This is a genomic window from Zhongshania aliphaticivorans, assembly GCF_001586255.1.
Classification (GTDB): Bacteria; Pseudomonadota; Gammaproteobacteria; order Pseudomonadales; family Spongiibacteraceae; genus Spongiibacter; species Spongiibacter aliphaticivorans.
Genome location: NZ_CP014544.1, coordinates 2,971,346 through 3,029,016, shown reverse-complemented (window position 1 = coordinate 3,029,016; position 57,671 = coordinate 2,971,346). Strand labels below are relative to the sequence as shown.

The 57,671-nt window shown below is 50.2% G+C and carries 54 protein-coding genes (2 of these 54 running past the window's edge); 33 read left to right on the top strand and 21 right to left on the bottom strand.

All coding sequences use genetic code 11. The features are described 5' to 3' along the window. The 4 genes from AZF00_RS13410 to AZF00_RS13395 all read right to left on the bottom strand — a co-directional run. Window positions 1-137: the 5' end (the start) of a GumC family protein gene (locus AZF00_RS13410; protein ID WP_062383933.1), read on the bottom strand. Its footprint begins 1,270 nt before the window's first position; only the first 137 of its 1,407 coding nucleotides appear in the window; it begins with the start codon at window positions 135-137; its stop codon lies beyond the left edge, outside the window. A gap of 13 nt (window positions 138-150) precedes the next feature. Beyond that, window positions 151-1,416: a polysaccharide biosynthesis/export family protein gene (locus AZF00_RS13405; protein ID WP_062383929.1), complete on the bottom strand. Its 1,266-nt coding sequence runs from the start codon at window positions 1,414-1,416 to the stop codon at window positions 151-153. A 308-nt stretch (window positions 1,417-1,724) separates the two neighbouring features. Next, window positions 1,725-2,942, bottom strand: a complete 1,218-nt coding sequence (locus AZF00_RS13400; protein ID WP_062383927.1) for a WecB/TagA/CpsF family glycosyltransferase — start codon at window positions 2,940-2,942, stop codon at window positions 1,725-1,727. Between the two features lie 269 nt (window positions 2,943-3,211). Continuing rightward, window positions 3,212-5,890, bottom strand: coding sequence for a response regulator (locus AZF00_RS13395; protein ID WP_082793674.1), 2,679 nt, complete (start codon window positions 5,888-5,890; stop codon window positions 3,212-3,214). 360 nt (window positions 5,891-6,250) lie between these two features. On the opposite strand from AZF00_RS13395, the gene AZF00_RS13390 reads away from it, so the two are divergent. The 10 genes from AZF00_RS13390 (at window position 6,251) to AZF00_RS13345 (ending at window position 17,027) form a co-directional block, all read left to right on the top strand. Beyond that, on the top strand, window positions 6,251-6,976 hold the full coding sequence (locus AZF00_RS13390; protein WP_008248550.1) for a response regulator: 726 nt from the start codon (window positions 6,251-6,253) through the stop codon (window positions 6,974-6,976). Continuing rightward, window positions 6,973-8,430, top strand: coding sequence for a sigma-54-dependent transcriptional regulator (locus AZF00_RS13385; RefSeq protein WP_062383921.1), 1,458 nt, complete (start codon window positions 6,973-6,975; stop codon window positions 8,428-8,430). Before AZF00_RS13390 ends, AZF00_RS13385 begins: the two co-directional genes overlap by 4 nt. Window positions 8,431-8,508: 78 nt before the next feature. Next, complete coding sequence (locus tag AZF00_RS13380) at window positions 8,509-8,775, top strand: DUF4404 family protein (protein WP_008248554.1); 267 nt, start codon at window positions 8,509-8,511, stop codon at window positions 8,773-8,775. Window positions 8,776-9,165: 390 nt separating this feature from the next. After that, window positions 9,166-10,452 (top strand): OprO/OprP family phosphate-selective porin, encoded by a 1,287-nt coding sequence (locus tag AZF00_RS13375; protein ID WP_062383918.1) that lies wholly within the window; start codon window positions 9,166-9,168, stop codon window positions 10,450-10,452. Next, window positions 10,453-11,262 (top strand): phosphate/phosphite/phosphonate ABC transporter substrate-binding protein, encoded by an 810-nt coding sequence (locus tag AZF00_RS13370; RefSeq protein ID WP_062383916.1) that lies wholly within the window; start codon window positions 10,453-10,455, stop codon window positions 11,260-11,262. Further along, the gene (locus AZF00_RS13365; protein WP_062383913.1) at window positions 11,240-13,546 is read left to right on the top strand and encodes a response regulator; all 2,307 of its coding nucleotides are present in this window, start codon (window positions 11,240-11,242) and stop codon (window positions 13,544-13,546) included. The genes AZF00_RS13370 and AZF00_RS13365 overlap by 23 nt, the downstream gene beginning before the upstream one ends. A gap of 25 nt (window positions 13,547-13,571) precedes the next feature. Continuing rightward, entirely contained in the window at window positions 13,572-14,252 is a 681-nt protein-coding gene (locus AZF00_RS13360; protein WP_062383911.1) for a VIT1/CCC1 transporter family protein, read from the top strand. 155 nt (window positions 14,253-14,407) lie between these two features. Continuing rightward, complete coding sequence (locus tag AZF00_RS13355) at window positions 14,408-15,151, top strand: TerC family protein (RefSeq protein WP_008248560.1); 744 nt, start codon at window positions 14,408-14,410, stop codon at window positions 15,149-15,151. A 49-nt stretch (window positions 15,152-15,200) separates the two neighbouring features. Continuing rightward, window positions 15,201-16,448: a PGAP1-like alpha/beta domain-containing protein gene (locus AZF00_RS13350; protein WP_008248561.1), complete on the top strand. Its 1,248-nt coding sequence runs from the start codon at window positions 15,201-15,203 to the stop codon at window positions 16,446-16,448. 30 nt (window positions 16,449-16,478) lie between these two features. Continuing rightward, a complete protein-coding gene (locus tag AZF00_RS13345) occupies window positions 16,479-17,027 on the top strand; it encodes an O-acetyl-ADP-ribose deacetylase (RefSeq protein WP_008248562.1) in 549 nt (182 codons plus the stop codon). Here the strand turns inward: AZF00_RS13345 and AZF00_RS13340 are convergent. Then, window positions 16,999-17,454 (bottom strand): TlpA family protein disulfide reductase, encoded by a 456-nt coding sequence (locus tag AZF00_RS13340; RefSeq protein WP_008248563.1) that lies wholly within the window; start codon window positions 17,452-17,454, stop codon window positions 16,999-17,001. The genes AZF00_RS13345 and AZF00_RS13340 overlap by 29 nt on opposite strands. 85 nt (window positions 17,455-17,539) lie before the next feature. On the opposite strand from AZF00_RS13340, the gene arsC reads away from it, so the two are divergent. The 4 genes from arsC to sppA are packed head-to-tail and all read left to right on the top strand — an operon-like array spanning window position 17,540 to window position 20,740. Continuing rightward, entirely contained in the window at window positions 17,540-17,893 is a 354-nt protein-coding gene (gene arsC, locus AZF00_RS13335; protein ID WP_008248564.1) for an arsenate reductase (glutaredoxin), read from the top strand. 36 nt (window positions 17,894-17,929) lie between these two features. Then, on the top strand, window positions 17,930-18,526 hold the full coding sequence (gene wrbA / locus AZF00_RS13330; RefSeq protein ID WP_008248565.1) for an NAD(P)H:quinone oxidoreductase: 597 nt from the start codon (window positions 17,930-17,932) through the stop codon (window positions 18,524-18,526). A 7-nt stretch (window positions 18,527-18,533) separates the two neighbouring features. Beyond that, window positions 18,534-18,926, top strand: coding sequence for a DUF2069 domain-containing protein (locus AZF00_RS13325; RefSeq protein ID WP_008248567.1), 393 nt, complete (start codon window positions 18,534-18,536; stop codon window positions 18,924-18,926). Next, on the top strand, window positions 18,923-20,740 hold the full coding sequence (gene sppA / locus AZF00_RS13320) for a signal peptide peptidase SppA (protein ID WP_008248569.1): 1,818 nt from the start codon (window positions 18,923-18,925) through the stop codon (window positions 20,738-20,740). Before AZF00_RS13325 ends, sppA begins: the two co-directional genes overlap by 4 nt. Before the next feature lie 93 nt (window positions 20,741-20,833). Here sppA and glpE read toward each other — a convergent pair whose 3' ends face one another. Next, on the bottom strand, window positions 20,834-21,115 hold the full coding sequence (glpE, locus tag AZF00_RS13315) for a thiosulfate sulfurtransferase GlpE (RefSeq protein WP_008248571.1): 282 nt from the start codon (window positions 21,113-21,115) through the stop codon (window positions 20,834-20,836). A 131-nt stretch (window positions 21,116-21,246) separates the two neighbouring features. On the opposite strand from glpE, the gene AZF00_RS13310 reads away from it, so the two are divergent. Beyond that, window positions 21,247-21,597 (top strand): diacylglycerol kinase family protein, encoded by a 351-nt coding sequence (locus AZF00_RS13310; protein ID WP_197465658.1) that lies wholly within the window; start codon window positions 21,247-21,249, stop codon window positions 21,595-21,597. A 41-nt stretch (window positions 21,598-21,638) separates the two neighbouring features. On the opposite strand, the gene AZF00_RS13305 is transcribed toward AZF00_RS13310, so the two are convergent. From AZF00_RS13305 to cls, 6 genes are all read right to left on the bottom strand, one after another. Further along, window positions 21,639-24,782: an efflux RND transporter permease subunit gene (locus AZF00_RS13305; protein WP_008248575.1), complete on the bottom strand. Its 3,144-nt coding sequence runs from the start codon at window positions 24,780-24,782 to the stop codon at window positions 21,639-21,641. Next, window positions 24,779-26,008 (bottom strand): efflux RND transporter periplasmic adaptor subunit, encoded by a 1,230-nt coding sequence (locus AZF00_RS13300; protein WP_008248577.1) that lies wholly within the window; start codon window positions 26,006-26,008, stop codon window positions 24,779-24,781. The genes AZF00_RS13305 and AZF00_RS13300 overlap by 4 nt, the downstream gene beginning before the upstream one ends. A gap of 149 nt (window positions 26,009-26,157) precedes the next feature. Beyond that, window positions 26,158-28,479 (bottom strand): PqiB family protein, encoded by a 2,322-nt coding sequence (locus AZF00_RS13295; protein WP_008248582.1) that lies wholly within the window; start codon window positions 28,477-28,479, stop codon window positions 26,158-26,160. After that, a complete protein-coding gene (locus AZF00_RS13290) occupies window positions 28,472-29,092 on the bottom strand; it encodes a paraquat-inducible protein A (protein ID WP_008248583.1) in 621 nt (206 codons plus the stop codon). The genes AZF00_RS13295 and AZF00_RS13290 overlap by 8 nt, the downstream gene beginning before the upstream one ends. Continuing rightward, window positions 29,093-29,716 (bottom strand): paraquat-inducible protein A, encoded by a 624-nt coding sequence (locus AZF00_RS13285; protein WP_008248584.1) that lies wholly within the window; start codon window positions 29,714-29,716, stop codon window positions 29,093-29,095. It lies immediately after the preceding gene. Between the two features lie 7 nt (window positions 29,717-29,723). Beyond that, window positions 29,724-31,196: a cardiolipin synthase gene (gene cls / locus AZF00_RS13280; protein ID WP_008248585.1), complete on the bottom strand. Its 1,473-nt coding sequence runs from the start codon at window positions 31,194-31,196 to the stop codon at window positions 29,724-29,726. Window positions 31,197-31,444: 248 nt separating this feature from the next. Between cls and AZF00_RS13275 the strand changes: the two genes are divergently transcribed. The 8 genes from AZF00_RS13275 to chrA all read left to right on the top strand — a co-directional run bounded on the left by AZF00_RS13275 (window position 31,445) and on the right by chrA (window position 38,468). Continuing rightward, window positions 31,445-31,903 carry a MaoC family dehydratase gene (locus tag AZF00_RS13275; RefSeq protein ID WP_008248587.1) on the top strand — a complete coding sequence of 153 codons (459 nt, stop codon included), beginning with the start codon at window positions 31,445-31,447 and terminating at the stop codon, window positions 31,901-31,903. 126 nt (window positions 31,904-32,029) lie between these two features. Next, window positions 32,030-33,232: an amidohydrolase family protein gene (locus tag AZF00_RS13270; protein ID WP_008248588.1), complete on the top strand. Its 1,203-nt coding sequence runs from the start codon at window positions 32,030-32,032 to the stop codon at window positions 33,230-33,232. Between the two features lie 171 nt (window positions 33,233-33,403). After that, a complete protein-coding gene (locus tag AZF00_RS13265; RefSeq protein WP_008248589.1) occupies window positions 33,404-33,700 on the top strand; it encodes a hypothetical protein in 297 nt (98 codons plus the stop codon). 192 nt (window positions 33,701-33,892) lie between these two features. Beyond that, entirely contained in the window at window positions 33,893-34,510 is a 618-nt protein-coding gene (trhA, locus tag AZF00_RS13260) for a PAQR family membrane homeostasis protein TrhA (RefSeq protein WP_008248590.1), read from the top strand. 23 nt (window positions 34,511-34,533) lie between these two features. Continuing rightward, window positions 34,534-34,806, top strand: coding sequence for a hypothetical protein (locus AZF00_RS13255; protein ID WP_008248591.1), 273 nt, complete (start codon window positions 34,534-34,536; stop codon window positions 34,804-34,806). A 38-nt stretch (window positions 34,807-34,844) separates the two neighbouring features. Then, window positions 34,845-35,231, top strand: coding sequence for an acyl-CoA thioesterase (locus AZF00_RS13250; RefSeq protein WP_008248592.1), 387 nt, complete (start codon window positions 34,845-34,847; stop codon window positions 35,229-35,231). Between the two features lie 132 nt (window positions 35,232-35,363). Next, a complete protein-coding gene (locus AZF00_RS13245) occupies window positions 35,364-37,232 on the top strand; it encodes a DEAD/DEAH box helicase (protein WP_081482657.1) in 1,869 nt (622 codons plus the stop codon). Between the two features lie 66 nt (window positions 37,233-37,298). After that, entirely contained in the window at window positions 37,299-38,468 is a 1,170-nt protein-coding gene (gene chrA, locus AZF00_RS13240; protein WP_008248595.1) for a chromate efflux transporter, read from the top strand. Window positions 38,469-38,529: 61 nt separating this feature from the next. On the opposite strand, the gene AZF00_RS13235 is transcribed toward chrA, so the two are convergent. Together AZF00_RS13235 and AZF00_RS13230 are read right to left on the bottom strand one after the other, a co-directional pair. Then, a complete protein-coding gene (locus tag AZF00_RS13235) occupies window positions 38,530-40,518 on the bottom strand; it encodes an SDR family oxidoreductase (protein ID WP_008248597.1) in 1,989 nt (662 codons plus the stop codon). 51 nt (window positions 40,519-40,569) lie between these two features. Beyond that, window positions 40,570-41,973, bottom strand: a complete 1,404-nt coding sequence (locus AZF00_RS13230) for a wax ester/triacylglycerol synthase family O-acyltransferase (RefSeq protein WP_008248600.1) — start codon at window positions 41,971-41,973, stop codon at window positions 40,570-40,572. Between the two features lie 261 nt (window positions 41,974-42,234). Here AZF00_RS13230 and AZF00_RS13225 point away from each other — a divergent pair, with 261 nt between their 5' ends. Both AZF00_RS13225 and AZF00_RS13220 read left to right on the top strand, forming a co-directional pair. Further along, window positions 42,235-43,080 (top strand): peroxiredoxin family protein, encoded by an 846-nt coding sequence (locus AZF00_RS13225; RefSeq protein ID WP_008248601.1) that lies wholly within the window; start codon window positions 42,235-42,237, stop codon window positions 43,078-43,080. A gap of 6 nt (window positions 43,081-43,086) precedes the next feature. After that, window positions 43,087-43,761: an NUDIX hydrolase gene (locus tag AZF00_RS13220; RefSeq protein WP_008248602.1), complete on the top strand. Its 675-nt coding sequence runs from the start codon at window positions 43,087-43,089 to the stop codon at window positions 43,759-43,761. On the opposite strand, the gene AZF00_RS13215 is transcribed toward AZF00_RS13220, so the two are convergent. Further along, complete coding sequence (locus tag AZF00_RS13215; protein ID WP_008248603.1) at window positions 43,758-44,375, bottom strand: lytic transglycosylase domain-containing protein; 618 nt, start codon at window positions 44,373-44,375, stop codon at window positions 43,758-43,760. The two genes, AZF00_RS13220 and AZF00_RS13215, sit on opposite strands and share 4 nt — an antisense overlap. 272 nt (window positions 44,376-44,647) lie before the next feature. Between AZF00_RS13215 and AZF00_RS13210 the strand changes: the two genes are divergently transcribed. From AZF00_RS13210 to AZF00_RS13195, 4 genes are read left to right on the top strand one after another with little or no spacing between them, the layout of a single operon-like run. Next, on the top strand, window positions 44,648-45,073 hold the full coding sequence (locus tag AZF00_RS13210; RefSeq protein WP_008248604.1) for an EF-hand domain-containing protein: 426 nt from the start codon (window positions 44,648-44,650) through the stop codon (window positions 45,071-45,073). A 37-nt stretch (window positions 45,074-45,110) separates the two neighbouring features. Beyond that, complete coding sequence (locus AZF00_RS13205; protein WP_008248605.1) at window positions 45,111-45,659, top strand: RNA polymerase sigma factor; 549 nt, start codon at window positions 45,111-45,113, stop codon at window positions 45,657-45,659. Continuing rightward, window positions 45,656-46,129, top strand: a complete 474-nt coding sequence (locus AZF00_RS13200; protein WP_008248606.1) for a hypothetical protein — start codon at window positions 45,656-45,658, stop codon at window positions 46,127-46,129. Before AZF00_RS13205 ends, AZF00_RS13200 begins: the two co-directional genes overlap by 4 nt. Beyond that, entirely contained in the window at window positions 46,126-46,599 is a 474-nt protein-coding gene (locus AZF00_RS13195; RefSeq protein ID WP_008248607.1) for a periplasmic heavy metal sensor, read from the top strand. Before AZF00_RS13200 ends, AZF00_RS13195 begins: the two co-directional genes overlap by 4 nt. A 126-nt stretch (window positions 46,600-46,725) precedes the next feature. On the opposite strand, the gene AZF00_RS13190 is transcribed toward AZF00_RS13195, so the two are convergent. Continuing rightward, window positions 46,726-48,108, bottom strand: a complete 1,383-nt coding sequence (locus AZF00_RS13190; RefSeq protein ID WP_008248609.1) for a 3-oxoacyl-ACP reductase — start codon at window positions 48,106-48,108, stop codon at window positions 46,726-46,728. A gap of 269 nt (window positions 48,109-48,377) precedes the next feature. Here AZF00_RS13190 and AZF00_RS13185 point away from each other — a divergent pair, with 269 nt between their 5' ends. Continuing rightward, window positions 48,378-49,676, top strand: coding sequence for an acetyl-CoA C-acetyltransferase (locus AZF00_RS13185; RefSeq protein ID WP_008248611.1), 1,299 nt, complete (start codon window positions 48,378-48,380; stop codon window positions 49,674-49,676). A 62-nt stretch (window positions 49,677-49,738) separates the two neighbouring features. Here the strand turns inward: AZF00_RS13185 and AZF00_RS13180 are convergent, their stop codons facing one another. Beyond that, the gene (locus tag AZF00_RS13180) at window positions 49,739-50,062 is read right to left on the bottom strand and encodes a hypothetical protein (protein ID WP_008248613.1); all 324 of its coding nucleotides are present in this window, start codon (window positions 50,060-50,062) and stop codon (window positions 49,739-49,741) included. Between the two features lie 175 nt (window positions 50,063-50,237). Here AZF00_RS13180 and AZF00_RS13175 point away from each other — a divergent pair, with 175 nt between their 5' ends. Then, on the top strand, window positions 50,238-50,708 hold the full coding sequence (locus AZF00_RS13175; RefSeq protein ID WP_008248615.1) for a Dps family protein: 471 nt from the start codon (window positions 50,238-50,240) through the stop codon (window positions 50,706-50,708). Between the two features lie 70 nt (window positions 50,709-50,778). On the opposite strand, the gene AZF00_RS13170 is transcribed toward AZF00_RS13175, so the two are convergent. From AZF00_RS13170 to AZF00_RS13155, 4 genes are all read right to left on the bottom strand, one after another. Continuing rightward, window positions 50,779-51,924: a diguanylate cyclase gene (locus AZF00_RS13170; protein ID WP_008248618.1), complete on the bottom strand. Its 1,146-nt coding sequence runs from the start codon at window positions 51,922-51,924 to the stop codon at window positions 50,779-50,781. Window positions 51,925-52,074: 150 nt separating this feature from the next. Beyond that, window positions 52,075-52,668 carry a GGDEF domain-containing protein gene (locus tag AZF00_RS13165; RefSeq protein ID WP_197465657.1) on the bottom strand — a complete coding sequence of 198 codons (594 nt, stop codon included), beginning with the start codon at window positions 52,666-52,668 and terminating at the stop codon, window positions 52,075-52,077. A gap of 17 nt (window positions 52,669-52,685) precedes the next feature. After that, window positions 52,686-53,837, bottom strand: a complete 1,152-nt coding sequence (locus AZF00_RS13160; protein ID WP_062383042.1) for an IS4 family transposase — start codon at window positions 53,835-53,837, stop codon at window positions 52,686-52,688. 74 nt (window positions 53,838-53,911) lie between these two features. After that, the gene (locus tag AZF00_RS13155) at window positions 53,912-54,502 is read right to left on the bottom strand and encodes a hypothetical protein (RefSeq protein WP_062383902.1); all 591 of its coding nucleotides are present in this window, start codon (window positions 54,500-54,502) and stop codon (window positions 53,912-53,914) included. Between the two features lie 436 nt (window positions 54,503-54,938). On the opposite strand from AZF00_RS13155, the gene AZF00_RS13150 reads away from it, so the two are divergent. Further along, entirely contained in the window at window positions 54,939-57,095 is a 2,157-nt protein-coding gene (locus AZF00_RS13150; protein ID WP_008248625.1) for a dihydrolipoyl dehydrogenase family protein, read from the top strand. Between the two features lie 14 nt (window positions 57,096-57,109). Next, on the top strand, window positions 57,110-57,671 hold the 5' portion of the coding sequence (locus AZF00_RS13145) for a DUF547 domain-containing protein (RefSeq protein WP_008248627.1). The gene runs 242 nt beyond the window's last position; the window shows 562 of its 804 coding nt (coding positions 1-562); its start codon is at window positions 57,110-57,112; the stop codon falls past the right edge of the window.

Sequence of the window (57,671 nt, the reverse complement as noted above, 5' to 3'; positions counted from 1 at the left end):
AACATATAAAGCGTAACCAAGCCCCAGATGGCGAAAAATGCGATAGCGCCTACAATAATATAACGGGTCCATCGCGGTTTATTACTTTGATCAGAGAAAGGCTGAAGTTCACGGTTTGCTGCAATTGTTGCGCTCATAATAATGCCCTCTTTAGCGCAATAGTTTGAAGGGGGAAACAATGTCGGATATCGCTTTGGCAATATCGCGGACATTGGTTAAGGTCGAGTCGTAGCAGCTTATTGTGTCATTGGGCAGCAAATAAGGGTTGAGGGCCTCGACATCTGGGTTACGCAGTATTTCTTCAATATTGCGTTCTATCACTTCACTTTTACCTGTTAAGGGATTTTGTCCGACTAAGACGACATAGCGTGATGAATTGGTCATTCGCGTACCGCCAGTACAGTTGCCAGAGACTACGGCCTGAAAAAGCCTAGAGCCATAGGGCATACTGCTGGAATAGTTGCCAACGGCGGCCTGGGAGTTATTACGTGCAGTTTCGGTAAGGTTAGAGATAAATACGCGAATTCCCTTGGGCGTTATTTGCGTTGGTCTTATCAATGCGCGCTGCAAGCAACCGGTGCTCGGCACAATAATTTGATCGCCGGCGATGAGTGGAACATCCACGGAACTATGCCCTGAAAATATCCCTGCTAAATTGATCTCTTGCTGCCAGCCGTCACGAATTAAGATGATTTTATCTACGCGCGCGTCTGGTCGCACGCCAGAAGCGCTACGCAGCGCCTCGCTAAGATAACGTTTAGTCGGATAGTCTCCAGTAATAACGCCCTTGTCTTCATGGGTTTGCTGGGGAATTAAGTCATTGATGAGTTGACGGCCTGGTTCATATACTGCGCCAGAAACCGAGACCATTACCGGCGCCCACTGGAGGGGCCGAACGCTGATCCGCAGCGTGTGGGCAAGAAATATTCGTTCCTGGACCAGCAGCAAGCTCAGACGAGCTTCGACTTCTTCGGTATCCAAGCCTATAACTTTAACAGGTGATAAATAAGGCAGTTCAATATTGCCATCGTAATTGACAATATATTCACCGCTAAACTCCTCGCCCTCATGAATTAAGATTTCGATCTTGTCACCAGGCGACAAAGGCAGCAGGCGGCTGCTGCGACTCTCATTACTGCGCGGAGTGCCAGGATTGCGAAAGGCGGTGGGCAATGGTTCAGTTACCGAGTAATTGCTATTGTCACCGGCAAAGTGGGTTGCGTCATCAGTGCAACGATCGGTGTACAAGCGGCTGAACTCTTGGTCAACCTTTGCTTCGGTTTGTAGTTTAGCTTCATCATGGCGAAGGTCTTGGACACGGCTTGATGAATGTCCTGCACAACCAACAGTAAGGCTTAGAAAAAGAACGGGCCAAATATGGCGCGGTGTCAATTTGCAAACTGCTGTGATGTTCATTGCGTTCATTCCGTTGGTTTACTTCATTACTTAAGGGTTTTAAGTGCTTATACCCCTGGTATAGCAGGACTCGTGCCAACCATGTTTGGATTTATTTGTTTTAGTAATCAGTAGCTTGGCGTCGTTAAGGTCTTGCCGGAAAAGGCCGTTATTTGCAAATTGCAATTGGAGTTGTGTTAATTGCAAATTGCAAATCATTTTGATCGAGGCTCTAGTCGTTTGCTCCGACAACTATACACGCTATGTCTTATGGTCGTTTGGGATTAAGTATAGCCCCTGTGCGGGGCTTGCAAGTTTGGCGGGGGTTTTTAGGCTGCGCGACGCATTCTTAATAAAAAGAGTGGGTTGCCTATGATGTAGCGTTTCCACATCCGGCCTGGTTCTTGAATTAGGCGCCAAGTCCACTCCATGCCGAGTTCCCGCAGCCATAAGGGCGCCCGCGATACTTTCTCTGCGTAGAAGTCGAACAGGCCGCCAACGGCCATTACTACAGGTGCTTCCAATTGATCGCGGTACTCGGCGACCCATTGTTCCTGCAGGGGCTGGCCCATGCCGACCAATACAATATCAGCCTGGCTGTGGTTGATTTCGCCAATCACGTCAGCGCAGTTCCTCTTGTCGAAAAAACCGTTGTGAGTGCCGGCAATGCGTAGTGTCGGGAAGCGTTTTTTCATATTGGCCATGGCTGATTTAGCAATGCCTTCTTCGCCACCGAGCATATAGATGCTTTTACCGTTTGCTGCGAGTTGCTCGCACAGCAGGGGTAGCATATCGGTCCCGTTAATATTGCCTTTGCGGCGGATGCCTGCATGGCGACATGCGACTTCGATGCCACTGCCGTCGGGAAGCAGGTAATCTACCTTATTCAGCAATTTGCGGAAGTCGGGATTGTCGTAACTTAAGTTTAGCGTGTGGGCGTTAGCAAAGAATACGGTTTTCTTAGCGCGTTTGGTGATTGTTTCGGCAATACTGGCCAGCGCTTCATTCATGGTTACATTGTGAATTTCAACACCAAATACCTTAAATGTGGGGGTGTCTTGCAATTCTTTGGTGTTGTTGTAAAGCATACCTGCTAGCAAAGATTTAAGCACAATCGCGATGCGCTGCTTTGCGCCGCCGTCTTGTGCGAACTCAGTGTTACAGGCTGTTTCGTCAATAAACTCTAAGCCAGAGATGCGACGTAATTCAAATAGTGAAAATAGACCTGGCATCGCTGAGAAATGCGATTGCTCTTGGTTAGCAGAAATACTGTCTTGAATACGCAGTAAACGATTGCCAACGAGGCGTATATCGCCGCGAATAACATTCCACAGCAGCGGCATGCGGCTCATGGTTGCACGTTGGCGCAGAGTTTTTGCTACCACAATCCTATTTTGAGTTGTGCGGAACTGGTGAACATAAAACACCGGTCTTTTTGCCCACAGCTGGCTGGCGATGTGTGCCAGTAGTAGTGGTGAAATAAATGCAAGCGCGATGGCCGCGATTAGGCGCTCGGCGATTGGTGTACGAATACTGTTGTTGCTCATGATGTATCTCCCTGTTGACGGAGATATATCGCAATGGTCGTGCCAGCAGCTTAAATTATTTTAAGTGCTTGAAATTGTTATGTATATTTTATTTTTCTTACATTGCCATGACATGGCAATGTTTATTTGATTTGCAAATTGCAAAGCAATAAGGAGGTTTTCTTTGCAATGTAGTTTGCCGGATTTACAATCCGCGCTAACGCCCGGATCTGAATCCCCGGGCGTTAGCTGCCGATGTTTAGGAGGGCGAGCAGCGCTTACACTTGCAATTACTTTGTTAAAAACTGATTTATTGCAGTTATCGTTTGGGTAATGACGTCATCGCAATGTGTTAGGTGAATGGTGAGCCTGGCGCGATCTTGAAGATCGCAGCTGGTTTCGATTTTTTGCGCCAATTGCTGAAATCGTACAGCGCCGCAATAGCCTGCACTGCTTTTACAGCTATGAGCGATTTCTCGCAGAGGTTTTAATTCTGATGACTCTGTAAAGATGGCTAAATGTGTGCGAAATTTTTCAAGTTCTTGGATGAACATTCCCATAATAGCTGCGGCAGCCTCTGTGGAGGTATCCGCGATGAGTTTGTTGACGATGTTCAGTTCGAGCACAGCCTCTCCATCTGGGCTACGACTTTGTTCTGCAATGTGCGAATGATTGTCGCCGTTCATAAACTTATTCACCGTGTTAAGTAAATCATTGCGATTGACCGGTTTGGGCAAAAACGCGTTCATACCGCTGGCAAGGCATCGCTCAATATCCGTGTCAAACGCATTGGCTGTCATTGCAATGATTGGGATAGTGGACCAACTCGCATCACTCTTGCGAATTTCTTGGGTGGCGCTAATGCCGTCGAGTTTCGGCATTCTGACATCCATCAAAATCAGGTCATATTGGGTTTTAGCTAATGCAGCAATTGCTTCTAATCCGTTGTTCGCTATGTCTATTTGGTAACCGGCGCGACTGAGCATAGTCTTGGCGACTAGTTGGTTGGCGAGATTGTCTTCGGCCAATAATATTCTTCGTGAGGTGTTGCTGCCAGATTCTGCGCTATTCTCCAACTGCGCTTCTACATGATGAGCGGCACCAGCACCGCCGCTCATCATATTAAGGCGCTGGATGAAACTGGATGCCTTCAATGGGCGTTGTAATATATGTTGGAATCCCTCTGACTTTGCGCCGATGATGATGTCGGGGGCATACGGCCGCGCGTAGAGTAGAATATTGGGTTTAGTAAAACCTACGGCGTCGCTTAACTCGGCAAGCGCAATATTAAAATGCTCCGCACTGGTGTCAACGACCACAAAGTGGTTTTTAGTTTTATTTAGGTCCTTTACTGCCTTTGTGCTGGGCTCAATAAAGGCACAGGGAATACCTAAATTTTGACACTGCTGGGCCATCGTCGACCTAAACGATTTATTGTCAGAATAGACCGAAATTGGTGTTATCTGTGTGAGTTCTGGGAGTGCGTTTTCACTATTCGCCGTGGTCTTAAAAGGGATCAATACCGTGAACGTGCTGCCGGAACTGGGGTCACTTTTAAGATTGATTTGACCGCCAAGCAGTTCAGCTAAATCGCGGCAGATCGCGAGGCCCAAGCCAGTGCCGCCGTATGATGCGGTGTCACTATTGTCTACCTGAGCAAACTCCTGAAATAAGCTGGCTTGGTTTTCTGCCGGTATTCCAATGCCCGTGTCACTAATCTCAAATACAATATCGACGTGCTGGTGTTCTGGGTCGGTATCGCCAAGGCTGACTTTAAGAACGACACCGCCAATCTCGGTAAATTTTACCGCGTTATCCATTAAGTTCGTGAGAATGCGACGAATATGGCTGGCATCAGAAATAAGCTCTGCGGGTAGCTGGGGGTCTATGCAACAGCCGATATTAATTTCCTTGGTACCGGCGCGAATGCTGATGACTTCACTAACCTGCTCGCAAAGCTCAACTAAGTTGAACACACTAGGTGTGATCTTTTGTTGGCCAGCTTCTATTTTAGAGAAATCCAGTACATCTTCGATGATGCCTAGCAGGCCGTGACCTGCTTCGAGCGAGGTTTCCGCCAGTGGCATTTGTGCGTCAGTCAGACCGGAGTCTAGGAGTAAATCCATGCAGCCAATCACGGCGTTGAGCGGTGATCGGATTTCGTGACTCATATGGGCAAGAAAGCGAGATTTGGCTTGGTTACTCGCTTCGGCTATCTCCTTCGCTTTTTTGAGTGCCGTCTCATGGGCTTTACTGTCGCTAATATCACGAATGGAAGCGGTAAAATACGTTGTGCCTTGATATTCCTCGGTCGGCACGACGGTGAGTTCGCAGGGGAATATTTCACCGTTGCGGCGGATGGCTTCAATTTCGATACGGGTATTGATGACTGGGCCACTTCGGCTGACATGGAAGCGACCCATTCCCTCGTTGTGCGCGGTGTGCATATTTGGCGGAATAACAATGTCGGCAACATGCTGACCTATCGCTTCTTCCCGTGTGTAGCCAAATAATCGCTCTGCCGACGGGCTAAACTCATGGATGATACTGCTATCGTCGATGGTCACCAAGGCATCTAAATGTGAGGTATACAATGAGCGGGCAATGATTTCGAGTCGTCTCTGGCGCTGTTGCACGCTGCTTAACGCGAAGTGGTCGGCCAATACGTAGACTAAATAGGGGGTGGCAGGTGAGTCAGTAACTTGAATTTTTATTAAACAACTGGTGTCGCTGTTTGGTAGCGTGGCAATGACTGATGACTGCGACAATCCTGACCCGGGTCTCAGCTCGGTTTTGACGGTATCCATGAGCCCTGGGAAGATGTCGCTGATTGTCTGCTGAGGTGTAACGGAAGTAAGCGATGACTCTGACGAGCAGCTAATACTGGCGATCACGCCATTCGGTTCAAGTGTCAGCGTTGCAAGTATTTCGACAATTGGCTGGGGGCTTGGTGTCGTAAGTGGGCTCATTAGCGTATTCTCAGCGAATTGACGTACTGTTGGCTTGTCGTCTTGATGTTAGCAGAAACTGTCAAAGAATCGGTATTCACTTAAAATTTCAGTACCTTAGCAAGAATGTGCAGTTATGGCAGTGCTCCCAGAAGAATAATGAATTATGCATAGCAACTTGATATGCAAAATGCGAATAAGCAGTCTACACTGTCTCATAGAGCGTACTTGAACGGTGATACTGATACTTTAACTGTTTGATTTATAGGTATTTCCTTATGTTTTTGCAGTCTGGTTAGGAAATTGCATGTTACTAAGTATATTAAGGGTTTAATGCCCCATGACATGCTATAGCCGAGAGTTGAGCCTATGAGTACAACAATGTTAAAGATTTTATTGGCTGATGATAGTTTACCGAGTCTGATGGCCACGCAAATTATGCTCGAAAAAATGGGCCACGACGTGCTGGTTGCAACCGATGGCGAGCAAGCTTTAGCGCTTGCGTTGCGCGAGCGTTTTGATCTGATATTACTCGATGAGTATATGCCGGGCTTGCCAGGGTCCGCAGTTACGCAGCGCATTAGAAAATCAAAAAATGAAAATAATGGCGCGATTATTATTGCCTTGAGTGGTGTGCACAAAGAAGAGGAGTGTCAGCGTCTTTATGATTCTGGCATTGACGAACTAATCATTAAACCTGTTACCGCAGATCGCTTGCTGGTGGCGGTGACAAAGCATTTCCCGATTTCGTCTGCGTCGATAGATTCTAGCGTCGTCTCTCAGCTTTTTGCCGATCTAGGTGACGAGGTGGGGACGCGCTTAATTGGAATGTTTGTTGAAGAGTTGGTGCAGATGAGCGTACGAATAAGCCAGGCATTGAAAAATGATGATACCGAAGAATATTTGGCTGTGGCGCATATATTGAAAAACTCAGCGGCTTTGTACGGAGCGAACGAATTGGCTTCGTTTGCTCGCCAACTGAACGAAAATACAGAGCAGTTTGCAGACGACTTATCGGCTGCGGCAACGGGGCTTTTAGAGCGAATTAATGCGGCGCATCACGCGGCAAAAGAATATTTGTCGTCCGCCGAGAGGAAAGGCCAATGAATTCGGTACCAAACAAACAGCTAGTGTATGTGGTAGAAGATAGTCTCTCGAGCGGCGCCCTGTATTGCAGCTACCTAGAACAGGCTGGCTACAGCACCAAACATTTTACTGACGGCCATTCGGCGTTGCTGGGTGTTAAGGAGCAGATGCCGGATGTGGTGTTGCAGGATGTGTGTTTGCCGGATATCAGTGGTTTAGAGGTGTTAAGCTTTATTAACCGGCAGGAAAAGCCTGCGCCGGTGGTGATTATTACGGCGAATAGTTCAATTGATGTTGCCGTGGATGCTATGCGCTTAGGCGGCTTTGATTTTATTGAAAAACCTTTTTCAAAAGACCGCTTATTAACCTCTATTGCAAGCGCAGTAGATCAGCATCAGGCTGATATTGCCGCGGTTCCTGCCGCAGTAGTGCAAGGCAAACCGAGTGCTAGTAAATTACACACCGGGGTTAGTGAATATTTTGTTGGTGATTCACTGGCGATGTCGACTGTGTTTAGGCTCTTGGATAGTGCTGCCAAAAGTAAGGCGAGTGTATTTGTTACAGGCGAAAGCGGAACGGGTAAGGAAGTGTGTGCCTTCTCATTGCATAAGGCCAGCGCGAGACACGATGGACCGTTCATTGCTATTAACTGCGCAGCTATACCCGCAGACCTCTTTGAGTCGGAAATTTTTGGTCATGAAAAAGGCGCGTTCAGTGGCGCCGTCAGTCAGCGCAAGGGGGCGGCGGAATTAGCTGCTGGTGGAACCTTGTTCCTGGATGAACTCTGTGAAATGGATTTGAACTTACAGGCGAAATTACTGCGTTTTTTACAGACTGGTACTTTCAGCCGGGTCGGTGGTCAGGCCGTATTGCACAGCGATATTCGGATTGTGTGTGCCACCAACCGCGACCCCGCCAGAGAAGTTGGCGAGGGCCGTTTTCGTGAAGATCTGTACTACCGTCTCAATGTTATTCCGGTGCAGCTTCCACCACTGCGTGAACGCGGCACCGATATTATGCTGCTGGCGGAACATTTTCTGGCTGAGAAAACCAAAGCAAATGACAAACAATTTCGTGGCTTCACGCCCGAAGTAAAATCCATGATTATGCAGCACGATTGGCCGGGTAATATTCGTGAACTGCAGAATGTCATTGAGAATGTTGTTGTTATTAATGACGGCGAATTGGTGAGTGTTGAAATGATGCCGTCGTTGGCGCCAGTTTTGTCGAAAGCGCCCGCTAAACCCGCCGCAGTGGTGCCGTCAAACAGTGTTCCTAGCTTTGGTTCGGTTTCTAGCCCGACTGGCGCCGGTATGCAGGGCATTCGCCCGCTCTGGATTGTGGAAAAAGAGGCTATTGAGTACGCAATTGAACAATGTGGTGACAATATCCCCTTGGCCGCCGCGTGTCTTGGGGTGAGCGCGTCGACAATTTATCGCAAGAAAAAAAGTTGGGATAGTGGCGGCGAAGGCTGATATTTTAGTATTGCAGTGCTTTGAGAACAGGCTTTAGCGTTTACTTGCTATGCTAAATAGATTGATAGGGAGAGTTGTATGGATCCGAAACAATTACACGAACAATTACAGCGTTTGCAAAGCGAAATTGATGGGCTGGCCGTTAATCAAGAAAATCGCGCAAAACTTCACGCCATAGTCGACGACATTGACCGTGAATTGGGTGTTGGCCCGCAGTTTGTCTTAGAGGACAGCAGTTTGCAGGATCGCTTGGAAGATCTGGTGTCGAATTTTGAAGTTGACCACCCGACAGTGGCCGGGATTTTAAAAGACATCATGGTTAAACTTGCTAGTATTGGGGTATAAGTGAAAATTAGGCGCGGTGGTGTAAAAAACACTGCTACGCCAACGGTGCTGTAAGGATATGTGTTTACAGTTGATTGGGAGCGTTATGCTTCTTGTTTTACGTTTCATTTTGCGGTGCATTTTGAGAAAAGCATACCTTTTGTGTTAGTGGCGGCTACGGATCGCGTTAGTGTTCGCCGCGGCAATCTATAATAATTATTTTATATCGTCGCCGAGAGTCAGCTATTGCGGGCTTTTCATGAATTTATCCTTTAATGATTTTTCCGGCAGCGCGGAAATTCGATCACTGGCATTGTACTTGCTGAATGCATAGCACAATGCGAGTAAATGCCGTTAACTGACTCCTTAGCGGTCTGCTCGCAATATTGATGGATATAAAAGGAATGTATTATGAAGCCTCCCCATACTTTATTGGCGATGTCGTTAATGCTCAGTTCGGCTGCATTTGCAGGTTCGGAACTGGATTCATTATTGGATGTACTCAAAGCTAACGGCACGATTGATGAGGCGCAGTATCAGCGCTTAATGGCTGAGCAGGCGAGCGCTAAGCCTGATTTAGTCGAGACCAGCCCGCCGCGATCAACGGCAGGTGCCCGTAGTGGTTTGAAAGTCGTGTCAGCAGATAAGCAGTTTTCTGCCCAGCTCGGCGGCCGAGTAGAAGTTCATGGTGCGGTTTACAATGACGATGGTATCAATATGGGCGACGGCACGACCCTACGCCGCGCCAGAATTTATGTGAAAGGTAAGCTATACGGTGATTGGCAGTATAAATTTGAATACGACTTTGCTGCCAGCGACCTAAAAGGTGTCAAAGATGCATACTTAAGCTATAGGCTTAAGGAGGGCACGGAGCTTATCGCCGGTAATTATCGCGTACCATTTTCGCTTGAGGCCTTGGCCAGTTCCCATGCCAATACGTTTATGGAAAGATCACTGGGTTTTGCCTTTAAGCCTGGCTGGCACTTGGGCACGGGTATCAATTTGTCAGGCCCGAACTGGACGTGGAACACGGGTGTATTTGGTGACACGGCCGATCAGAATACGGCCGGTGAAGACGGCGAGTGGATAGTAGGTAGCAGGCTTACTTGGTTGCCCTATCAGGCCAACTCCTCGTTTGTGCACCTTGGTTTAGCGGGGCTCTTTGGTGACCGTGGCGACCACTTGGATATGACGTATAAATCTGGCCCTGAAAGCAAGGTGACCAAGGTTAATTTAGTTGATACTAAAAAAATAGCGGGTGTAGATAGTTACTCGCAGACCGGCTTAGAGGCGGCATTGACCTTAAATCGCTTTAACTTGCAGGCGGAGTATATGGCGGCCACCTTGACGCGCGGTGAGGGTGATCTAAATTTTGATGGCTGGTATATACAGTCGAGTTATTTTCTCACGGGAGATCGTCGGTCTTACAAAAAAGGTCGTTACGCAACGGTTAAACCTCGCAGTATATTGGGGCGAAACGGCATCGGGGCCTGGGAACTGGCATTGCGCGTGAGTGAGGTGGATCTAAGTGACGGGGATGTTCTAGGCGGAGAGCAGCAAGATTTAACCTTGGGCTTGAATGTTTATGCAAGCCCACAAATTCGTTTTAGCGCCGAATACATTAAAGTTTTAGCGACTTCAAATCCGCAGACGGCGGAGCCAGAGCTATTCCAGTTGCGCGCAGAGTGGGTGCTGTAAATGAAAAACATCATTCTAGCGTTTGTATTGTTGCAAAGTCTTTGCGTGAGTGCTGCTGAATATCGTGTTGGCGTAGTACCACAATTTGAGGCGCGACGTCTTAATGAAGTTTGGCTGCCGATACTCGACGAACTGGCCAAGCGCACCGGCGATAGCTTTGTTTTGCTTACCAGTAAATCGATTCCGGAGTTTGAAGCGAGCTTTCAGCGTGGCGATTTTGATATCGCTTATATGAATCCCTGGCACGCGATTGTGGCTTATGAAACTCAGCAGTACCTGCCTATAGTTAGGGACGGTGATCGCAAGTTGAAAGGCATATTGGTTGTTCGCAAGGACAGCGGCATTACGAGTGTAAAGCAATTAGAAGGCGCTGAAATTGCCTTTCCGGCACCGAACGCGCTTGGCGCGTCATTATTAATGCGTGCAGATTTAAAAATGATTCACGGCATTGATATTGTTCCTAAGTATGTTGATACCCATTCTTCGGTTTATTTGAATGTTGCGCTGCAATCAACAATGGCGGGTGGTGGGGTAAAACGAACATTGAAAGAGCAGGCGCCAGCGTTACAAGATATGCTGATGGTGCTTTACGAAACGCGGGCGGTGAATCCCCATCCTATCGTTGTTCATCCCCGGGTGCCGAGGGACGCGGCCCAAAGAATTAGCGAGAGCTTGCTGGCGATGGCCTCGAATGTTGATTCCCAAAAATTACTTGCTGAAATCCCCATGCGACGAGCGGTAGCGACAAATATTGATGAATATTTACCCTTGACGGATTGGGGACTGCATGACTTCTACGTACCGAAGTAAATGGCTTTATGGCCTAAAAACCCAAAGCCTGTTGGTGGCGGGATTTTTGGGCTTTGTGGTCTGCTGTTTACTCGTTTTTTATACCTTGCCGAGTCAGGATCGCTGGGTTAAAAAGGAGCTTACCAACGCTACTGAGCGCTCCTTGCGACAGTTGTCGGCTTCTATCGTGACGCCATTATTAAGTCATCAATATGCAGAACTCTATGAAAGCCTTGATGCGCAACTTAGCGAACATCGAAATTGGCTGAGAATAAAAGTGTCGGATGCGGAGGGCAAACAGCTTTACCCGTTGAGTAGCTGGACGCTAGGGCTTGAAGAAGACGATATTATTATTTCTCACGATATTAATTTTTTGGGAAAAAATCTTGGGCGAATCGTACTCGTAGCCAATTTTAGTGCCGAATTACGTGAAGGCTACCGTCTACAATTTACCTTAGCTTCTGTTCTGTTTTTAGCGCTAATGCTTGTGTTTAGCGTAGTTTATTATTTAATTAACAAGACCGTTATAACCCCGCTCAGAGGATTGATGACGTCATTTCAACAGCTCGCTGATGGCGATTACCACTCTCCCTTGCCAAGGGTATTTAATAATGAAGTTGCTAATGTGGTTGCCGGTTTTGCTGAAATGCGCAGCAATATTGAGCGCCACCAAGCTAAGCTTGAGATCTTAAGGCAGGAGGCTGAACTGGCTAATCGCGCAAAATCTGATTTTTTGTCTAGCATGAGTCATGAACTCCGCACGCCGCTCAATGCGATCTTGGGGTTGGCGCAGTTGTTTGAATACGACGATGCCGCCAGCGACGTCTATAAAAGTCACGGTAAGAATATTTATAACGCCGGTGAATATTTGCTCTCACTGATTAATGATGTGCTTGATTTAACCTTAATTGAGTCTAGAAATATTAGCCTCAATATTGAGCGTTTTAGCGCGGCTGATGTGGTAGGCGAATGCGTGGATTTAGTGTCATCAACCGCCAGCGGCCAGGGAATTAGCATTTATTTCACCCGACCAGTGCCCGATGATATTTTAGTTGCTGGTGACTACACTAGACTAAAGCAAGCCATTTTAAATTTATTGTCCAATGCGGTTAAGTATAACTGCGCAGCGGGAATCGTCACCGTTAGCTACTTGCGACGCGAAAGTTCGGTCAGAATTTGTATTGACGATACGGGTAAGGGCTTAGCGCAGGAGCAGCTAAATAAGCTCTTTACACCTTTCGATCGTCTGGGTGCAGAGTTGGGTGCAACTCAAGGAACGGGTATAGGCTTGGTGATTACCAAGCAACTGCTTGAGTTAATGGGCGGGGTGATGGGGGCAGAGAGCGTTTTGGGTCGGGGATCAACGTTTTGGATTGAAATGCCCTTGGCTACCGATGAGCATGTTCCCATGAGAGCATTGTTGCCGCCGGAGAAAATGGCAGTAACGACGGCAAGTGAGGACGTTAACACCGCGCTGCGAATATTGGTTGCTGAAGATAATACGGTGAATCAAGATGTGATTCGTCAGCAGCTGGCATTGTTGGGATATTCTGCCACATTTGCCAATGACGGCTTGGCCGCATGGCAGTGTTTGCAGACAGAGGAGTACGATGTGCTGCTGACCGATATTCAGATGCCTAAAATGAATGGCTATGAATTGACCAAGCGAATCCGCGAGGCAGAGCTGGTCTCTGGAGTCCATTTGCCGATTGTGGCGATTACGGCCAATGTTATGGAAAGGGATGTGGCCGACTGCCTTGCCAGCGGCGCAGATGATTTTATTCCTAAGCCAGTTGAGATTAATGCCTTGAAAGAAATTTTAGCGCGTGTTGATGCTAATTTGGGTCTGGGGAATTCTCCTGCCGAAAAATATACTGATACGCACGATCTAAGGGATGAGCTGGAGCCAGAGCCAGAAGCGCTTGCTATTGATATAAGTCAGCTGGTGTCGATGATTGGCGACGATGTATCTATGCACTGCATGATCTTTAAAAGCTTTACCGATTCTAGCCCCGAAAACATTCAGGCTATTCTCGACGCGCTAAGCGCGCGAGATCCTGAAAATGTGTATATGCAAGCTCATAAATTTAAATCCTCAGCGCGTTCTATGGGCGCCTATAGTTTGGCAGATACCTGTGCTGCATTAGAGGCACAGACGCATTTTTCCGCAGGCGGCGATGAGCCTGCCGAGGGTGTATTGAGCGAAGAAGTTTGGTTGACGCTTGATAGCATGGCAGAAAAAATGACTGCGGAGTATGCTGCGGCAAAGCAATTTATCGACGATTATCGTCGGCAGCATGAATGACCTAATTGCGTGACAATGGTGGCTAATGAATCATATTGAAGGGCATCGAGTACACCGCGCAAACTGGTTGCGCGCTGCGGTTTTGGGCGCCAATGACGGCATTGTATCAACGGCAAGTTTGATTGTTGGTGTGGCAGCCGCGAATAGCACTCAGAGTAATATTATTATGGTCGGGGTGGCGGGCTTAGTGGCTGGTGCTATGTCGATGGCCGCAGGTGAGTACGTGTCGGTAAGTTCCCAAGCTGATGCCGAGCAGGCAGATTTAGATAAGGAACGACGCGAACTCGCTGAGCAGCCAGAGCATGAGCATGCCGAAATGACCTCAATATATATCGAGCGGGGTTTGGATGAGCAGCTCGCGGCCAAGGTCGCTACTCAGCTAATGGATCACGATGCTCTTGGCGCACATGCTCGGGATGAGCTAGGTATTGTTGAGGCATTTTCTGCGCGGCCCCTGCAGGCCGCGGTTACTTCGGCTGGCAGCTTTGTGCTTGGCGCGGGCCTGCCTTTGCTAGTGGCACTGTGGGTGCCCCTAAGTGCAGTGATTTGGGCGGTGTCGTTTAGCGCTTTACTTTTTCTCGCACTACTTGGTGCTCTTGGGGCGAGCGCCGGTGGCGCGCCAGTGCTCAAAGCCGCTATTCGAGTTTGCTTTTGGGGTGCTCTCGCTATGCTGTTAACGGCGTTAGTGGGTCACTGGTTTGCCTAAGCTAGGACGCTTATTTAAAGGCCATTTTTCAAACCTCCGTTCGGCGCTAAAGTAATGTGAATATTTCCCGTTCGGCCAATGTTTTCCTTGTCGGCTTCGTAGTAATGTCGCTTCGGGTTCGATTACGATGTTGCTGCTACTGAGGTTGTTTTAAAATGTTTGAATGGATAGTGAATGCCGATGCTTGGATTGCGCTTTTCACGCTGATGGCTTTAGAAATTGTATTGGGTATCGACAATATTATTTTCATCTCAATACTGGTTGGTCGCTTACCACCAGAGCAGCGTGACCTCGCGCGGAAACTGGGCTTGGGCTTGGCGATGTTGTCACGCTTAGCGCTACTTTTTAGCTTGGTTTGGGTAATGGGCTTGGTTGAACCTTGGTTCACGGCCTTCGGTAACGAGATTTCCGGGCGCGATGTAATCTTGATTTTAGGCGGTCTATTCTTACTTGGTAAGTCGACCCATGAAATTCACAGTAGTTTTGAAGTTACCGAGGAGTCTGGTGTTGCAGTAGCTGTGAGTAGCTTTGGGATGGTGCTGGTGCAAATAGCCATTTTGGATATCGTGTTTTCTCTGGACTCGGTAATTACCGCCGTTGGCTTGGTAGATCACTTATCTATTATGGTAATTGCAGTTGTTGTCTCTGTGCTGGTGATGCTATTCGCCGCCAAACCAATAGGTGATTTTGTCGACGAAAACCCGACCTTTAAAATGTTGGCCTTGTCCTTTTTGATTATGATCGGCCTTACCTTAATAGCTGAGGGCTTTGATGTGCATGTGCCGAAAGGCTATGTGTATTTCGCGATGGCATTTTCGGTACTTGTTGAGGTTTTAAACATGCGAACTCGCCGAGCGCGTGGCGCCAAAATGATAAAATTAAATAAGCAAATTGAGTGAGTTAGCGTATTGGATGACGCCTGCGTGTGCAAAAATTGAAAGGAGTGTCATGACGACTGAAGAGCAAAAATTACTTGGCGATGTCCTGGCTGCAGGACGCTTGACGGTCGATGCAATTGCTGGCGTAAGCGACATTGCGGAGGGCTTGCACCATGCGATTATTACAGTAGGTGGCGTGCTAAGTGCGAATGCCCCTGCCTTGGATCGCAAAACTACCCCAGTGAATAAACGCACGGGTGGTATTAGTGGCTTGGTGTATCGCAGTATCCGTCAGGTGAATGGTTTGCTGGGGTTTGGACTGGATGTCTTGATTCCGCGTTTGACGAGCAAAATCACCGACAACCAAAGTGCACCGGGCCGGGCCGCCGTCGTATCAGCACTGAACGGCGTGCTTGGGGATCACCTCGAGCGAAAAGGCAACCCACTGGCAATCGCCATGGCCTTCTGTCGCGATGGCAAAGCCCTTGACAATAATGAATTGAGAGCCCTGCTGGCAGGCCAGCAGCGGATTGCCATCTTTGTTCACGGTTTGTGCATGAACGATCAGCAGTGGACTCGCAAGGGTCACAATCACGGCGATGCCTTGGCGGATGAGCAGGGCTTTACTGCCCTGTATCTTCGTTATAACTCCGGCTTGCACACCTCTGAGAATGGTCGCGCTTTTGCGCATTTGCTAGAACAGCTTAGTGATTGTGTGCAGGCGGACACCGAGTTCTATATTGTCGCCCACAGTATGGGCGGTCTGGTGTCGCGAAGTGCCTGTCATTACGGCGTGCAAGAAGCTCAGCGCTGGCCACAGCAGTTGCGGAAATTGGTGTTTCTGGGGACGCCACACCATGGCGCTGTTCTTGAACGCGGTGGAAACTGGATCGACGTGCTACTGGATACAAATCCCTACAGCTCGCCGTTTGCGCGCTTGGCTAAGATTCGTAGCAGCGGAATTACCGATTTGCGGTACGGCAATGTTGTGGACGAAGATTGGAATGGCTGTGATCGTTTTGATATGGCTGGCGATACCCGAATGCCGATCCCTCTGCCACAGGGCGTAGCGTGTTATGCCATTGCTGCGACGACGTCGGTTGATGCGCACCCTGTGATAAATAGTGTGATTGGTGACGGCTTGGTCTCCGTCAGCAGCGCACTGGGTCGTCACCGGGATCCCTTGCGCCATCTTGGATTTGACGACGATCATCAGTGGCTGGGCCAAGGCGTAAATCATATGGCGCTGCTCAATCGGCCGGAGGTGTATGAAGTGCTTAAGTCATTTCTGGCGTCTTCGTCAGGTGTTAGTCAATAAAAGCCCTGTGCAATTGAGTGAGGGTTTGCGATGTCGATGCCACGCTTTCATATAATCGAAGGCGATATCTGTACAATGGCCGTCGACGCCATTGTGAATGCCGCCAATTCGACCTTGCTCGGCGGTGGTGGTGTGGACGGTGCAATTCATCGGGCGGCAGGGCCGGCGCTGTTGGCCTATTGCCGCCAGTTGCAGGGCTGTGACACCGGGGATGCTAAGCTTAGTCCCGGTTTTTTACTCCCTTCCCGAGCCGTTATTCATACTGTTGGCCCAATATGGCGCGGCGGGCAGCAGGGTGAGGCGGAGTTGCTGGCGTCGTGTTATCGCTGCTGTATTCAGCTTGCCGAGGCCGAAGGTTTTAAGTCCATTGCGTTTCCCGCGATCAGTTGCGGGGTTTACGCCTACCCTCATCGCGAGGCGACTGAAATTGCGGTCGCGACACTGCGACGCTGGGCTCCAGATAGCGCCTTGCAAAACATCTATTTAGTTGCGTTTAGTCGCCAAATGGCAGCACATTGGGCTGCCGCATGTGCGGCAGCGGGGGTGAACCCTAGTATTGCTTTGCGGCCTTCTCAATAGCGCTAGCGAGGCTTTCGCGGGTTTGGGGGCCGGTGAGTGTGGCTTGTACCTTGCCGTTCGCGTCGAGCAATAAGGTGGTCGGCAATACTTGCGGTCGAGGTACGCCGAGCTGGGGGGCTGGGTCAGCATTCAGCGAGGGAAACGTAATACCCATTTCCGCAATGGCCGCCGTTAAGGCCTCACCCTCTAATCCGTCGTAATTAACACCGTATATTTTAATGTCAGTGTTGGCCTTGGCAAATTCATTCAGGTCTGGAATTTCCTCGCGACAAGGGCCACACCATGTTGCCCAATAGTTGATGAGCTGCCACTTTCCTTGGCTAAATTGTCCAGCCTTGCCGTCTACTGTGGTGAAATCGGGTTTGCTGCAGGCGCTGATGCCCAATAAGAGTAAAAAAAATAGTGACCTAATTGGCTTTGTGTCCATGTAAATACTCGATGCTGGTCCTGCCGACGGGCTGGGGGGTGTATAATGCCGCGATAAAATTACTGAAATATGACGCGGGGAACGTATGGCTGATTATACCATTTACCACAATCCACGGTGCTCAAAATCTCGGCAAACCTTGCAGATACTCACTGACAAGGGTATTGAACCTGAAATTATAGCGTATCTCGAAACGCCGCCGTCGGCGACGGAGCTAAAGCAGCTTATTGTAAAGCTCGGGATTAGCCCTCGGCAATTGCTGCGTAAAGGCGAAGATGCCTATAAGGCATTGGGCTTGGCGGATACAAGTAAAAGTGATGCCCAGTTAATCGCGGCCATGGCGGCCGAACCTAAGTTGATTGAACGACCGATTGTGGTGAAGGCCTCGCGCGCGGTGTTGGGTCGACCACCTGAAAATGTCTTGGCGCTAATTGATTAAAGTGGATGGGCGCAAAGATTTAAGAGGGCGTATTTCTTGAGTAGTGATTCCTTTGTATTGGTTTTGTATTACAGTCGCCACGGCGCCACTGAACGCTTGGCGCAGCAGATTGCCAGAGGGGTAGAACAAGCGGGCGTTGAGGCAAGAATTCGTACTGTGCCAGCGGTGTCTGCGGTCTGTGAAGCAACTGCCGATGAGATACCCGAGTGCGGTCACCTGTATGCTAGCGAAGACGACTTGCGTGATTGTGCGGGCTTACTGTTGGGGAGCCCCACGCGTTTTGGCAATATGGCCGCACCGTTAAAGTATTTTCTCGATGGTACATCGAGTTTGTGGATGAGCGGGGCGCTAATTGGTAAGCCTGCGGGGGTGTTCACCTCTAGCGCGAGTATGCACGGTGGCCAAGAGAGTACGTTGTTAACAATGATGATGCCGTTGCTTCATCACGGTATGGTGATTGCGGGCTTGCCGTACAGCGAAGCTGCGTTAACGACCACCCAAAGTGGTGGAACCCCCTACGGGGCTTCACATGTGGCTGGACAAGATGGCCGGGCGGTAGACAGTACCGAACTTGAATTAGCGGCGGCATTGGGTCGGCGTATCGCAGTATTAAGTAAAAAGCTGCAATCCTGAGGTAAATATGACGGTAATAGAAAAGCGCGCGCTGTTCGCTGCATGGGCAATGAAAATAAGCTATATCGCTTTTTTATTGAGTCTGACCCTTGGTACATGGGTATGGGTTCAAGAAGGGCGGCAGCCGAGTATCAGTATTTGGTTAATTCGTACAGTGCCGATACTGCTGTTTGCCTACGGAGTATTTAAACACCAGCTGCGCAGTATTGCTTGGCTGTGTTTTGCGATTTTAATGTATTTTGCGATGGCGGTAACCGAGGCGATGTCGCCCTATGTTATCTGGTTTAATTATATTGAGTTAGCGGTAGTCGTTGTGTTGTTTTGTAGCGCGACGGCGTTTATCCGCTGGCAGGCACAAATGCTTAAGGCCAAGCAGGCAGAGGGGACGGCAAGCGAATGACAGTGACTAAAAAACGCGGCTTTTTCTCGCGCATAGTCGCGATTATTGAGGGCACTCGGCGCTGGGTGTTCAATATATTATTTGTTATTTTTGTCGGTGTTGTCCTCACCGCCTTGTTTACTTCCGTGACGGTGAGTGTGCCCGATGGTGCCGTGCTTATTGTTACGCCAGAAGGCGTTGTGGTTGACCAAATCACTGCTGTTGATGCCTTAACTCAGCTAAGTTCAAGCGGTTTGCCGACCGAAACCTTGCTCAGTGATTTGATTGAAACCGTGGATTTGGCAACAGAGGACCCACGTATAGAGGTGATACTGCTGCAACTTGATGAGCTTAAACACATTGGTTTGAGCAAAACCTTAGAGCTGTCTGAATCCATTAATCGCTTTCGCGACAGCGGTAAAACTGTGGTCGCGACCGCGAGTCACTATAATCAGGACCAGTATTTGCTGGCCAGTTTTGCCGACCAGATCTTTGTTCACAATATGGGTGGGGTCGGCATTGAAGGTTTTGCGGTTATTCGCAATTACTTTTTAGATGCGATTAATAAACTGAAAATCCGCTTTCATGTTTTTAAAGTGGGCAGTTTTAAGTCGGCCATTGAACCCTTGCTCCGCAACGATATGTCGGATGCGGCGAAGGAATCAAATAAGGCCTGGTTAGATCAGCTGTGGGCGGTGTATAGCGATACCCTTATCGCGCGGCGGGGAATATCGGCCGAGAAGTTAGATTTTTATGTGAATCATATTGATGACGTCATGGCCAAGGTCAACGGTGATTCGGCGCAAGCCGCACTCGATTACGGTTTGGTCGACGGTATTGTTAGTCGCCCAGCATTGCGATCAATGCTGATTGAACGAGTAGGTGAAGACGAAGACGGCGCCTATAAGCATATTTTCTACCGAGACTACCTCGCCTTAAATCAAAATCTAAGACCCGCCAAGCCCGCCGGTGTTGGTGTTATTGTGGCAAGTGGCAATATCGTTGATGGTACCCAGCCCGCGGGCACTATTGGCGGTGACAGTCTGGCGAGCTTAATTCGTCAAGCCCGTCGCGATAACGACGTTAAAGCGGTGGTGCTGCGTATCGACAGCGGCGGTGGTTCGGCTTTTGCGTCTGAAGTCATTCGTGCCGAGCTAGCGCAGTTGCAGGAGGCTGGTAAGCCTTTAGTCGTTTCTATGGGTAGCATGGCGGCTTCGGGCGGTTATTGGATTGCTGCTGGTGCCGATGAAATATGGGCAACCCCAGCCACACTTACTGGTTCAATTGGCATTTTTGGCGCCTTCCCCACAGTAGACGAAATGTTGAGCGGCCTTGGCATTAGTACCGATGGTATTGGAACCAGCGCAGTGGCCGGGAAGTTGCGGCCAGATATTCCGCTAGATCCAATTCTCGAGCGCGCAATTCAGTCAGGTATAGAGCATGGCTACCGCCGCTTTATTGGTATTGTGGCAGACGGCCGAAATAAGCTCGTTGAACAGGTGGAACCGATTGCCGAAGGGCGGGTGTGGAGTGGGGTGGATGCTCAGCAGCTTGGTTTGGTCGATCAGCTTGGCGGTTTAAAACAAGCGGTGGCATCGGCGGCGGCCTTGGCGGGCTTGTCGGATACCAGCAGTCGCGTCTTGCGCTTGCCGCTCACGCCCGAAGAAGAGCTAATACAGCTGCTGCTCGGCTCCGGTATGGTGAAACAGGTATTGCAAAGCTCCTCGCCGTTGCTGAGTACCTTAAATAGCGTACTGCCAGCGTGGTCGTCGATGCTGCAATTGCGAGACAGTCGCGGTGTGTATGCCTTCTGTATTATGTGTGTGGCGCCTTAGCACGTCCTTGAATATCAACGGCGGCCACCTGTTGGTGTCGGCAGGCGTTTACAGGCACCACGGTTAATATTGCAGCGGCTAGCTGATGGGGTGTTAACCGGTAACAGTATCTTGAGGATAGAGTTGTCGCCACATTTCAAAGCCGCCATCCATGCTGTAGACCTCGGTGAAATCCTTTTCAACAAAATACTGGGCTGCGCTCTGGCTACTGTTGCCATGGTAACAGTAGATGATAAGGGCTTTATCGGGATCCGCAGCCTCGACAAACTGCTGAAGGCTTTGGTTGTCGAGGTGCGTGGCCGCCGGGATGTGGGCGGTGGCAAAGGACTGCTCGTCACGAATGTCCGCAAGTTGGCAATTACCTGCTGCCGCCATTGCGTGTGCATCTTGAGGGGATATATGTTTGAAGTTAGGCATGAGCTTTATCTGAATTGTAAAAAATAGGGGGCCATAGTACCGCGATGAGAGCAAAAACTGAACGCCGCCAGCGCGGCAGGAAATTTTCTTTGTTAGATCGTTTCGCCAGTCTGCGTGATGCCTTAAATGGCTTAGGTATTTTGTTGGTGGAGCAGCACAACGCGCGCATTCACTTTGTAGTCGCTATTTGCGTAGTGGCACTGGGCCTCTTAACGGGCTTGAGTGGTGTCGAGTGGATTATGGTGTTTGCTGCTATTGCGCTAGTTTGGATGGCTGAGGCCTTCAATACCGCCCTAGAGTATTTGGCTGATGCGGCGGTGCCAGAAACCCATGCGCTTATTGGCAAGGCGAAGGATGTGGCTGCCGCTGGGGTGCTGGTTAGTGCCGGGTTTGCGGTTCTAGTCGGGCTTTGGGTGTTTATTCCGGGCTTGATACGTTAAGACATCACCACGGGGCGCAGCGATGCCTTTGTGTACACTGCTCAGAAGTCCGCCGCCATTTCGCGGCGGGACTTAGAACCCGCAAGCCCGCGCATATCTTCTAATGCCATATACATACAGGGAATGAGAATCAAGGTTATTACCGTAGCGAATATGATGCCAAAGCCGAGCGATACCGCCATCGGAATAACAAACTGGGCCTGAACACTGTCTTCCATCAGCATCGGTAGTAAGCCAAAGAAGGTGGTTAGCGAGGTCAGTAAAATGGCCCGGAAACGCATGCAGCCAGAATCGATTACCGCATCTAAGAGGCGTTCGCCCCTCGCCAGCGCGGAGTTAATAAAGTCGACCATGATCAAGCTGTCGTTGACGACGACGCCGGAAAGCGCAATGACGCCAAAAAATGACATCATGCTAAACGAAATGTCGAGCACAATATGACCGACAACCGCGCCAATGATACCGAAAGGAATTACCCCCATAATAATAAATGGCTGTAAGTACGAGCGCAGTGGTATAGCGAGCAGGGCGTATATGCCAAAGAGCGCGACCACAAAGCCTATTGCGAGGCTTTGTAACAGCGTGCCCATTTCTTCGCTTTCACCGCTGAACTGAACTTTCACCCCCGGGTAGCGACTGCCAAAATGGGTTTTAATTACATTGGCCATGATGTCTGAGGTTACCGTGCTGGGGCTGGTGAATTCCTTGTCCACTTGCGCGGTAACATTAATTGAACGCTCGCCGTCAATACGTTTGCGTTGGCTAAAGCCGGGCTCAAATTTAATGTCGGCAACACTGCTCAGCGGGATATAAGCTTGGTCGGCAGAACGAATATACATGTTTTGTAGGTCTGAAACCGCTTCGCGCTCCTCTCTTGGGTAGCGCACCATCACTTTTACTTCGTCGTTACCGCGTTGGATTCGTTGGGCTTCGGCGCCATAAAAGGTGTCACGTAACTGGCGACCTAAGGACGCCGAGTTGATTCCCAAAACTTCGGCGCTCGGTTTTATTTCTAAAACAATTTCATCCTGAATGGCGCTGGCACCATTGCGAATATCAAAGACACCCTTGTAGTGGCTGAGGACGCCTTCTAAATCTTTGGCGGCAGCTTCGAGTTGGCTGTCGGAGTTGCTGCTCAATTTAAATGAAATGGCTGGCCCAGAGCTTTGATCGGCGCTGCTCACCGACATGATTTTGGCACCGGGGATGTCGCCGATTTGTTGGCGCCAGCGACGTGCAACTTCATTGCCGTCAATGTCACGCTGCTCATTTTTGGTGAGTTCCACCATAAAGCTCACGATGCGGCCAGATGAGCCGAAGGCCATAACATGGCTAATAAGACGCTTGTTATCACTGGCGGGGTGCTGGCTTTGGTAGTCGGCATCTACTTCGCGCAGTGCTTTGTCCATTTGTTCAAAGGCCAGTCGGGTCTGGGTCTCAGGCGTACCCTCGGTCATTTCCAAATTGGCCTTGATAAAATCGCTAGGTACCTCCGGTATCAGGACAAAACGAACGATTCCACCCATAATTAGGCCAGTGGTGACAATAAGTAAGGCGAGAAAAATCGCACCTGTCACATAGCGTTTGGCGATGGCTTTGTGGATAAAGGGGCGATAATAATTATCCACAAAATTAGTAAGTACCCGGTTTGAGTAGCGGGGAATACGGTCTAGTTGGAGCCAGAATCTACTGGTGCCCGGCTTACTGTGAGCGAGGTGAGCCGGCAGTATCCACTTGGATTCTATTAATGAAAAACACAGGCAAAGGATCACAACCCAGCCCACCGACTCAGGAAACGGTGCAAATGCACCGTCGGTAAACAGGGTGGGTGAAAAGGCCATGATGGTGGTAAGCACACCAAACGTGGCCGGGGTTGCTACCCGCAGTGCGCCGGTAATAACGGTGTCTATGGAATGGCCTTTATTCTCCGCCTCGGCATAGGCACTTTCGCCGATAATGATAGCGTCGTCGACGACAATACCTAATACCAAAATAAAGCCAAATAGGCTCAGCATATTTAGGCTGATGCCTATTAATGGCATTATGGCAAAGGTGCCTAGGAAACATATCGGCAGACCAACCATAACCCAAAAGGCAAGCTTAACATTGAGAAATAAGCCGAGCACAATAAACACCAGCAGGGCACCCATGCCGAGGTTCTTTAGCATCATGTCCATGCGGCCTTGAAGATAGAAGGTGATGTCGGCCCAGGTGTCGATATTAACCCCGTCGGGCAGGGCGCCACGCTTTTGTGCAACGTAATTTTTGGCGGCATTAGCAACAGCAATTAAGTCTTGGTTCCCAACGGCAAATACCTGCAAGCCGATACTGGCTTCGCTGTCGAAAAAAGAAAAGCCGTCTTGTTCTACAAAGCCATCGCGGATGGTGGCTATATCACCTAGCGTCAGTCGCGTGCCATCGGGGTGGGTGATTAGTACTAAACGCTCAAATTCGTGCTGATGGCGCGCCTGGCCGCGGGTGCGCAGCATAATATCGCCATTACTGGTTTTTATGGATCCGCCGGGCAAGTCAAGGGATGAGCGGCGAATAGCCTCGGCAACCTCGTTGAGACTTAAGCCGTATTGCAGCAGTGTATGCTCGGGTATTTCTATACTGATTTCAAATTCGCGCGCGCCATTTATTTGCACGTAGGCGATGTTGTCGTCCAGCATAAGCTCTTGCTTAACTTCTTCAGCGAGATTCTTTAGCCCGCGTTCATCAAGATTGCCGTAGAGCTGAATATTCAAGGCGTGATTATTAAAGTCGACACGTTTAACAATTGGCCGTTCGGCTTGTTCGGGAAAACTGACAATACCGTCGACGGCACTTTTAATTTCGTCCATTACCGCCAAGGTATCGTAACCATCGAATATTTCTATGATGAGTGAGGCGGCGGATTCGTCGGATGTGGATTCGACACTTTCGATGGACTCAATGTCTTTAAGGGCTTCCTCAATTTTAAGGACAACGCCTTTCTCTACCTCGTCGGGAGTGGCGCCAGGGTAGGGGACGGTGATACTGACCATATTTAATTCGAATTCAGGCTGCACAGTACGCTGGATACTCAGTGCAGAGCCGATACCAATACCGATGATAATAACCATCAATAAGTTTGCCGCCACGGAGTTTCGGGCAAACCAAGGGATAATGCCTTTGTGGGTGTCGAATTCGGGAGTTAAGCTCATTGCGGTATGGACCGAACGTTGAGGGTGGCAATAGTATTGTGCTGGTTAATTGATTCAATCAGGGTGCTGGTGTTGCTTTGGTGATTGATTTTGACCTTGGTGCCAGCAACGGCATTGGGGATGGTCGACAGGCAAATTAAGTCGCCGTTGTCGAGACCCTCGTAAACATAGACCAGTTTGCCCTCGGTGCGCAGTGTTTTGACATCCCGATTTACTAATTTTTGCTCTTTGTCGAGCACCCACACTTTATTGCCAGCGCGCAATATATAGCGTGGTATGGCTATTAATTCATCGATTTGCTTGCCGCTGATTTCGGCTTTAACAAAGCTGCCCATCATTAATGTTTCGCCTGGGTTATCGAGACGGTAGGGATCATTAATTTCGGCAACAACAAATAATACGCGGCTGCGCTCATCGAGTACGCCTTCGGTACGCACTACAGTACCTTGCCAATGTTGGCCCAGGTCATTTTCAAAACTTACCTTGGGCGCTGCGTTTGGTTGACGGGCACTGGGTAAATCTAGGTAGCGAAGACGGTCTGCCGGTATTGGCAGGCGAACTTCGGCGCGGTCAACGGCAAAAATATCACCAAGTTGGCTGCCAGTGGTGACATATTGGCCAAGATCGACATTACGGCTTTTAATAATGCCGCGGTAAGGCGCGCGAATTTTTGTGCGGCTAAGGTTGTTTTGGGCGTAGCTGAGGTCGGCTAAAGCGGCTTGCAAGCGCGCTTCAGCTTCTTTTAATTGGGGTTCCCGCAGGGCTAAGCTTAAGGCGTCGTTACTGGCGTGTTTGCGAGGATATTTTCTCAGGTCTTCTTTGGCAACGGCGGCCATGCCTTTTTCATGACTAAGATTGCTCTCGGCGGCAGCTAGGTTGGCTTCGGCGCGCTTTAACTCAACCTGGTAATTGCGGTCATCAATAGTGAGTAAGAGGGTGTTTGCGTCAACAATACCGCCACTTTCAAATTGCGGAGCAACCGCGACAACTTTACCTGAGACCTCAGATACCAGGTTGGTTTGCGTGCGCGGTTGTACACTGCCTTGGGAGTTGACGGGAATAGACAGCGTTTGCTTCTCTGCGACGGCAACATCGACGATCAACTCCGGCGGGACAATAGTAATTGTCTCGGCTGGTGGCCTTAGCGCGTAAAAAACGCCAGCAATAACAGTGGCAATGAGAAGAATAATTGCTGCGATGATGGCTTGGTTAGACTGTTTCAACACACTGAGGGTCTCTGTGGGGCTTTATGATATTCGTCATCGCATTTGCAGCGAATGCCTCATACCGCTTGGTTGGCGAGCGTCTCAGACCCGCAAATAGCTAAGACGCCGTCATTGTATCGTTATAGTGGACTCCGTGGTGTGACATCTTGTTAATCCGTGCGGATCCAGTTCTCACCGGTATCCGCTTCGCGGGGTAGAGGAATACTCGGTGTCCAATCTAACCAGCTCTGCTCGACGTTTTGGCGAAGAGGGAAGACCATGCCTGAGGTGACCTGAGGCGCTAGGGGGCTTGAATCTGGCGTCGCAAAGGCAATGCCGCCCTCAAGCAGGGACTCAATTGACTTGCTGCGGATGGTTGCGCCGCTAAATAAACCAAATTTCACCGCAATGCCACTGGAATTCCAGAACACACTGTTTTCTCTCACCAAGCCCGCATAGCGTGACTCAATATTAATATGCATCAGGGTTTGAGTGGCGTCGTCGGCTAATTCGTAGCCAAATACCTCTCCTACCGGAATATCTCGGTAGAAGACTTTTACACCTTCTTTAATTGAGCCGCGTTGAGGTGCCGCCACAATTAAATTAAGCCCTGAACTGGGTTTGCTCAGTGGTGGCGGCTTATCCAAAGCCGCGAAGCTGGTCTGCGGTGTACCGTAGCCTGGACGAACACTGATATAGCTACCGGTGACTAAGGTTTCTAAATTGCGGGTGCCGATCAGGCCGAGTTGTGGTTTTACCACCCAAAATTGACTGCCACTGCGCGCCAGTGCTTTGGCTGATGGCGCTAAGCGAGCGCTGACTTTAACGCCTTCCATATTCGTATCAAGCTCAACGGCAATAACTTCGCCCACTTTAATGCCCTGGTATTTGATCTCGGTGCCTTTATTAATATTGCTGCCGGTATCAAAGTACAAAAAGATGTCGCGGCCCTTGTCGGCAAAGGTGCTTTGGTAGTCGGGGTGCAGTGAATAGCGTAGTCCTTCCCAGGCCAATTGGGGCTTTTTGACTTCTGGCGTGTGGAACGCAATGCCGCCAGCGACGATGGTCGCGAGGGAGTCAGCGCGTATGTCTAGGCCGCTGAGGCCGCCACTGATGCTGATACCACTGGCATTCCAGAACTGAGATTCGCGATGTACCAAATGGGCGTAGCGCTGATGAATAAACGCGCCGATATTAACGCCATCGGCGTCGAGGTCGACAGATTCGACTTGGCCAACGGCTATTTTTCGGTAGTAAATCTTGGTGCCGATCCCAACTGAGTTCAGTTCGTCGCTACGTAGGTTTAGCCGTAAGCCGGGTTGCTGAATACCGCTGTTAGGGGCTTTGAAAAGTGCCGTATAGCGTTCGGCAATGGCGCCGCCCTTGCCACTAACACGCATGGCAATGTACGGCCCGCCAAGTAGCGCGTCTAGTCCGCTCACTCCCGTGCTGGAAACCTCTGGTTTTACCAGCCAAAACTGGCTGTCAGTGTTTAAGTATTGATGGTGAGGTGCACTGATGGTCAACGTAATATTAGCGCCAAGATTGGGGTTGTTGTCGACAAAACTCAAGGACTCGACTTTACCGATGTCCATACCCAATAAGCGAACATTACTGCCGACGGTGAGACCATCTGGATTGCGGAAATACACCACGATTTCCTTGCTGCCCTTGGCTCGCTCCTTGGAGGTGAACAGCTGGAAATGCGTGTCATTGTCGACGGCATCAGCATTAGCCGTGGGCGTTTCAAAGGCGATGCCGCCGGCGAGAATACTGGCGATTGAGCCGGCGTCAATGTCGATGCCTTGCAGTCCCGCGTTTACCTTTAAGCCACTCTGCTGCCAAAAGCGCGAACTGCTGTTTACCAGGTGTTGATATTGGGGATCGATACGAATATTGGCCTCGATACCATTTTTGCTAAGTTGGTAGCTTTCAATGTCACCGACGTCGATTTGCTGGTAGAGAATGGGCGCACCCACCGATAGCGAGCCGAGGCTCTCGGCCTCCAGAACCAGTCGCAGGCCAGGTAAATTACTGGCCATTGGCGGCGGCTCAATAAGTGCAGTAAAACGCTCAGCTGGGTCACCATCACCGGGTTTGAAACTGATGTAATTGCCGGCAACCAAGGTGTCTAAGCCGGAAACCCCAGAAAGTGATATTTGTGGTTTTACTAGCCAAAATGCGGTGTTTTCCCGGATTAGCGGGGCAATTTGCTCGCTCAGTTCAATGGTCGCCGTGACCCCTTCGAGGTCGTCATCGAGTTGCAGGCTGGTGACTTGGCCAACATTGATACCCTGATACATGACCGGGGTTTTACCAACACTTATGCCACTGCCATTATCGAAAGCAACGGTAACGCGCAAGCCGGTATTGTTGATGTTTTGGTAGAGTAGCCAAGCGGCGACGGCAAGCGCGATGAGTGGGAGTAGCCAAATCGCTGACAGGCCACGTTTTGGCGCGGAGTGTGCCGATCTAATATTGTCTTCAGTCATTGTCCAAATCCCATAACAAGCGCGGGTCAAAACTATTGGCGGCGAACAAGGTAAGAACCACCACCGCAGCAAAGGCGGTGGCGGCGGGGCCACTCTCCACGGTGGCAATATTGCCGAGGTGAACCAAGGTCACCAAAATAGAGATCATAAATAAATCGAGCATCGACCAGCGGCCAATAAAGTGTATAAAACGATATAGCACTGTGCACTGCTGTTTGCTTAGCGGGAGGTGAAGCTGCACAGCCAAGATAAGAATTATAATAATCATCAGTTTAATGACCGGCACCGCAATACTGGCAATAAAGACAATGGCGGCAATTGCTTGCAAATCGGCTTGCCACAATTTTACAACCCCAGACATGATGGTGTCTGGGTCACCCTTGCCAAAGCTGATAACGGTTAGTATGGGTAAAATATTGGCCGGAATCATTAGAAATGCGGCGGCCAGCGTATAGGCCCAGCTGCGTTGCAGGCTGTGTGGTTGGCGAAAGCTCAGCGGTGCAGCGCAGCGGGTGCAATACCAGGATTGCGCTTGGCTCGCTGTGGTAATGCGGCTGAGTTTGCCGCAAGTAGTGCAGCGGGCAATACCGCGCTGTTGCGCTGTCACTGTCATTTAGCTGCGTTGCTCCCAATATTGCCAAGCTTGCTCTTCGTGGAAATATTGGCTGCACAGAATAATGCACAGCAACAAACCCACCAAGCAATAGGTACCACTGGCAACGCTGACTTCACCGGGGTCCATCATCTTGACATAAGCGACGATAATGCCCATGGCGTAGACTTCAAGCATGCTCCAACTTTGCATCCACACTTTACATTTAAGCCACGCAGGAAAGTGACTGGGGTAGCGCCTGAGGCGAATGGATACAGCAATCATGGCTGTTAGCAGCAGATGCATAAGCGGGGCGAGCAGGGAGCAAAGCAAAATGAGCACCGCGAGTAGATGTTCGTTTTCTAGCCAGAGTCGGCCAACGCCGCCGAGCAGTGAGTTGCTGCCCAGCTGGCCAACCATGTCGAGTTTTAGTATTGGTAGGCTCATAGCAGGTATAAACAGTATTAGTCCGCTCACGGCGGCCGCTAAGTCGATGTCGGCGCTGGGGCTTGACGCATGCCATAAAGTTGCCGCGCAACGTGGGCAATGACCCTGCTGGCGATGATCGCTGTCGCTGGTGTGCAACAAAATATCGCAGTCTGGACAGGCGGTTAGGCCTTTTGGAATTTGGCTGGCACTGGTCATTGCGGCGCTATTGCAGTGGTGCGAAAAGATAGGCACAGCGACTTAACAGGCGGCGGCGCAGAGACCATTTTGCGACTTCTCTGGGCAGTAATTGCACGCAGTGCTGTAGGTCCGTAATGAGCATAGCTTCCATTTTTTTGGCAAATTGGCGATCGTGGTTAATAACGCCGATTTCAAAATTAAGACGAAATGAGCGGTTGTCGAGGTTGGCGGTACCCACCACGCTGATATCATCATCTACTAACATTACTTTCTCATGCAAGAAGCCGTCTTGGTAGTAATAGAACTGCACGCCTCTGGCCAAGGTTTCTTTGATCGCGGTATAAGACGATAGTTGTATCATGATTTTATCTGGTTTGGCTGGCAACATAATGCGGACATCCACGCCGCGCATGGCCGCGAGTTGCAGTGCTTGGATGACCGGGGCGTCGGGTACAAAATAGGGGCTGACAATCCACAACCTGCTCGTGGCGTGATTAATCATATTAAGAAAGTAGAGCGCACAGCTTTCCGTGTTATCGGCGGGGCCGGTAGAAAGAATCAATGTGTTGATCTGGGGCTCAGTAGTGGTGCTGGCGCGCAGCTGCCAGTTGAGTTCGGGAAGTGATTCCGTGGCCCAAAGCCAGTCTTCTGCAAACGCGAGTTGCACAGCTTGAACGGCGGGGCCGGTCAGTGCTAGGCCAGTGTCTCGCCAAGGTGTTAACACTGGGTGCATGTGCTGGTATTCATCGCCGATATTCATGCCGCCAATCAAGCAGTAGTTGCCGTCGCAAACCACAATTTTTCGGTGATTTCGAAAATTCAGCTGCAGCCGATTTCCCAAGCCCTTGGTGGTATTGAAAGGGCGAATATCGACACCGCCATTGCGAAGTTTGCGTAAGTAGCTGCCCGGCAATTGTAGGCTGCCAATTTCGTCGTAGATACAGTAGACCGCAACCCCCTCCTGCACTTTGGCGAGCAGTAAATCGGCTAATTTGCCGCCAATGTTGTCGTCGCGAATAGTGTAGAACTCAAGGAGTACATAATGTTTTGCGGCGGCAATCCGGCTTAGTATTTCCGCAAACGCTTGCTCACCATTAATAAGCAAATGGGCCTCATTACCGCAACTAAAGGGCAGGGTAGCGAGTTTTTCTAGGGCAATGAACCGTGGATCATGGCTGCTGTTGGTGGGGAAGTGAGTCAGCTCCGCTGCCAGCTTGGCGGCTATTTTATCTATCTCACTGTGGTCGCTGTTTTTGGCTAGGGCGTAACCGCGAAATTTTCGACGGCCAAAAATCCAGTATAGGGGCACAAACACCCAAGGTAAGCCAAGTAAGACAATAGCCCACGCTACTGCGCCCTGGGCCGTTCGGGATTTAAGAATAGCCTCAAGGGCAGAGAGTACACCTAGAACCATGAATGTGGCGGCAAATAGTGCAGCAATGCTGGTGCTATTACCGCTTAACCAGTGCCAAAACGTTGCGAGGATATCGGCGGGCATCACCTTATTATTGTCTCCTGTGTTGTCGCTTAGTATTGCTGAGTTTAGCGTATTGAGTGTAGCGGTTTCTGTCGACGACGGTTTCAGCTTGTATGGATAGACCCACTGAACGCATAAAAGTGCGCCAACTTGCCATGCGCCGGTGTCGTCTCGATAGACGATGCAGGGCGTGGCAGAAGGAATGCTAAAGTAGGCTTTTGACAGTAATATCGGCCAAAATAGGGCCGAGCGGCAATGATGGAGCGGCAATGACAAAGATCTTTAAACATCCAAAAGATTTACATGCTTGCGTAGGTCAGGAATTAGCCTGCAGTGACTGGCTGGAAATTGACCAGGCGCGCATTAATTTGTTTGCTGACGCAACCGGTGATCACCAATGGATACATGTGGATCCGATAAAAGCAAAAGACGGTCCTTTTGGTAAATGTATTGCTCATGGTTACTTAACGCTGTCGCTAGTGAATTTATTCCTCCCGCAAATTATCGATGTGCAAGGCATTTCAATGGGTGTGAATGTAGGGTGTGAGCGCATTCGCTTCCCAGCGCCAGTGCCTGTTGGCTCGAAGTTGCGGGGGCGGGGTGAGTTGGTGTCAGTAGAAGAAGTCAAAGGTGGCGTACAGTCTGTGGTGCGGGTTACGGTTGAAATTGAAGGCAATGATCGGCCCGCCTGTGTGGTCGATACCATAAGTCGTTATTTCCCCGCCTGAAGTTGTCGAGCTGGGGTGTCGCTGAGGTGATCATTTATGTCAGTGTTTGTTGATGTCTGTGGTTAATGTGTTTTGGGGTGGCTGGCCGTAAAGTAAGGTAATTAAACGCGATTGCTGGAGCGAGCCATGAATACCCTACCTTATGCCTTGATCGACTGTGACAACCACTATTACGAGCCTGATGATTGCTTTAGTCGCTTTATAGAGGCGCGCTTTCGCGAGTCCACGGTGTGGGTAGATCGCCGCCGTGAGGATGGCTTCGGCACCATGATGCTGGGCGCCGAGCGCTTGAATTTCTTCAGCGTCGGGGTGGGCGACTTTGTTGGCCCGCCGGGGGCGATGAAAGCCTTTTTTAAAGGCGACGTTGATACCGGTGGCGCCGTAAACGCCAATGCAATACGAGCGATAGACTGCCCTGAATTTATTGATAAGACGGCCCGTTTGGCCCGCATGGATGAGCAGGGTGTCGAGGCCTGTGTAATGATTCCGACCCTTGGTACTGGGGTTGAGTATCAGCTGCGCAAGCCTGAACACCGCGCGGTAGCGTACCCAAGTATTCGCGCATTTAACCGCTGGGTCGCAGCCGACTGGGGCTGGGGTGGCGACGGTCGGGTATTTGCGACGGCAATGATAAGTTTGATTGACTTGGATCTTGCGCTAATAGAGCTTGAGCGGGTGATTCAAGAGGGTTGCCGTCTGATCCACCTCAATACCGGTCCTATTGATGGGCGCTCGCCGGCCGATCCCTATTTTGACCCTTTTTGGGCGCGAGTACAGGAGGCGGGGGTGGTGATGGCCTATCATATTGGGAGTGGGCCGTTTACTGAGATGTACGCTGCGCCGTGGGGTGAGCCTGCGAATCCGCCATCTCATCGCTTTAGTGCCTTTAACACCTATGTGGGCATGGGCGAGCGCACCGTGGTCGATCAGATTGCGGCGACGATATTTCAAAACTTATTCGGCCGTTTTCCCAAATTGCAGTTCCTCATTGTGGAGTTCGGTGCGGCGTGGTTACCACACTTGCTGAAAACCCTCGATAAAATTTACCGCTTGGGCGACCACAAAACCCGCTTTGCCTTTGGTAAGCCGGACTTGCCGAGTGCGGTATTTAAGCGTCATTTCAAAATTGTGCCCTTCCATGAAGATGACTTTTCACGAATTGCAGCGGCGGCAGGTATTGAGGCGATTGTGAATGGCTCCGACTATCCGCACCCTGAGGGTTTGCAGTGGCCTGTCGAGATGGTGGATGAAATGGAAGGCTTTAATGATGCGCAAATTAGACAGGTAATGCGTGGTAATGCCGCGGCTTTATTGGGGTTGGCGGATTAAGCCTTAGGCTAAGATTATTTGGTTATGAAACGAGAACGGAATAACCTTGTTTAGTCTAGGGTTTTTAGCCCGATTCAGCGGTTTATGTGTTATAACTACCTCAATTAGCGGTTATATTACAATCCGGTAAAATACTTATCGGATTTTTCGCGGTAAATGCGGAGGTAGTCAATGGATTTGACTCATGGCAGTGTACTTTTGGGGGATCGCGAGCTATTGGCGGACGTGCCCATGTATATAAACGCTGGCGGTAATTTTGTACGCTGGGGCGGCTGTCTACACCTAAATAAGCAAATTAGCGAACTGCTTAACGGCAGTGACTACAGTATTCGTCTGCGCGATGGTCGGCTAGGTGATATCCGTATTCGCAAAGTGGTGAATACCAATGGCGCACTTCACGTTGAAATCCTATTTGAAGGCGTGGGCGAGCTTGCGCAAAAATCGTCAGATAGGCAGCAGAGCAGATAGTGTTTGGCCGCTTCTAAGTCCGTCGGTATTTATGACCCTTTTATCTCCCGCTTTCCCTTTACCCGGCCCGTGTTTTTTCACTTGGGTTTAGTGCCTTTTCGCCGGTAAAATCAGTTGCTATTAAGACTCGCGCTATGCGCTTAATTAGGCGATAGTGCGCGTCATTCAGGCGAATATGAGTGGTTTTGCATCGTGTACCAAGGTGAGCGCTTTAATAGTTTTACACATTTAGCAGGGGTGGTTGCCGCGCTAATTGGCAGTCTGTTGCTATTGTGGCCTGCGGTTGTGGCAGGCGACGGGTGGGCGGTGCTGGCTTATGCCATTTATGGCATTTCCTTGCTTGCGCTCTATGGCTTTTCTACCTTGTACCACAGTTGCCGTGGCCCGCGAAAAGCCCTGTTCCGCCAGCTCGACCATTTGGCAATATACTTATTAATTGCGGGCACCTATACGCCGTTTTTACTGGTCAGTTTGCGCGAGAGTGTTGGCTGGTGGATGTTTGGCGTAATTTGGTCGCTGGCAGCCCTCGGCATGATCCTAGAGTGTGTGCCTAAGGCGAGCCGACGCTTTTGGTCAATTGCGGTATACCTGCTCATGGGGTGGCTGGCCTTGTTTTTGATAAAGCCCCTTGGCGCGGTGCTCGCACCCGCCGGATTTAACTTATTGCTTGCCGGTGGACTCGCCTACACCGGCGGTATTGTGTTCTATGTTTTAGATAAAAAAATTGTGCATTTTCATGGTATTTGGCATCTCTTTGTCTTGGCTGGCAGTGTGCTGCACTTTTGTAGTATTTATTATTATGTTGCCTAGTTTTGCTGTTTATCGGGAGTCTAATGTTTCGATTTAAGGTCCTAGCGCTATTTGGTTGTATAAATCTACTATTCATCATGAGCGCGCTGCTTGCGCCAATTAGTTTCGCTGGCCGCGACTACGCTTGGCCTCAAGCGGCGGTATTAATCTTAATTCAAGGCCTGGTTGCCTTGGCAATGCTGTATGCGGCGAGGCAAAAATTTGCGGGGGCCGATATTGCTGATAAGGCATATCCGGCAGTGCTAGTAGCCTATGTGCTTTGGTTGTGTATGATGTGGCGCTGGTTGAGTCTGTAAGTGTGTGGCAGGTACATAATTTAAAGTGAGTGTTTTGAATGTTGTTGTATGAAGTAAGCCCAAGATTTTGTGAAACTGATGCCATGGGGCACATTAATAATACGGTGTTGCCAATGTGGTTTGAGGCTGCGCGCAGCGGGGTATTTGAGATTTTTAACCCCGGCTTAGATCTCGCCAAATGGAATTTAATTCTGCGTAAAATCGATGTCGATTTTTTAGCGCAGACCTATTATGAATACCCCGCACAGGTTCGTACACGCATTGGTCATATTGGTCAGTCTTCGTTTGTGGTTGAGCATGAGTTATGGCAGCGTGATCAAAAGACGGCCACAGGCTCGGCAGTGATGATATTTTTTGATTATAATACCCAGCAGAAGTTAGACATTCCGGCTGATATACGCGCTGAATTACAAAAACTGAGCTGATATTTGCGCTTTAGAGTGGTGGGGTCCGCCGCTTAATGCCAAAAAAGGCCAAAGGTTTCGCGGTAATTGTCGCCTCATGCCGGTATAATGCCGCCTCAACGCCATTGGCTGCGTTCGGCCGAATGGGGTCAAATGTTGCGGCGACTCTTGATTCCTACGGTAGCGATTATGCCCTCAGATACACCCGCGGCAGCGGATACAATTACTTTTGATGATTTAGGCCTTGCGCCCCTTATTTTGGCTGCAGTAAAGGCAGTTGGTTACGAAATTCCCTCGCCAATTCAGGCGGCGACAATCCCCCTTATTCTTGCCGGCAGAGATGTTGTCGGTCAGGCGCAAACTGGCACGGGTAAAACCGCCGCATTTGCCCTGCCTTTGCTGTCGCGTCTTGATGTGAACAGCCGTCGTACCCAGGCGTTGATATTGGCACCGACCCGCGAGCTAGCCATTCAGGTGGCAGAAGCACTGCAAAGCTACGCGTCGCAATTGCCCGGCTTCAATGTACTGCCTATCTACGGCGGTCAGGATTACCGAGGTCAGCTGGCGGCGCTAAAACGCGGCGTACAAGTGGTTGTTGGTACGCCTGGCCGGGTAATGGACCATATGCGTCGCGGCACCTTGAAATTGGATGATTTGACGCATCTGGTTCTCGACGAAGCCGACGAAATGCTGCGCATGGGCTTTATCGACGATGTTGAATGGGTTATGTCGCAAATGCCTGCTAAGCGCCAAATCGCCCTGTTTTCGGCAACCATGCCGTCGGCGATTCGCCGTATTGCAACAACGTATTTGACTAATCCTGAGCAGGTTACTATTCAGACGAAAACCTCGACGGCGATTACTATTCGCCAGCGCTATTGGATGGCGCGGGGCCTGAATAAACTGGATGCATTGACCCGTATTCTGGAAGCCGAACCGTTTGACGGCATGATTATCTTTGTGCGAACCAAATTGGTTACCACTGAGTTGGCTGAAAAGCTTCAGGCTCGTGGCTACGCCGCGGCTGCCTTGAACGGCGATATTGCTCAGGCCCAGCGTGAGCGCACGGTAGAGCAGCTTAAAAATGGCCGCTTGGACATTGTTATTGCGACTGATGTGGCGGCTCGTGGCCTTGACGTTGAGCGTATTAGCCACGTTATTAACTACGATATTCCCCATGACACTGAGGCTTATGTGCACCGTATTGGTCGTACTGGCCGCGCGGGTCGTAGCGGTGATGCAATTTTATTTGTGGCACCGCGCGAAAAACGTATGCTGCAAGCCATTGAGCGCGCCACCCGCCAGTCTATTGAAGAAATGGGCTTGCCCAGTGCTGAGAATATCAATGCCCTGCGTGTTGATCGCTTTATGCAGAAGATCACCGATACCCTTGCCGGTACCGATTTGAGCTTTTTCCGTAAAATGCTGCAGGAATACGTTGCCAAGCATGATGTGTCTGAAATTGACGTTGCCGCTGCGCTCGCTAGCCAGTTGCAAGGTGATAAGCCTTTACTGGTAAAAGACGCGCCGAAAATGATGACAGATCGTCCGCAAAGCCGTGACAAGCCCGGCGGCATCTCGCGCGGGCCAGATACTGGCATGCAGCGCTACCGCATTGAAGTCGGTCGTCAGCACGGTGTGAGTGCCGGTAATATTGTTGGCGCCATCGCTAACGAAGCCAATATCGACAGTGCGAACATCGGCCGTATCTCGATTTACCCTGAGTTCACTACGGTAGATCTTCCGAAAGAAATGCCTGATGACGTGGTGCAGTGTTTACGTACTACTCGGGTCGCAGGTCAACCGCTGAATATCTCCGTGCACGAAGGCGGTGATATGCCTATTGACGACCGTGAGCGCCCGCGCAAGCCGCGTGGTAAGCCCAGCGGTGACAAGGCGGGGCGCAAGCCGGTTAAAGCCAAGCCCAGAGTGTCAAATGCGGCGGCAAAACCAGCAAATGCAAAGCCAAGCTCAGCTAAACCAACGCTGACCGGCACTAGAGAAAAGCGCGGCAAGGTTTAAGCTTTACGCGTAATACCTTAGACTCTTTGGCTACTCTAACCCAGAGCCCAGCCAGAGAGTTTAAGCGTGATTCTTCAGGTTTTTTTCAACTTCCTTTATCTCGGTTGTATTAGCTTTGGTGGCCCTGCGGCACACATTAGCTATTTTCGGCGGGTGTTTGTTGAGCAAAAAGCGTGGCTCAGTGAACAAGATTTTGCCGCTCATCTCGCATTAAGTCAGTTTCTTCCCGGCCCCGCTTCTAGTCAGCTTGGCTTCGCTATTGGCTGCCAGCGCGGCGGCATTGCTGGGGGTATTGCCGCGTTCCTTGGTTTTACCCTACCTTCTTTCTTGCTCATGCTCGGTCTTGCTATATGGCAAACGGATCTGCCTGAAGACAGTTGGGCGCATGGCATTATTAGCGGCTTAAAGCTCTTGGCCGTGGTCGTGGTGGCCGACGCTATTTGGAGTATGGCTGGGCAATTTTGTCGGCAGCTAACAACAATTGTGATTACGCTTATAAGCGCTCTGGTTTTATTGTTTGCGATGAACCCCTTGTGTCAGTTTGCCTTATTGTTAAGCGCGGCACTTTGGATGGCGGCGCGAGGACAGCCCAGCGTTACGCTGGCAAAAGTCACCTTTACACCTTCGGCATTGACCTGTCTTTTGAGCTTTGGCGGTTTATTGCTACTTGGCTTGCTATTCCCGCAGAGCGTGTTTGGTATCTTTTATCAGGCTGGCAGCTTTGTGTTTGGGGGTGGTCATGTTGTGTTACCGCTGTTGGAGTCGTTCATTGGCGACAATGTCAGCAAGGACAGCTTTCTACTTGGCTATGCGGCCGCGCAAGCGGTGCCCGGACCAATGTTTTCTTTTGCGAGCTACCTCGGGGCCACGCTCCGGCCTGATATGGCCTTGGGCGGTGCGCTCATAGCGACATTGGCGGTGTTTCTGCCGGGGTTTCTATTACTGACTGGGGTAAGTGGCGTGTGGCGACAATTGGCTCTGCATGGCCGCGTTGTGGCAGCTATTGCTGGGGTTAACGCTGTTGCAGTGGGAATGTTAGTGGCCGCGTGGGTGAATCCGGTGTTGAGTAATGCACCTAGAGACCCAGTGTCGATACTCCTCGCGATTGGCGGTTTATTTGTACTGCGCAGCAAAAAAATGCCGATTATTTGGATAATAGCGATTTTTTCTGCTTATGGGGCGGTGCGTTTTGTTGCCTATTTCCCTTCTGGGTTGCTGGGCGGCTTGGTCGACTAGACATAAAAAAAGGAGGGCAAAAGCCCTCCTTTAAGTCGTAAGCTATAAAACGCTCATGGCCTTAGACGTGGATACCCTTCAATACCGCCGCCAATGCCATTTGTTCGGTAGACACTTCAGGCGAGGCCGCGTCGCCTTCACCCTTCGCCGCAGACGAGTCAGGGAAGGTGCGGAACACGGTATTCATGGTGATCTCTACCGCTTTCGGCATGATCGCATTGAGCACTTGCGCGGTAATCCCCAAGCCGGTAGCGATACGCTTGGGTCGACGGATAATGGCGTCACAAATCATGTCGGCGGCTTCTTCTGGCGACAAGGTTGGTACCGAGTTGTAGATTGAGGTTGGCCCAATCATCGGGGTTCTTACCAGCGGCATATTGATGGTAGTAAAGGCAATATTGCGATCCGAAAACTCTGCAGCTGCACTGCGCGAGAACGCATCCAGCGCTGACTTCGATGCCGCATAAGCCGAGAACCGCGGAGAGGTGCCGACAATAACCGCAATCGATGAAATATTGATCACGTGACCGGCTTTGCGTTCCAGCATCGATGGTGCCAAGCCCATAATCAGGCGAATAGCGCCAAAGTAATTGAGCTGCATGGTGCGCTCAAAGTCATGGAAGCGGTCAAAGGTTAGCTCTAGCGAGCGGCGAATCGAGCGTCCGGCGTTGTTGACCAGTACATCGACTTGGCCGTGGTTTTCGATCAGGGTGGCAACCAGCTTGTCGCAGGAGGCTAAATCAGAGACGTCGCAGCTATATGCAAAGCTGGTACCGCCTTTTTCAGCAATTTCCTTTTGGGTTTCGTCCAGTTTGTCTACTGAGCGGGCAACCAAAATAACCTTGGCGCCAGCGGCGGCCAATTTCAGTGACGCTGCTTTACCAATACCAGACGACGCGCCAGTAATAACAATGACTTTGTCTTTGACGTTGCCGCGCAACGAGCGATCTTTAAATAGATCAGGATCGAGATTACGCTCCCAGTAGTCCCAAATCTTCGCCGCGTAGTCTTCAAGCGCCGGCGGCTCAATGCCGCTGCCCTTAAGTGCTTTGAGAGTGTCGCGGGTCTCGAAGCGGGTGGGCATATTCATAAAACTAACCGCATCGCGGGGAATGCCGTAGTCGGCCAATACCGCATTGATAATGCGGCGCACTGGCGGTAGGCCTTTTACTAAGTTGAGGATTGACGCGGGAATAAAGGCAAACATCCGCATGTCGATGCGCAGCGCAAAGCGTGGCGCGTGGGCTGCTTTAGAGAAGATGTTGAGCACTTCGCCAACTTGCTGAGACTCTGGGTTCACTAAATGAAAGCAGCGTCCGTCCATGCCGGCCTTGTGTGACAAAAAGTCCATTGCATCGGCGACGTAGTCGACCGGTACAATGTTCATTTGGCCGCCTTCAATACCGATCAGCGGTAGCCACTGGGGTAGGCGATTGCGGAGCTTTTGTAACAGCTTGAAAAAGTAATAAGGTCCGTCGATTTTGTCGATTTCACCGGTTTTAGAGTCGCCGACGACCATTGCCGGACGGTAGATGCGGTAGGGGATTTTGCACTCGCTGCGCACGAGCCCCTCAGAAACGTGCTTGGTACGGAAGTAAGCGTGGTCCAAGCCCCTGGCTTCCTCGAACATATCTTCGCGGAATACACCCCGATACATGCCTGCCGCGGCGATCGAGCTGGCAAGGTGGAAGCATTTGGCGTCCATGGCTTCGGCAGCCGCTATTGCATTTTTGGTACCTTGAATATTGGCAATTTCTTGGCTTTCGGCATCGGCCTTGAGGTCATAGATGGCGGCAAGATGGTAGAACTGCTTAACCGAGCCTTTAAGGGTGGCCATGTCTTTGGCGCTAATACCGAGCTTGGCTTTGGATAAATCGCCGTACACGGCGACCAATCGGTCGCTACTTAGTCCGGTTTTTTGCAGCAGATCTTTGTATTTTTGCTTGGAGCTTCGGCGCACTAAAATATAGATAGTACCCTTGCGCTTGGCGAGCCGTTCAATAAGAAAGCGACCGATAAAGCCGGTTCCGCCGGTAACAAAATAACTCATAGGTGAATCTCCAGGTCTTTTGAAATCAGTACTGCAGTAAATCTATTATTTTTAGTCTAATTTGCCTTGGTGAGGGGATACCGCCTCTTCCAAGTCGTCAAATGCATCGTGAATGTAATCACTGAGAATATCAAGGTTTGGCATCGCTTGGCTGGCAACTAGACCAAATTGTAAACGGCCATCATAACTGTATAGCGTAATATTCAAGTGGTTGCTGGGTGTTAGGGCGCTAAGAGGGTACATTTCTTCGAGTTTGGCGCCTTTTAGGTACAAAGGCTTTGGTGGCCCAGGCACGTTAGACACTAAGGTATTGCCCAGTGGCGGCAGCACGTCGCCTAATTTGAGTGCTTCGCCCACCAGCGAAAGTCCGCCTAATAAAACGGTATAGGCCATCACCGAGGCGGGTGGCACGCCGTCGATCTGGTAGCGGACATTGCGAAGGGTAAAGCCAATCTCGCGCAAGCGCTCATAGGGGTCGGTTGTTTTGCTCGCCAGCTCAACCAAGACTATGCCAATTTTATTGCCAAGGCTGTCATCGCCGCTCTTGCGCAAATTGACGGGCATTTGAATGGTGATGGGCTCATCGATATCGGCATCGCAATCTTGTAAATAGCGATGCAGTGCGCCGTCGATACACGTCAGCGCAATATGGTTTAGGGTCGACCGAGTTTGCTTGCGCAGTTTGGTAACCCGAGTCATGTCGACTGCTGCAGTGGCAATTTGGCGACCAGCGCTTACTTGGCCGGTAAGCGGGGTGTGGGGATTCGCTTTATAGGGAACAGCAACCGCGTTTTTGGTGAGGTTTAGGGTTTCTAGAGCTAGCTGGGCGCTGAGCTTAGAGAGGCCGGCAATGGCTTTGATATAGTCTCCTGAGCGGCCGCCGAGCTGGCTTAAGACCTTCATGATCGAGATGCTGTCGGCGGTGTGCTGCAGGCGTTTTTGGGGTAATACGGACCAGATCGGCGTAACTGACTTGGTGCGCGCCGATTTGCTCAGGCTATTGACCAGCCATGAGGACATGGTAACGCCGTCCGCGTAGGCGTGGTGGAGTTTGGTGTAGATCGCAAAGCGTTGGTCATCGATGCCTTGAAATACATGCATTTCCCACATTGGGCGGCTTTTGTCGAGACGAATACTGTGTAGCTCGCTCACCTCGGCATACAGGCTGTCGCGGAAATCGTTGCCACTAAGAGTGTGGAAAAAAACGTGGTTTTCAATATTGAACTGATTATCGACTTGCCACTGCGGCGCGCTAAAACGGCTAAATTTTATGATCTGGTTAAAGGGGGCGCGAATTTCGTTAATATTACCCGCATACTCGGCAACAACTTGCTCAACGTAATTGGCGGCCGCTTTGGCTGGTTTGCGAAACATTAATAAGCCGCCCACATGCTTCGGGCTTGCGTCGGTTTCGGTTAGGAAAAAAGCTAGATCCATCACTGAAAGTTTTGCCATACGGTATTCACACCCTGTGTTTACAAAAATTATATAGTTATATGCTTTAAATTATAGCCTTAACTTATTGCGCTGCCCGCTATTTAATTTGAATACGCTACTAGTCTATGTCCTAATGTTTTTCTTAGCTATTGCCGCTTTTTCGCGGGCAAAATATTTTAGGTCAATTCGCGGCGGACATGATTTTCTAAAGCTAACTCACAATAGGGCTATTTAACAGCGTGGGTGAGGTGTTTGGGTGAATAGTGGGGATAATAAAAAATGATAAAGGCCCTGCTAGGCCAAATTAAGCGCTGGTATGCTATTCCGTATTTATTCATGTGCATAATAGTGACCTTACAAAGCGCATCGTATCACCTCAGTGCCAATGCCTTTAGCTGGTCGTGGCTGGGGGTGAGTGTCGCCATAGCGCCCTTGGTGCTGTTTATGGCAATTGTCTACTTTTTGCCCTGGTCTGGTATCAGTAACTATATTGCGGTTCCTATCGTAGCGGCCTTGCTTGGTGCGGTTTTGGCGATTATTGAAATGCGCCTGCTGCCGACGTTTTATACTTTATTTTTTGGTCTTGGTGGCGTGCTGATCTATATTTTTTGGTACTCTGACTTAGACCGACGAGATAATCCGGCCCTTAAAATTGGCGCAAAACTACCTGAATTTACGGTTCAATCCATCGCGGGTGAAGAGCTTCATTCATCTGCATTTCTCGGACGTAAAACACTCTACATCTTTTATCGCGGCAATTGGTGTCCGGTTTGCCACGCGCAAATTCAGGCCCTGGCTGAGGAATATCAAGAAATTCAGCGTCGTGGGGTTGCGGTGGTCTTAATTAGCCCACAATCACCGAAAAAGAGCGCTGAGTTGGCTGAGCAGCTAAATATCGCAATGCAGGTTTGCGTTGATAAAGATAATCGCGCCGCAAAACGTTTGGGCATCGTTCACCAATATGGCGTGCCACTTGGGGTATGGGGTTACGGTGGTGATACGGTGTTGCCGACTACTTTGATTGTTGATGAAAATGGCAGCATTGTATACGCCGATTTAACCGACAATTTTAGGGTCAGACCAAGAGTACAAACATTGATAAACGCCCTCGACGGCGTGTGGTAATTCAGTATGAGTTCAGAAATAAGTGCGGCGGCAACTGCCGTAATCGTTCGAGATGGCGAGGCGGGTATTGAGACCTTACTGCTGCGTCGCCACAGTCAATTGAAAGTGAGTGGAGGGCACTGGGTGTTTCCCGGTGGCCGAATAGATCCCGAAGACTACCGGGGAGGCAATGACGATGAGCAGGCTGCTCGTGTTGCGGCGCTTCGTGAAACACAAGAAGAATCGGGCTTGGTGCTCAATCCAGATTCCCTCGTATTCTTGTCTCATTGGACTACCCCGCCAACCATGGGGCGACGGTTTGCGACGTGGTTTTATCTTGCGGTGGTGAATCACGACTTACCTGAGGTACTTGTTGATGGCGAGGAAATGGACGCTTATTGCTGGGCAAGCCCAGGCGAATTTTTAGCGCAGCATCGGCGCGGTGAGCTCGCCTTATTGCCACCGACGGTAGTGACCCTCGACGAATTGCATCGCTGCGCTAGCGCAGCTGAGGCGCAACGGTTTTATGGTGAGCGGCCAGTGCCCTTTATTGCCCCGCGGATGTCGAAGCACAACGACGTTATATGTATGCTTTACGGAGGGGATGCCGGCTACGATGCGATTGATCCTTCTGCGCAGGGTGCTAAAAACCGTTGTTACTTAGAATCCGGGGCTTGGCGTTACGACTTTTGTGAGGCCTAGCGCTGGGCGAGTACTAGATCCGAATCGAGCGGGAGTGTGGCATCAAAACGTCGCCATTTTTTGATTACTTTATTGGCATATTTTAATGTGCCTACCGAACCGTTGTAGCGGGCGAGGGCGCGGCTAACATTGCCATCTTCGCGATCCAGATAGCGCTTGAAGATCTTACAGCCGTAACGAATATTGGTTTCAGTCTGATATAGATTGTCACTTGAATGACCCAGTACATCTCGCCAGAACGGCATTACCTGCATTAAACCCCGGGCGCCAACTCTTGATGTGGCACGGCTATTGAAACTGCTCTCGGTCTCAATGATCGCGAGTACCAGCCCCGGCGGGAGCTGATTGCCTAGGGCGTGTTTGTGCGCCAATGCCAAGATACGGAGGCGTTGCGCGGGATCGCGCACATAGTGTCTAGTCATTTTAGACATCTCGGCTATCCACATATGGCCATCATTGTGATCGTTGAAAGACGGTGTTCTTATTACGGTCTCGTAGGCGAGGCTGGCTTCAATTGGGCCGCGCAGTGAATAACTGCTTTCGGCAAAGGAATATTGAGAAACCCATAAACAAGAAAGTAAAACTGCGATTTTGGCGGTGAGGCGAACAGGCATAAAAATCCTAGGCTAGGAACATCCTGTTCGCATTTATATTATGTAGCTCTGGGCTGATGGTGGCCCATGTATGCGCTTGCCCCGCTAACAGGGGCTTCAAGTCATTGAATTAAATTAGGTTTACGCTTCAGCTTAACTCATTTTGAGCTTTATGAGAACTAGCGGTCTGCATTAGGCGCGCGGCCAAAATTAACTGCGAGGGATTTTTTGGCCTCAGGTGTTTAATCAATACGGCCGTAGCAATCTACTATTTCTTTGTTGGAGTACCTTTTATGAATACGAAATTAATCTTGTGTGCCGCATTGCTGGGCGTCTCTAGCGCGGCTGTTCAGGCTGGTGACGGTCCTGGTCGTCATCACAATCCTGACCTGAATCGCGACGGTGTTGTTACTACAGCTGAAATGCTGGAACATCGCCAAGGCATGTTTAAAAAAATGGACTTAAATGGTGATGGTTTTGTGACCGAGGCCGAAGCGGCGGAGATGCGAGCGCAGATGGAGGCAAAGCGACAAAAAATGCACGAGGAGAAGGCCAAGGCGCGTTTTACCAAGACCGATAGCAATGGCGACGGTATGATCTCTGCCGACGAGTTTTCTCGCGAGGCAGGGCAAAAAATTGAACTGCTGGATGCTAACGGTGATGGCGAGGTCAGTCGCCGTGAAATGCGGTCGGCTATGCGCGAAAAGCGGGAGAGTTAAGTTGCTCAATCATTGTGCTGTCACAGATTCTCGCTGAATGCTGATCGACGACAGTGAGTTAATGCGCCGGCTTGCCGGTGGCGATCAGCAAGCATTTGCTAGCTTGCTTAGTCGACACAGCAAGCTGGTGCTTAATGTTTTGTATCGGATTGTATTGTCTCGTGACGACGCCGAAGATCTCTGCCAAGAGGTCTTTGAACGGTTGTGGCGGCATGCCCCTCAGTGGCGTGACGAAGCTAAATTAACAACGTGGCTGTATCGCGTGGCAAATAATTTGGCGATTAATTTTCGGCAGCGGGTGCAACAGCGCTACGTGCTTAACGAAGATTTACTTATGGCTGAGTGTGATGCCGCGAGCCTCGATGCCGAAGTCAGTGCGCCTCTGCTGGGGATGGGCGATGATACTTTATTGCGCGCCTTAGCTAGCCTGCCTGCCAATTACCGGGCGGTGCTGGCATTTCGGTTTTATCGCGATTTAGCGGTAAAAGACATCGCTGAAATTATGGGGATATCCGCCAAGGCCGTCGAATCGCAGTTGGGGCGGGCCAAAGCGCAGTTAAAGCAAAATTTGGGAGGTGGCGAGTGAATATAATGCAAAAGTTCTTGGCCAATACGCTGCGGAATTTTGGCAGTAACCGCAATACATGGCCTCGCTGGCGACAATTTTTGCTTAGTATATGCACCGCGCTTAGCGATGCTTGCCGACAAGATTGGCAGGCCGCGCAGAGTAAAGTGAATGCCGCAGACACCGCGCTGGCCCAGACGTATATTGATGGCGTAGCGGAGCTGGCTGTCAGCAGTGCAATGGCGCGGCGCCTGCACAAAATTACTGCGCAGCCCCAGTGCCGTGCCGAATTAGCATCCGAGCCGGGTGTAATGAAGACAAAGATGCCTTTTTGGCAAATCGGCTTTGCCTCGGCGATGGCATCTGCCGTATTAGGGGTAGCACTGGGCGCGGGTGGTTACGTGGCTGAGTTAAGCGATTTTGATGCCGCCTACCTGGAGACCTCAATGACATATGAAGTGAGTGACTGGCTTGCGGGAGATATCCAATGACATCTAAGCGAGGAATTTTATTTGCCTTGTTAACATCACTGATTGTGAACGGCGCACTGATTGGTTTGTTTGTTGGCCATCGCATGGCGGGGGAAGATCGCCGCGCCATGCACGGCATGACTCGGCAACTGCTGCGCGATGAACCCAGCGAATTTGCCGAGCCAATGCGCAATGCGATGGAGGCCCACCGCAGTGAAATGCGCAATGCGTTCCGGCAAATACGCAGTGCGCGGCGGGATATGTTTAAAATATTAAAAATGCCAGAGGTCACTACCGACGAGTTAAATCAAGCGCTAGCGCGAATCCGCGAAGCTGAGATGAACTTGAAAAAAGTCAGCCATCAGGTGCTGGCGGAAGTCTTGCCGCAGATGCCCGTTGAGCAGCGTCTGCACTTTGCCAAAGCGGACATGATGCGGCGTCATGGCGGCGATGCCCATGGTGGTGAGCGCCCTAAAGCTGGACGATTATAGTACTTACAATCCCGAGTTAGACGGGTTTGAGGGAGCGCATCGCAATGGCTGTTACTAATTTTGAGCATAAAAAAGCCCCGCAGCTATTTTCAGCTGCGGGGCTTTTTAGTTTGTGGGGCGACGGTGTTATGCACCAAACCAAGATTGGCCGCAAACTCGCACGGTATTGCCACTAACACCACGCGAAGCTGGATTGCCAAAGAAGGCGATGGTTTCAGCGACGTCGACCGGTAAGCCGCCTTGGGAAAGTGAGTTCAGGCGGCGGCCAAACATACGGGTAAATAGGGGTATAGCCGCAGTCATCGCGGTTTCGATGAAGCCCGGTGCCACGGCGTTTACTGTAATGTTGCGGGCCGCGAGCTCGTCTGATTTGGCCATAAAATCGACATAGCCAATAACACCGGCTTTCGATGCGGCGTAGTTGGTTTGGCCACGCTGGCCACCAATGCCGTTCATTGAGGAAACACCGACGATGCTGCCGCCGTCATTTAATGCGCCACTGCTTAGCAGCTCGTTGGTGATGCGCTGGGCGGCCGCGAGGTTAATGTCTAAGGTCATTTGCCAGAACTGTTCCGACATATTGGCAATAGTTTTGTCGCGGGTAACACCGGCATTGTGCACGACAATGTCGGCACCGCCTGCCTTTATGAGGGCAGCGGCGATTTTTGCGGGCGCGTCACTGCTGGTAATGTCGGCAATCACGGGCTGACCATTGAGGCGACTCATCACTTTCGCCAATTCGCTTTCCATTTGTACCACGTCTACGCCGACAACAGTGGCGCCGTCGCGCGCTAGGGTTTCGGCAATGGCTGCACCTATGCCCCGCGATGCGCCGGTAACCAAGGCGATTTTTCCTGCCAATGGCTTGTGCCAATCGGCGGTTTCATTGACTGCTGCGCTGCGTACTTTGATGACCTGGCCACTGATGTAAGCAGATTTGGGTGAAAGGATAAAACGCAGGCTGCTGTCGAGATTGGCTTCAGCGCCCTCAGCAACAGTAATTAGCTGGGCGGTTGCACCCTTGCTGCCCACTTCTTTGGCCAGTGAGCGACTCAAACCTTCTAAGGCGCGCTGAGTGGCAGCCGCCTCAGGGGTGGCGCAATCCATATGCGGGCGACCAAGAATAACAATGCGACCGCTGGGCCGTAATTTGCGAATATTGGCGTTGAAAAAGCGGTAGGCTTGTATCAGTTGCAGGCTATCGGTGAGGCCGCTGCCGTCAAAAACCAGCGCTTGATAGCGTTCAGCGACGGTGGTTTCAACGGCGGCGCTGGCTTGGGCTGCGCACTCGGTAGTGAGGGCAAGACTTGCGTCGCTGTCTCGCAGATTGCGCAGGGTGGCATCGACCAACTGGGCGTTGTTGCCCGCGCCAAAGAGTAGGGCGCCAGAGAAAAAGCTGCGCTGCTCAGCGTGGTAGCGTAATAAGTCGGTGGGCACGGTTACGCCGAGGGCGCCCATGATTTTTTTGCCAGCGCTGGAATTGATCAGGTTTTCGATTTTGTCGCTCATACCGTGTGCTCCGCTGCCCCGGAGGGCGATAGTCTAAATTCGGTTTACTTTGCCGAGGCTGAGGGCTATTTTTTAGTGATGCAGGCTCGGCGATCGCAAGCAGATTAATGCTGTTGGGGGGCATTGTAACGGCTCATCAAGGCAACAGGATTGACAGCGGCGCGCTCGGGAGCCGTCGCTTCAGCCAATGCCGCGGGAATCAAGCTTGTTACACTGCGCGCAGTTTAGGGTATATCCAATATTGCTACATAAAACACTGAGGTCCAGATATGACACAGGCTATTAAGCGCGTTGCTATTATCGGTGGTAACCGAATTCCTTTTACCCGCTCCAATACCGCTTATTTTGGCGTCAGCAATCAGGCAATGCTCACTGCGGCGATTGAAGGTTTGGTGCAGCGCTATAATTTGCAGGGCGAATGCTTGGGCGAAGTGGCCGCCGGCGCAGTAATGAAACACAGCAGAGACTTCAACTTAACTCGGGAATCGGTGTTGGGCACGTCGCTGCACGCCAATACACCGTGTTTTGATATTCAGCAGGCCTGTGGTACTGGCTTGCAGGCTATTAATTTGGTCGCTAATAAAATCGCCCTTGGACAGATTGACGCAGGCATTGCCGGTGGTGTTGATACTACTTCTGACGCGCCCATTGGCGTTAGCGAGGGGCTGCGCAAAATTTTGCTACAAGTAAATAAAGCCCGCTCCTTTGGCGATCGTGTTAAGCCCTTTTTGCAGTTGCGCCCTAAAGACGTGGGTGTATTGATTCCTGCTAATGCGGAGCCGCGCACGCGCTTATCGATGGGTGGTCACACTGAAATTACCGCCAAAGCTTGGCAGATTCCCCGCGATCAACAAGATGAATTGGCGGCATTGAGTCACCAGAATTTAGCGGCTGCCTATGATCGTGGTTTCTTTAATGACCTTATTACGCCCTTCAATGGCGTGAACAAGGACAATATTCTGCGCCCAGACACCACCGCAGAAAAACTTGCGGGCTTAAAACCGGCCTTTGATAAAGAAAGTGGTCAGGGCACGTTAACGGCAGGTAATTCGTCTACCTTAACCGATGGCGCTTCAGTGGTGTTATTGGCTAGTGAAGAATGGGCCAAAGCACATAATTTACCTGTGCGTGCTTACTTGAGCTTTGTCGAGACCGCTGCGGTGGATTTCTTTGGCAAAGACGGCGCCAGTGAGAAAGAAGGTTTGTTGTTAGCGCCCGCTTACGCAGTGCCGCGGATGTTGGCCAAAGCGGGATTGAGCTTGCAGGATTTTGATTACTACGAAATTCATGAAGCCTTTGCCGCACAGGTACTGGCCACCATGAAGGCTTGGGAAGACGAGTCTTTCTGTAAAGACAAGCTTGGGCTGGATCGCGCGCTTGGCAGTATTGACCGCAGTAAACTGAATGTGAACGGTAGCTCACTGGCGGCGGGACACCCCTTTGCGGCAACCGGTGGTCGTATTGTTGCTACCTTAGCAAAAATGCTTGAAGAAAAGGGCAGTGGTCGTGGCTTGATTTCGATCTGTGCGGCTGGCGGTCAGGGCGTGACGGCGATCATAGAGCGTTAATTTTTCGGCTAAATCGAACTGCTGTTACGAGACGGCCCGCTAATGCATTAGCGGGCCTTTTTTTATTTTCCGTAACTCGCACAATCACCTTGCTCGTAGCCCATGACCTTGTCATCTGCGCAGGCACTACAGGCATTGCCATAAGTTTGGTGGCGCTGCGATGGGCAGGGCGTGGTAATACAGCGAATGCCCGTGTCGACGTGGCCGCACACAGGTCTGTATTCGCGGGTGCACATTTGCGGACGAGGCGTTTCGCAACTCTTAAAACCCTCAACCACAGGCGCTTCAGGTTTGGCTTGGGAGCTAGTGCAAGCGCTGAGGACACCCATTGCTAATATGAATAAAAGGTTCAGTTTGGCGGCGCGTAAAAATGGCTGTGACGGCATTGCTTGACCTGTTGGTTTGCATGGTTAAAAAGTATTAGCTGCATCAAGGGAACCTTGCCCATCAAAAGCTATCATAGTAAGCAGCTATCGTATCTATGGTAATTTAAAATTTTAGATATGCATACGCATTTGCTAGTCTGACACCAAGACTCACAAATTAACAGGAGCACATATCATGAAAAATATTGATATTGGAATTAGCGAAGCGAATCGTGAAGAAATTGCCGGGAGCCTTAAAGCGCTATTGGCTGATTCCTACACCTTATACCTGCAAACCCACAATTTTCATTGGAATGTGACGGGGCCGCGCTTCCGTGATCTCCACCTCATGTTTGAAGAACATTACACCGAATTGGCCGTGGCAGTGGATGATATTGCTGAACGTATTCGCACCTTAGATGTGGCGGCGCCGGGCACTTATAAGGAGTTTGCGCGTTTAAGTTCAATAGAAGAGGTTGATGGCGTACCGTCTGCAGAGGATATGGTAGATACGCTTACCCGTGGCCATGAACAGGTGGTAAAAACCTGTAGAGCAGCGCTAAAAGTGGCTCAGCAGGGCGATGACGAGTCGACGGCCGCATTGGTTTCTGATCGTATGCGCATACACGAGAAAACAGCGTGGATGCTGCGCGCCATCAATAAGTGATGTCAATATTGCGCGCGCCACATCGTTTGGCGTGCGCGGTCGGATTCGATTGGTCTAGAGCGCTGCGCTGCTAGGATGGCTGTTTTGAGTAGGCAGCGCTACTGTTATTGCTGCGCTTTACGCTGTACATTTTGTGATCGGCAACCTTAAGTAAACTCTCGCAATCTTTGCCATGCTTTGGGTAGATTGCGTAACCGATACTGGCCGATATTTGGTAGGTGATGTCTTCCAGTGTGAGTGGTTTAGCTAAGGCTTCTGAGTAAGATAAAATCTTTGTTTTAATCACCTCGCTATCGCCGAGTCCTGGCAATAACATGCTGAATTCGTCACCACCGAGGCGGGCAATAATATCGCTAGCTCTGCTCTGTGCACGCAAACGTTTGGCAAACTCCATTAAGATCATGTCGCCGTAGTGATGGCCCAGGGTGTCATTAATATTTTTAAATTCGTTTAAGTCAAAATACAGCACGCAGAACGATGTGTTATTTATGCTTGCGTCGAAAATAGCTCGTTCTATTTCATTGATGAAATGACGCCGATTAGCGAGCCCTGTAAGACTGTCATGGTGCGCTAAGTGTATGAATTTACTGTGTTCACTCTCAAAGAGCGCGCGCAAGCGACGAGTTGATATATCGTAGTATACGGTAATGAAAATGATAAACGTGCTAGCGGTAAAAATGCCGACAAATTCCGCTAAAACTTCAGTTTCCGGGGCAATTGCATTTGCAAAAACTATCCCAGCCTTAGCTGCAATATAAAAAGCAGTGCTAAATACAAAGATGATAAAGCTCCAGATTATACCTGCACGTGCGCCAATACTGAGAGTGGCGAGTGCGGGCATAATGATGGCGCAGGGAACCATTGGTGAATAGATGCCGCCGGTATTTAGCACTATATACAATAAGCCAAAGCTTAGGGTGGTAATAAAAAGGTTTAGGGCCAAAATTTGGCGGCCAGTAAAGCGAAGCGTGAATAGCGCGCTCACGATACCTAATATGGCTGTTAGTGAAAACACGGTGAGTAGCTGCCGGCTTTCAATTTCTATGTCAAAGCCTAACTGGCTTATTAGAACGACGGCAGTAATATATAGAAGCGTTCCCCACAGCACACTAACGACAAAGCGGTTGCGGTGCCGTTGGTAATTGCTTGTGTCAGGCGTCTGCGGCAGCCAGGGTTCAATAAGGTAGCTACGGAAAAGGTTAGGGATTTTTTGCATCTCGAGTTTTCTCAAGGTAGATACGCATAGTGGACATTCCATTGATCACTACACCAAAAAATCTTAGGTGTTACGTAGCGAGCGGCCATCATAATCAAAAATGAGGGTTGTCGCTACCTTGGGCCTGTAGCCGGGTTTGCTACGCGACTATTAGGCTTTAGAGCGCAATGTATCCCTAATGTCGGTATTTTGACCGCGCTTGACCTGATACATTTTTTGGTCCGCGACCTGAAGCAACGTTTCATAGTCAGTGCCATGCTCAGGATAGCATGCATAGCCAATACTCGCGGATATCTTGTATGGGGTGTTGTCTATGAGCAGCGGAGTGTCGAGCATTTGCGAGTAGTGATGTATTTTTTGCTTAATTGCTTCCGCGTCATTGAGGCCGGGTAGAATAATGCAGAATTCATCGCCGCCGAGACGGGCAATAAGATCGCTGCTGCGATTGAGTTTGCGCAGTCGCAAAGCGAATTCCAACAACACTTGATCGCCGCTGTGATGGCCGAGATTGTCGTTAATTTTTTTGAAGTTGTTCAAATCAAAATACAAGACACAGAATGTGCCTTTATTGATTCTAGCGTTGGCGATTGCGGTCTCGATTTCATTTATGAAATAACGGCGATTAGCCAGGCCAGTAAGGCTGTCTCGGTGAGCTAGTTTAATAAATTTATGGTGTTCGGCGTTAAATAGTTCGTTAAGTTTTCTAGATGAAACTTCAAAATAAATGATAATAAATAGGGTCATTGCTGTCCCATAAATATTCACATCAAGCATAGTTGCGGATGAATGTTGTTGTCGATTGGCTCCGGTGGATCACCTCTTAGCAAAGGCAGCAACTCTCTGCGCTCAAATAAATTGAGCTGCAAAAGGCGAATCATTTGCTGCAGGCTGCGATCAATTTGGCTACTGAACTTAATCCAAGCCAGCAGTAGATAGGCGCACATAGCAATCCAAATCTGGGTCATGACCGCGTTCTTGGACGTGCCGACAAAGGATTTGATTTTCAGGTTTTGCTTGATGCATTTGAAGAACAATTCAATTTTCCAGCGGGATTTGTAGATATCAGCAATGGTCTTGGCGGCAAGATGGAAGTTGTTGGTCAGAAACACATAGTGCTTGCCGGTTTCAGCATCACGGAAGCCGATCCGGCGCAAAGGAATTGGGCAAGTCTTTGCCTTTGCCCCGGTGATCAGTATGGTCTGATCACATGTCAGGCCTTTGGATTTAATGACCTCGCGGCGTTCGATAATACGGTACGTGGCATTACGTTTTTGTCGAGTAACGAAAAATATTCCTTTGTCATTCAGGGCCTTAAACCATGTGTAATCGGTATAGGCACGATCCATTACCACAATGCTATCAGCAGGGAATTCAAGGACGCGACCGACAGTGACATCGTGCTTTTTGCCATCGCTAATGCTGACAAAGCTGGGAAGTAGTCCGTCATGATCTAGGCCAATATGCACTTTTACTGCTCCTTTGGCACGACGGAATTTTGCCCAAGGGAACACGGAAAGACACAGGTCAATAGTTGTGGAATCGAGAGAATACAGTTTGTTCCCAAAGCGAAATCCATGTTTGGGCGCGACGCCTTGGCAGCGAGAAAGCAGTTTATGAAACAGCGCTTCGTAAAGCGTATAGGGCTGACTTTCATTCACGCGGGAAAGAGTGCTTCTCGACACATTACCGGTACCGAGGTGGTAAAGCCTGGCCGCTTGGGCAGACAGATTGCTGACGATATCGCGTAAGCTGGATCGGCCAGAAAATTGCGCCAAACTCAGCGCGACGAACTGAGACCAGCGCGACATTTTGCGCAGTTTTTGACCCTCGTGATGCTGTTTGGCGAGATTCTCAAATTCATGTCTCGATACGAGTTTTAACAATTGAGAAAATACCGTGTTATGATGTGCCAAGGCTTGAATCTCCCTGTTTTTACAGTGTTTGGTCGCACATCCATTGTAACAACTTGTTGGGATTCAAGCCCTTTTTATGTCAGATTTATGGGACAGCAATGAAATAGGGTTAATGAAGCCGCGGTTAATAAACTTGAAAATTCGGCTACTGCCATATTTTCTGGGGAAATAATATTGGTAAAAGCATAGCCGTAATTTGCTGTAACGAATAGGAGTGTGCCTGCGATGATTACAATAAGGCCCCAAATAGCACCGGCTAAAGCACCAATGCTAAGGCTTGCCAGGGCGGGTATGGCAACAACGCAGGGGTTGACTGGCGAGTGGATTCCGCCAGTTTGCAAGCTAACTAAAATTAACCCTGCGCTGAGGGTGGCAATGAAGATATTGAGCGCCGCAATTCGTTGGCCGCCAAAGCGAATGGTGAATAATGCGAGTAATATACCGCTAATGAGAATACTCGAGAAGCGGATAATCAGTACTTTTCCCTGCGGCTGCAACGGCAAGAATAAGTGGCTAATGACAATGAGTACGCAGGTGTATGTAAAGGTACTTAATAATACGCTAATAACAAATCGATTCGAGGATTTCTGGTAATCCGACTGATTAGGTGTATTTGGTAGCCACGATTGAATAATAGGTTTTGTTAGCCGTGCTATTACGTCCATGTATTACAATCCGTTGTGATCGACGATGATTGTGCCGGCGCGCTGATATTATTATGTGTCTGCGGCGTACATTTGGGTCTAATGAACTCAATAATATCGCTTTGTGTTGGCAGATCATAGTCTGTGGGCCTACGTCATTGGGGTGGTGTTTTTTGAAAAAAGACCCTAAATCCTTTGGCGGCGTATATCGAATCGCGCTTTAGCCATCTAGACCGCCAATTAAGGCATTTTGCGAATTGAATAAGCTTTATTTACTCGTACGCCGTGCTGATCTAGCAGCTAGGTACTGCGTATACGGATGATTTAGTCATTTCAGCGTAAGATGACTGGCGAGGCGTTGGCAGTCCCTCGATCAGAATAGCCGACTAGTATTAAAGCTGAACTGGGTCATCTCTTAGTGGAGAGCCCAAACGCAAAATTATGGGACAGCAATACAATGAAAACAAGAATAGCACTACTCGCCTTGCTTATAATCGCCGTTGCCGGCTTTTTCATCGCTGATCTCGACCACTATTTTTCCTTGGCGGGCGCGCGTGCACTTCAGGGGGAGGTGTTGGTCTGGCGCACTGAGCAGCCAATACTGCTGGCGGCGATCATGTTCGTTGTCTATGTCGCGATCGCCGCATTGTCGCTGCCCGGCGCGGCAGTGATGACGCTGCTGGTGGGGGCCAGCTTTGGCTTGGGGTGGGGGCTGCTGATTGTCTCGTTTGCCTCCAGTGTCGGCGCGACCTTGGCGTTTTTAATGACGCGCTATATTTTGCGCGACAGTGTTCAGGCCCGCTTTGGCGAGCGCTTGCAGACCATTAACGCTGGGGTCGAGCGCGACGGTATGTTCTATTTGTTTAGTTTACGCTTGGTGCCGGTGTTCCCGTTCTTTCTCATTAATATGCTAATGGGCTTAACGCCCTTAAAAACCCGTCAATTTTATTGGGTAAGCCAGCTGGGCATGTTGCCCGGCACGGTGATATTCGTGAACGCTGGCAGTCAGCTCAGCGAGTTAAATAGCTTGTCGGGCATATTGTCGCCCGCGCTACTGGCCTCTTTTGTACTGCTTGGGATATTTCCCTTTATTGCCAAGTGGCTATTAGCGGTCATAAAGGCGCGCAGGGTCTACGCAGGTTGGCAGCGACCTGCCAAATTTGACCGTAATTTGATTGTTATCGGTGGTGGCGCGGCGGGATTGGTGAGCGCCTATATTGGCGCGGCAGTGAAAGCCAAGGTCACCCTGATTGAAGCCCATAAAATGGGGGGCGATTGCCTCAATTATGGCTGCGTGCCCAGCAAAGCGCTAATTAAGACAGCCAAGGTGCTTAATCAACAGCGTCATGGCGAAGCCTACGGTCTGGACGGCAGTGCGGCGACCTTTGACTTTAGGAAGGTCATGGCGCGTATAAAAGCGGTCATTGCCCAGATCGAACCCCATGACAGTATTGCTCGCTACACCGATTTAGGTGTCGAGGTTATTGAGGGCTATGCCAAACTGCTAGACCCGTGGACGGTAGAAATCACCTTGAACAGTGGTGGCACCCAGCGCCTTACCGCGCGGGCAATCATTATTGCCGCTGGCGCTCAGCCTGCCGTGCCGCCATTACCGGGTTTGGACGATGTTGATTATTTAACCAGCGATACCCTTTGGGATGCGTTGGCTGACCAGCCAGAAGCCCCAAGACGCCTTGTGGTGTTGGGCGGTGGGCCAATTGGCTGTGAATTGGCCCAGGCCTTCGCGCGGCTGGGTTCTGCGGTGACCCAGGTTGAAATGTTGCCTAGAGTGATGATGCGCGAGGATGAAGAGGTTGCATCGGCAGTCACTGAGTCACTTAGCGCCGATGGCGTTATAGTGCTGACGAATACAAAGGCGCTGCGCTGCGAGCAATCCGGCGGGCTTAAGCAACTGATTGTTCTCAACGCCCACGGTGAAGAAGAGGCAATCGTTTTTGATACCTTGATATGCGCGGTCGGTCGCAGTGCGCGACTAACTGGCTATGGTCTCGAGACCCTCGGTATTGATACCGCGCGCACGGTTAAAACCAATGACTATTTAGAAACGATTTACCCCAATATTCTCGCTGCAGGAGATGTTGCTGGGCCCTACCAGTTTACCCATGTTGCCGCGCATCAAGCCTGGTACGCGGCGGTGAATGGCTTATTTGGCGGTTTTAAAAAGTTTAAGGCAGATTACTCGGTGATCCCCTGGGTGACTTATGTCGACCCCGAAGTTGCGCGGGTGGGTTTGAGCGAGGCCGAGGCGACCGAGCAGGGTATTGCTTATGAAGTGAGTCGTTACGGAATAGACGATTTGGACCGCGCAATTTGTGACAGTCACGCCGTGGGTTTCATTAAAGTGCTGACGGTGCCGGGCAAAGATACGATCTTGGGTGTATGTATTATGGGTGCCCAGGCAGGTGAATTACTTGCTGAGTATGTGTTGGCAATGAAGCACGGCTTAGGTCTGAAAAAAATCTTGGGCACCATTCACAGCTACCCCAGCATGGCTGAAGCCAATAAATATGTGGCGGGGGAGTGGCAGAAATCCCATGCGCCGGAATGGGCGTATAAATATTTAGTGGCGTTTCATCGTTGGCGCAGGGGTTAATTGGGGAGATTAATATGCATAGACTAACGCAGCTCGGCTTAATCTTATTGCTGTGGTGCTCGCCGCTTTATGCCGCCGACGTTTCCCACAGTCAATGGCATCAATTGCTGCAAGATCATGTGCAAATGGCGCCAAATGGTCAGCATAGTCAGGTCGATTACGCGGCGATACAGCGCAATGAAGTGATATTAGATGGGTATTTGGCGCGGTTAGCCAAGGTGGAAAAAAAGGTGTTTGATAGTTGGTCTGATGACAGTCAGCTCGCTTTTTTAATCAATGCCTACAATGCCTGGACGGTGAAATTAATTTTGTCGCGCTACCCCAAGCTCGATTCCATAAAAGATATTGGGTTTTTCTGGTCGTCGCCGTGGCAAAAACGCTTTATTCCTTTGCTGGGTGAAACCCGGAGTCTAGACGATATAGAGCACAAATTAATTCGTGGGACAGGCCGTTACGGGGAACCCCGTATTCATTTTGCGGTGAATTGCGCCAGTATAGGTTGCCCGGCTTTATTAAACAGGGCGTATAAAGCCGAGACCTTAGAAACTCAGTTAGACGCTGTCACCCGCAATTTTT

What these genes read in the sequence shown, in the direction of transcription:
- AZF00_RS13275 (WP_008248587.1), top strand. Translation starts at nt 31,445, where the DNA reads ATGACAAAGATCTTTAAACATCCAAAAGATTTACATGCTTGCGTAGGT.
- AZF00_RS13230 (WP_008248600.1), bottom strand. Translation starts at nt 41,973, where the DNA reads ATGGCAAAACTTTCAGTGATGGATCTAGCTTTTTTCCTAACCGAAACC.
- AZF00_RS13295 (WP_008248582.1), bottom strand. Translation starts at nt 28,479, where the DNA reads ATGACTGAAGACAATATTAGATCGGCACACTCCGCGCCAAAACGTGGC.
- AZF00_RS13360 (WP_062383911.1), top strand. Translation starts at nt 13,572, where the DNA reads ATGAATCATATTGAAGGGCATCGAGTACACCGCGCAAACTGGTTGCGC.
- AZF00_RS13170 (WP_008248618.1), bottom strand. Translation starts at nt 51,924, where the DNA reads ATGCAAAAAATCCCTAACCTTTTCCGTAGCTACCTTATTGAACCCTGG.
- AZF00_RS13270 (WP_008248588.1), top strand. Translation starts at nt 32,030, where the DNA reads ATGAATACCCTACCTTATGCCTTGATCGACTGTGACAACCACTATTAC.
- AZF00_RS13405 (WP_062383929.1), bottom strand. Translation starts at nt 1,416, where the DNA reads ATGAACATCACAGCAGTTTGCAAATTGACACCGCGCCATATTTGGCCC.
- AZF00_RS13180 (WP_008248613.1), bottom strand. Translation starts at nt 50,062, where the DNA reads ATGCCGTCACAGCCATTTTTACGCGCCGCCAAACTGAACCTTTTATTC.
- AZF00_RS13390 (WP_008248550.1), top strand. Translation starts at nt 6,251, where the DNA reads ATGTTAAAGATTTTATTGGCTGATGATAGTTTACCGAGTCTGATGGCC.
- arsC (WP_008248564.1), top strand. Translation starts at nt 17,540, where the DNA reads ATGGCTGATTATACCATTTACCACAATCCACGGTGCTCAAAATCTCGG.
- AZF00_RS13385 (WP_062383921.1), top strand. Translation starts at nt 6,973, where the DNA reads ATGAATTCGGTACCAAACAAACAGCTAGTGTATGTGGTAGAAGATAGT.
- AZF00_RS13235 (WP_008248597.1), bottom strand. Translation starts at nt 40,518, where the DNA reads ATGAGTTATTTTGTTACCGGCGGAACCGGCTTTATCGGTCGCTTTCTT.
- AZF00_RS13185 (WP_008248611.1), top strand. Translation starts at nt 48,378, where the DNA reads ATGACACAGGCTATTAAGCGCGTTGCTATTATCGGTGGTAACCGAATT.
- AZF00_RS13350 (WP_008248561.1), top strand. Translation starts at nt 15,201, where the DNA reads ATGACGACTGAAGAGCAAAAATTACTTGGCGATGTCCTGGCTGCAGGA.
- AZF00_RS13205 (WP_008248605.1), top strand. Translation starts at nt 45,111, where the DNA reads ATGCTGATCGACGACAGTGAGTTAATGCGCCGGCTTGCCGGTGGCGAT.
- AZF00_RS13365 (WP_062383913.1), top strand. Translation starts at nt 11,240, where the DNA reads ATGACTTCTACGTACCGAAGTAAATGGCTTTATGGCCTAAAAACCCAA.
- AZF00_RS13190 (WP_008248609.1), bottom strand. Translation starts at nt 48,108, where the DNA reads ATGAGCGACAAAATCGAAAACCTGATCAATTCCAGCGCTGGCAAAAAA.
- AZF00_RS13165 (WP_197465657.1), bottom strand. Translation starts at nt 52,668, where the DNA reads ATGACCCTATTTATTATCATTTATTTTGAAGTTTCATCTAGAAAACTT.
- AZF00_RS13250 (WP_008248592.1), top strand. Translation starts at nt 34,845, where the DNA reads ATGTTGTTGTATGAAGTAAGCCCAAGATTTTGTGAAACTGATGCCATG.
- AZF00_RS13255 (WP_008248591.1), top strand. Translation starts at nt 34,534, where the DNA reads ATGTTTCGATTTAAGGTCCTAGCGCTATTTGGTTGTATAAATCTACTA.
- AZF00_RS13395 (WP_082793674.1), bottom strand. Translation starts at nt 5,890, where the DNA reads ATGAGCCCACTTACGACACCAAGCCCCCAGCCAATTGTCGAAATACTT.
- AZF00_RS13370 (WP_062383916.1), top strand. Translation starts at nt 10,453, where the DNA reads ATGAAAAACATCATTCTAGCGTTTGTATTGTTGCAAAGTCTTTGCGTG.
- AZF00_RS13375 (WP_062383918.1), top strand. Translation starts at nt 9,166, where the DNA reads ATGAAGCCTCCCCATACTTTATTGGCGATGTCGTTAATGCTCAGTTCG.
- AZF00_RS13195 (WP_008248607.1), top strand. Translation starts at nt 46,126, where the DNA reads ATGACATCTAAGCGAGGAATTTTATTTGCCTTGTTAACATCACTGATT.
- AZF00_RS13355 (WP_008248560.1), top strand. Translation starts at nt 14,408, where the DNA reads ATGTTTGAATGGATAGTGAATGCCGATGCTTGGATTGCGCTTTTCACG.
- AZF00_RS13380 (WP_008248554.1), top strand. Translation starts at nt 8,509, where the DNA reads ATGGATCCGAAACAATTACACGAACAATTACAGCGTTTGCAAAGCGAA.
- AZF00_RS13220 (WP_008248602.1), top strand. Translation starts at nt 43,087, where the DNA reads ATGAGTTCAGAAATAAGTGCGGCGGCAACTGCCGTAATCGTTCGAGAT.
- AZF00_RS13210 (WP_008248604.1), top strand. Translation starts at nt 44,648, where the DNA reads ATGAATACGAAATTAATCTTGTGTGCCGCATTGCTGGGCGTCTCTAGC.
- AZF00_RS13265 (WP_008248589.1), top strand. Translation starts at nt 33,404, where the DNA reads ATGGATTTGACTCATGGCAGTGTACTTTTGGGGGATCGCGAGCTATTG.
- AZF00_RS13245 (WP_081482657.1), top strand. Translation starts at nt 35,364, where the DNA reads ATGTTGCGGCGACTCTTGATTCCTACGGTAGCGATTATGCCCTCAGAT.
- AZF00_RS13285 (WP_008248584.1), bottom strand. Translation starts at nt 29,716, where the DNA reads ATGACCAGTGCCAGCCAAATTCCAAAAGGCCTAACCGCCTGTCCAGAC.
- AZF00_RS13290 (WP_008248583.1), bottom strand. Translation starts at nt 29,092, where the DNA reads ATGACAGTGACAGCGCAACAGCGCGGTATTGCCCGCTGCACTACTTGC.
- AZF00_RS13150 (WP_008248625.1), top strand. Translation starts at nt 54,939, where the DNA reads ATGAAAACAAGAATAGCACTACTCGCCTTGCTTATAATCGCCGTTGCC.
- AZF00_RS13305 (WP_008248575.1), bottom strand. Translation starts at nt 24,782, where the DNA reads ATGAGCTTAACTCCCGAATTCGACACCCACAAAGGCATTATCCCTTGG.
- AZF00_RS13225 (WP_008248601.1), top strand. Translation starts at nt 42,235, where the DNA reads ATGATAAAGGCCCTGCTAGGCCAAATTAAGCGCTGGTATGCTATTCCG.
- AZF00_RS13400 (WP_062383927.1), bottom strand. Translation starts at nt 2,942, where the DNA reads ATGAGCAACAACAGTATTCGTACACCAATCGCCGAGCGCCTAATCGCG.
- sppA (WP_008248569.1), top strand. Translation starts at nt 18,923, where the DNA reads ATGACAGTGACTAAAAAACGCGGCTTTTTCTCGCGCATAGTCGCGATT.
- AZF00_RS13215 (WP_008248603.1), bottom strand. Translation starts at nt 44,375, where the DNA reads ATGCCTGTTCGCCTCACCGCCAAAATCGCAGTTTTACTTTCTTGTTTA.
- AZF00_RS13175 (WP_008248615.1), top strand. Translation starts at nt 50,238, where the DNA reads ATGAAAAATATTGATATTGGAATTAGCGAAGCGAATCGTGAAGAAATT.
- AZF00_RS13340 (WP_008248563.1), bottom strand. Translation starts at nt 17,454, where the DNA reads ATGGACACAAAGCCAATTAGGTCACTATTTTTTTTACTCTTATTGGGC.
- AZF00_RS13345 (WP_008248562.1), top strand. Translation starts at nt 16,479, where the DNA reads ATGTCGATGCCACGCTTTCATATAATCGAAGGCGATATCTGTACAATG.
- AZF00_RS13325 (WP_008248567.1), top strand. Translation starts at nt 18,534, where the DNA reads ATGACGGTAATAGAAAAGCGCGCGCTGTTCGCTGCATGGGCAATGAAA.
- cls (WP_008248585.1), bottom strand. Translation starts at nt 31,196, where the DNA reads ATGCCCGCCGATATCCTCGCAACGTTTTGGCACTGGTTAAGCGGTAAT.
- AZF00_RS13155 (WP_062383902.1), bottom strand. Translation starts at nt 54,502, where the DNA reads ATGGACGTAATAGCACGGCTAACAAAACCTATTATTCAATCGTGGCTA.
- glpE (WP_008248571.1), bottom strand. Translation starts at nt 21,115, where the DNA reads ATGGCGGCAGCAGGTAATTGCCAACTTGCGGACATTCGTGACGAGCAG.